Here is a 57,671-nt window from a genome sequence, read left to right on the forward strand (position 1 = left end):
CTCGATCGGCGGCCCGGCGGCCCGGCTCGCGCAGGACTGCATCCGCCACGTCGAGGTGCTCGAATACCCCGAGCTCGGCATGGAGGCGGTCTGGAAGATCGAGGTGGAGGACTTCCCCGCCTTCATCGTCGTCGACGACAAGGGCAACGACTTCTTCGCCGAGGTGACGAAGCCCGTCCTCTCGATCGGCCGTCGCTGAGGCGTCAGCTCGCGCAGTAACCGGCGACCGGGCTCAGCCACTCCTTGAACTGGCCCTCGATCGAGCTGTTGAGCTTGGGCAGCGTCGTCACCGACTTGACGTAGCCCTTGCTCGCCGCGCTCGCCTCGACCTTGGCCGCCGACGTCATACCGGCCGCCTTGAACTCGGGGTTCTGCGCGGCCGCGGTGTCTTTGCGGATCTTGGCGGCGACCTGCTTGAGCTCGGTCGTCGCGGCGGCCTCGGCCTTTCCGATCTCGGCCGATGCCTTGGCCTCGCGATAGGTGATCAGCTTGCCCATCGCCGCGCCGAAGTCGCGCAGCTCGACGGTGTAAAGCGTCTGCAGTTTCGCGCACACCGCGCGGGTGTTCGCCGTGTAATCCGGCGCGGCGCTGCTCGGTGCGGTGCTCGGCTGGGTCGTGGCCGGGGCGGCCTCGGTGCTGTCCGCGTCGCTGTCGCAGGCGGCGCCGGTCAGCAGGACGCTGCCGGCGAGCACGGCCAGGAGGGCGCGTCGCATGAGGATTCCTTCGGTCGGGGACGGGAAAACGCTCGCCCGACGGTACGTTCCGCCCGCGCCGTCGTCCAACCGGGCGTGACCGCCGCGATCCGACGGGTGGCGAGGATCATCTGCGAACCGGCCCGGGCGGAGAGACGATGGACCGGTGACGACTGACGAGAGCGGTTACCGGGTCGAGAAGGACACGATGGGCGAGGTCCGGGTTCCGGCCGACGCCCTCTGGCGGGCGCAGACACAGCGCGCGGTCGAGAACTTTCCCATCTCGGGGCGCGGCCTGGAGTCCGCCCACATCAAGGCGCTGGCCCAGATCAAGGGGGCCGCCGCGCAGGTCAACGCTGCTCTCGGGGTGCTCGACGAAGACCTGGCGCAGGCCATCGCCAAGGCCGCGGCGCACGTGGCCGACGGCGGTTACGACGACCAGTTCCCGATCGACGTCTTCCAGACCGGCTCCGGCACGTCGTCGAACATGAACGCCAACGAGGTCATCGCGACCCTGGCCGCGCGGGAACTGGGCCGCCCGGTCCACCCGAACGACCACGTCAACGCGTCGCAGTCGAGCAACGACGTCTTCCCCTCGTCGATCCACCTGGCCGCCACGGAGGCCGTCACGGCCGAGCTCATCCCGGCCCTCGAGCACCTCGGCTCCGCGCTGCTGGCCAAGTCCGAGGCCTGGTCCGAGGTGGTCAAGAGCGGCCGTACCCATCTGATGGACGCCACCCCGGTCACGCTCGGCCAGGAGTTCTCGGGGTACGCGAGGCAGGTCGCCAACGGCATCGAACGGCTCACCGCCACCCTGCCCCGCCTGGCCGAACTGCCGCTGGGTGGCACCGCTGTCGGCACCGGCGTGAACACCCCGCCCGGGTTCGCCCCCGCGGTGATCGAGCGGCTGCGCCAGAGCACCGGCCTGCCGGTCACCGAGGCCCGCGACCACTTCGAGGCTCAGGGCGCCCGGGACGCGCTGGTCGAGGCGTCCGGCCAGCTCAAGGTGATCGCCGTCGGGCTCTACAAGATCGTGAACGACATCCGCTGGATGGGCTCGGGGCCGCGCGCCGGCCTGCGCGAGCTGCGCCTGCCCGACCTGCAGCCGGGCTCGTCGATCATGCCGGGCAAGGTGAACCCGGTCGTGCCCGAGGCGGTCCGCCAGGTCGCGGCCCAGGTGATCGGCAACGACGCCACGGTGTCCTTCGCCGGCTCGCAGGGTGACTTCGAGCTCAACGTGATGCTGCCGGTGATGGCCCGCAACCTGCTCGAGTCGATCCGGCTGCTGGCCAACGCGGCCCGGCTGCTGGCCGACCGCTGCATCGACGGGCTGGAGCCGAACGTCGAGGTCGCGCTGGCGTACGCGGAAGGTTCTCCCTCGATCGTCACCCCGCTCAACCGCTACCTCGGGTACGACGAGGCCGCCGCGATCGCCAAGGCCGCGCTCGCGTCCAACCGCACGATCCGCGAGGTCGTGATCGAACGAGGGCACCTCGACAGCGGCAAACTGACCGAGCAGCAGCTCGACGAGGCCCTGGATGTGCTGCGGATGACGCGCCCCTGAACTCGCTTGGCGGGGCCGGTACCCTTGCAAGGTGAGTTTGCGCTTGTATGACACCGCGACCCGATCGGTTCGGGACTTCGTCCCGTTGACGCCCGGTAAGGTCGGTATCTACCTGTGCGGGCTCACTGTGCAGTCGGTGCCCCATATCGGGCATCTGCGCGGCGGCGTCAACTACGACGTGCTGCGCCGGTGGCTTATGCACACCAACTACGAGGTCACGTTCATCCGCAACGTCACCGACGTCGATGACAAGATCCTCGAGAAGGCGCAGGCGCAGGGCCGGCCGTTCTGGGCCATCGCCCACGCCAACAGGCTGGTGCTCGACGCCAACTACCGCGACCTCAACGTGCTGCCGGCGACCTACGAGCCACTCGCGACCGGCCACATCACCGAGATGCACGACCTGATCGCCGAGCTGATCCGCCGGGAGCGGGCCTACCCCGCGCAGGGCGGCAGCGGCGACGTCTACTTCGACGTGATGTCCTACCCGCAGTACGGCGCCCTGTCGGGTCAGAACCCCGACGACATGCGGCCGCCGAGCGACGGCGGTGAGCCCGACAAGCGCGACTACCGCGACTTCGCCCTGTGGAAAGGTGTGAAGGCCGACGAGCCGATCGATGCGTCCTGGCCGTCGCCGTGGGGCCGCGGCCGCCCCGGCTGGCACATCGAGTGCTCCGCCATGGCCCGGCGCTACCTCGGCGACGAGTTCGACATCCACGGCGGCGGGCTCGACCTGACCTTCCCCCACCACGAGAACGAGATCGCCCAGTCCCACTCGGCCGGGCTGCCGTTCGCCCGTAACTGGGTGCACAACGCGCTGCTCAACCTGGGTGACGCCAAGATGAGCAAGTCGCTGGGCAACGTGATCGACGTGGAAGCGGTGCAGGCGATGGGCATCCGCCTGGTCGAGCTGCGCTACTACCTGGCCACCCCGCACTACCGCTCCCGCATCGACTACTCCGACGAGGCGCTGCAAGAGGCCGCGGTGGCGTACAGGCGGATCGAGGGCTTCGTGCAGCGGGCCACCGAGGTCGTCGGCCCGGGCCGCCCGAAAGACGTGCCGCCCGCGTTCGCCGCGGCGATGAACGACGACCTCAACACGTCGGCCGCGCTGGCCGTCGTGCACGACCACATCCGCGAGGGCAACACCGCGCTCGCGGCCGGCGACGAGGCCGGCATCCGCGGGGCGATCACCGCCGTCCGCGCGATGCTCGGCGTGCTCGGCCTCGACCCGCTGGACGAGGCCTGGACCGGCAAGGCGACGCAGAACGACCTCAAGCCGGTCGTCGACTCCCTGGTCAATCTGGCCCTGGAGCAGCGCACCCAGGCGCGCGCACGCAAGGACTGGGCGGCCGCCGACTCGGTGCGCGACCAGCTCAAGAACGCGGGAATTCAGGTGGAGGACACTCCGGCCGGTCCGCGCTGGACGGTAGGAGACCACTGATGCCGGGAAACAGTCAGAACGCCAGCAAGCGGGCGACCTCGAAGAAGGGCGCACCGGTCGGCTCCGGCGGCAAGAACCGCTCGGGCCTCAAGGGCCGCGGCAAGACCCTGCCCGCCGACGAGCGCCCGTGGCACAAGGGCTACTCCGGCACCGAGAAGCTGCCCGAAAAGACCGCTCGTAAGCAGGAAAAGGAGCGCCGCGCCGCGGCAGCCGAGGGCCGCGCTCCCAAGGTCGGCATCCCCGGCTCCAAGGACACCACGTGGGGCCGCGGCGGCGGCCGCGCCTACGGCAAGCAAGCCCCCCAGCGTGGACGCGCCACGGGCCGCAGTGGCCCCCGCATCGCCCCCGGCCGCCGCTCCAATCCCACCAAGGAGGGCCCCGAGCTCCTGCTCGGCCGCAACCCGGTGGTCGAGGCGCTCCGTGCCGCAGTCCCCGCCACGGCCCTGTACGTGGCCCAGGGCATCGACATCGACGAGCGGGTGGCCGAAATCGTCCGCACCGCGGGCGACCGAGGCATCCCCATCCTCGAAATCGGCCGCAACGAACTCGACCGCATGACCGGCGGCGTCCTCCACCAAGGCATCGGCCTCCAGGTCCCGCCTTTCGCCTACGAGGACTTCGACGACCTCCTGGCCGCGGCCCTCGAGCAGCCCACCCCCCTGCTCGTAGCCATGGACGGCATCACCGACCCAAGAAACGTAGGCGCAGTAATCCGCTCAGTTGCTGCCTTCGGCGGCCACGGCGTCTTCATGACAGAACGAAGGGCCGCCGGCATCACCGCCACCGCTTGGCGGACCAGCGCAGGCGCAGCCGCCCGAGTCCCCGTCTCCCAGGTGGTAAACCTGACCCGAGCCATCAAAAAGGCCCAGGAGTCCGGATTTATCGCCATCGGCCTGGACGCAGACGGCGAAACAAACCTCTACGAGCTGGAAGCAGCCGTAGGCCCGCTCCTGGTAGTAGTCGGCTCCGAGGGCCGCGGTCTGTCCCGCCTGGTAGGCGAAACCTGCGACCTACGCGTCTCCATCCCCATGGCCTCAGACGTAGAGTCCCTGAACGCCTCAGTAGCAGCAGCCGTAACCCTCGCCGAGGTCTCCCGCCGCCGCACCACCCACTGACCAGCCCACCAAGGCCCGGCTCACCCCACGCGAGCCGGCCAACCCCCGCACGCCCATCAGACAGCCCCGACACGCACGCCCATCAGACGGTTCTGACGCGCACGCCCATCAGACGGTTCTGATGCGGCGAAGCCGCCACCCCCAACGGCCAGGCGCCGACTCACGCACCGACCAACCGCACCGTGGGGGTCTGGGGGGTCGCCCCCCAGGTGAGAACGCGAGGAGGCCGGTGCGCGCTTTTTGCGCACAGGGAGGCCCCCGACGAGCCCCCGGTCGGGATCGAACCGACGACCTCCCGTTTACAAGACGGGTGCTCTGGCCATCTGAGCTACAGGGGCGGGCGTGGTCAGCATACTGGCTGTGAACTTCCTGGCCACCTTGGCAGGTCGTAGAAAAACCTTTACGTTTACATGGCTGTTCCTCCACTCGGATCGTCCGGCACGTTCCTGCCGGTGGAAAGGAAGTCTGTTTCTCCATGGCTACCGTTACGTATGACAAGGCGTCCCGGATCTACCCGGGTTCTGAGCGTCCCGCGGTCAACGAGTTGAACCTCGAGATCGGCGACGGAGAGTTCCTCGTTCTGGTCGGCCCTTCGGGTTGTGGCAAGTCCACCAGCCTGCGCATGCTCGCCGGCTTGGAGGATGTGGACCGTGGCCGCATCCTGATCGAGGGCAAGGACGTCACGAATCTTCCGCCGAAGTCCCGCGACATCGCGATGGTCTTCCAGAACTACGCTCTCTACCCGCACATGTCGGTGTACGAGAACATGGCGTTCGCTCTGAAGCTGCGGAAGACCTCGAAGGCGGAGATCGACCGCCGGGTGAAGGAGGCTGCGGCGCTTCTGCAGCTCGACGAGTACCTGTCGCGTAAGCCGAAGGCGCTTTCCGGTGGCCAGCGCCAGCGTGTCGCCATGGGTCGCGCGATTGTGCGTGAGCCGCAGGTGTTCCTCATGGATGAGCCGCTGTCGAACCTTGACGCGAAGCTCCGGGTGCAGACCCGTTCGCAGATCGCCTCGCTGCAGGCCAAGCTGGGTGTCACCACGGTTTACGTGACGCACGACCAGGTTGAGGCCATGACGATGGGTCACCGGGTGGCCGTCATGCTCGATGGTGTGCTGCAGCAGGTGGACACCCCGCGCGCCCTGTACGACACCCCCGGGAACGTTTTCGTGGCGGGCTTCATGGGTTCGCCGGCCATGAACCTCAAGACGGTTCCGCTGACGGAGGCGGGCGGCAAGTTCGGCTCGTTCAATGTTCCGCTGACCCGCGAGCAGGTCGCGGCGGCGCAGAGCGGCGGCGGCAAGGTCACCATCGGTTTCCGCCCGGAGGCCGCCGAGCTGACCTCGGAGGCGGCGGGCGCGCTGCCGATCGTCGTCGACCTGGTCGAGGACCTGGGTTCGGACGCGAACGTCTACGGTCACGCCGACCTGGACGGTGACTCGGAGCGGTTCGTGGTTCGTACGGACCGTCGCAGCATGCCGAACATGGGCGAGACGGTTTACGTCCGTCCGCAGACGTCCGCGATCCACGTGTTCAACGCGGAGTCGGGCGCTCGTATCTGATCTACTGCTTCCACAGCCGGGCGGTTCCATTTCGGGGCCGCCCGGTTTTTTGTGCCTTCTATTTGGCGAATCTGATGAGGACGAAGTCTTCGCCGGTGGCGCAGGCCAGGTGGGTGGTGTTCCACGAGCAGGTGCCGGTGTTGACGTCGCTGAGCGGGCCGAGTTGCACGGGCTGGTCGCCGAGGTGCCGACCGGCGAGTGCGGGGTCGTCGGGGTATCCGGCGAAGGGTTTGCTGAGTTCGAGCACGTTGGCCGCGTCGAGGCGGGCGGCCGCTTGCGGGCCGGCCCAGACTGTTTCGCCGTCGGCGTCGGTGAGCCGGTTTTCCGAGGCGCCCGCGGTGATGACCGCTTGGCCGACGGGGATGATCAGGTCGGCTTGGGGTGCGGCGGCTTTCCAGGCGGGTTTGCCTTCGGGGATGTCGACCGCGACCACTTGGGCGTTGGCGTCGCCGGGGCCGGTGCCTTCCAGCGTGCACACGCGGTCGTCGCCGCAGGCGGTGAGCCGCCAGAGCCTGGCGTCACGGGAGGCCGAGGTGTAGATGATGTCGACGCCGTCGAGCTTGTCGAGCCCGTACGCGACGAGGCGGTGGGCGCCGTCGGATTCGCGCACGATGAGCCGGCCGTTGTGGGCGATCACGTCGTCGGTCGTGTCGGCGACGTCGGGGCGGCTGACCAGGACCTTTCCGGTGTTGGCGTCGAGCACCCGTACGGAGTCGTCGCCGCCGATCTGCACGAGGCGGGGGTCGTCGCCGAGGTCGGGTGACAGGGGACGGCCGGTGGCGCCGGCGGGGCCGGAGAGGTCGGCGGGTGTGGTGACGGTGATCAGGTCGGGCTGGGAGCCTTCGGGGTCGGGCTGGGTCCAGCGTTCCTGGCCGTTGGTCATGTCGAGGCCGAGGAGTTGTTTGTTCTTGCGGTCGGCCACGACGGCCCGGTCGCCCGCGAACCAGACCTGGTCGTCGTCGCCGAGGGTTCGTTTCCACAGTTGTCTGCCGTCGGCGGCGGCCAGGAGGACAAGTTCGCGGGTTTTCGTGGTGTAGTCGCCGTCGCTGATCAGTGCGACTCCGACGGGGAGGGCGATGACGGCTTCCCAGGCTTTGACAGTGCCGGGCGCTGTGCCGGCGTCGGGTTTGCTCCACGCCGGTTTGTCGGTGCCGGTGTCGATGGCGACGACGCCGATCCTTCCGGTTTCGTAGTCGGTGCTGGCCAGGTAGGCACGGTTGTCGCGGATGACGGCGTCGCGGAGCCCGCTGGTGAAGGGGACGGCCGGCGTGACGTGGACCGGGTTGCCGAGTGTCTGGTAGTCGAGGGCCGGGTAGCGCGGCCAGAAAGCCCAGGCGACGGCGGCTCCGGCGGCGATGACGACGACGGCCGCGGCCGCGCCGGCGACGGCCCAGGGGCGGCGGCTGCGGGCGGGCCGGTTCGCTGCTGGCGCCGCTGGGGCTCCGGGCGGACGGTTGTGGGGTGGGCCGGGGTGCGGGGTATGGTCGGAGGCGAGCCACGGTTCGTGGCTGGGCGGGCCGAAGGGCGCGGCCGAGCCGGGCAGCGACGGGGAGCCGGGGAGGGCGTGGCCGCCTGCGGCGATAGCGGCGGCCTCGCCGGTGGCCCAGGGGTCGACGGGTTCGGCGTAGTGCCGGTCGTCGGCCGGCGCGGGCGGGGCTGTCGGGGTCGGCGCCGGCCCGGAGGCAGGAGGGGGCGGCGTGGGTGTGGGCGTCGGCGCGGCCAGGGTCGAAGCCATCGTCGCGGTCGGTGGGCGGTCGGCGGGCGCGGTGGGCGGACCGGCCGTCGGCTCGCCGGCGGTGGGGCGGGCCTGGTCGAGGGTGGCGCCCTCAGCGACCGGGAGTTCGGGCTGTTCGAGGACCGTGGGGGCGATACCGAGTTCGCTGTGCAGCAACCGGGCCACGAGCGGTACCCGGGAGGACCCGCCGACCAGGAACAGACCGGCCAACTCGGGCGGTTGGAGGCCGGCGGCCGCGATCACCGCTGCGGCTTCGGCGACCCCGCGGCGTACGAGGGAATCGGCTGTTGCCTCGAACTCGTCGCGCGTGAGATGGACCGCGTGCTCGACGCCCGGCACCGGGACCGGGGCGAACGGGCTGCGGGAGAGCATCTCTTTGGCGCCGCGGACGTCTTCCCAGAACTGCCGCCGGGCCCGCCACTGGGCCAGCGTCACCGGGTCGGTCAGCGCCTTCCACGCCGCGGGTTCGCCGCCGGCCAGCGATTTGCCCAGGTGGTCGACGAGGGCCGCGTCGAGGTCGAGCCCGCCCAGGTCGTCGGCCCCGCCTGAGGCCGTGACCGAGAAGTCGGCGCCCGGGCCGTTGTGCCGCACCACGGCGATGTCGAGCGTGCCGCCGCCGAAGTCGAACACGGCGAGCGAGGAACCGACGGGCAGGGGCCGGCGCAGCACCTCGGCGAAGTAGCGCGCGGCGGCCACCGGTTCGGGCAGCAGCTCCGTCCCGTCCGGCCAGCCCGCCCGGCCCAGCGCCTCGACGAGCACCGCACGTCGCGGGCCGCCCCAGGAAGCCGGGTAGGTGACCCGGGCCGGCGGCAGGAACCCGGCCGTGGCCACGGCCTCGCGGGCCACCGCCTCGAGCAGCGCGGCGAGCAGGCTCGACACGGGCACGGTGGCGCCGTCGGCGAGCATCACCGTGTCGGCGTCGACGTGGCGTTTCGGGTGGGGTTCGAGACGGGCCGGGTCGGCGTGGCCGAGCCGCAGGGCGTCGGCGCCCACGTGGAGGCGGCCGCCGGGGTCGAGATAGACCGCTGACGGCAGCAGGGGGCGCCCGTCGAACAACAGTGGCCGCGTGCGCCCATCGGGCCGTCGCAGCATGGCCACGGTGTGCGAGGTTCCCAGGTCGACGCCGAGCACGAAGCCTTCCGTCACGGCCGCCATGCTACGACGAACCCCCTAGGCCGACTGTCATGCGGTTCGTTTGAATGACCCGCGCCGGAATGGGCGGTAAAACGCAGAGTGGTCGTCGGGAAAGGACATTTAGCTCCGCATGCGGCGATACGGCAGCCCGCGCCGACAATTTCCGTGACCTGCGGTAACGCACGCGAAATGGGCGTGCACAGATGCGCCGAACCGAATGTCACGGCCTAGTCACAACGTCATCGATCGTAGTGACTTTAATGCGGATCGATCGGAGGATCCGGTGGATGCGCCCAGTGAACCCCCGCTTGGGCGCCTTCCTTCCGGAGGACCCGTACGTGAGACAACAATTCACATGGGGCCGGCGAACGTTCACCTCTGTGCTTGCGATCGGCGTTGCCGCCGGTGCGACGTTCAGTGGTGCGCTTCCGGCCTCGGCGGCGCCGGGCGCGGACGCGGTTCCCGCCGCACTGCTCGAAGCAGCCGAGAACCCCGCCACCCCCAAGGAGTCGCCGGCTGACACCCTCGGCGCGCACGACGCCGAGCTGCTGGCCAAGGCCGAGGCGGCCAACAAGAAGTTCGTCACGGTCATCGTCGCGACCGACGCCGGCAAGTCGGCCGACGTGGCCGCGAAGATCAAGGCGCTCGGCGGCGTCGTGACCCGGCACTTCGACGAGATCGGCTACGTGCTGGCCTCGGTGCCGATCGCCAAGGTCGTGGCGGCCGCGGAACTCGCCGGCGTCAAGGCGGTCGACCTCGAAGAGACGATCAAGCTGCCCGAGACGGGCATTCCGCGCGACAAGTCGGGCAAGCCGGCGCAGCTCGCCGCGCCCGGCCCGTCGACGCCCGCCGCGAACCCGTACCTGCCGACCGACGAGACCGGCTCGGTGGCCTTCAAGAAGAAGTACCCCAAGTACGACGGCCGCGGCGTGACCATCGGCATCATGGACTCCGGTGTGGACCTCGACCACCCGGCGCTGGCGAGGACCACCACCGGCGAGCGCAAGATCGTCGACTGGGTCACCGCCACCGACCCGCTGCTCGAGGGCGACGGCACTTGGCGCGCGATGCTCACGGCGGTGACCGGGCCGACCTTCACGTACGCGAGTCAGACCTGGAAGGCCCCGGCGGGCAACTGGCGGATCAACCGGTTCGCCGAGTCGATCACCGCGGCCTCCGAGCCCGAGGGCGACGTCAACCGCGACGGTGACACCACCGACACCTGGGGCATTCTGTACGACCCGGTCAGCCACGACATCCGGGTCGACACCAACCAGAACTTCGACTTCACCGACGACGCCGTCATGCGGCCGTACAAGGAGAAGTTCGACGTCAACCACTTCGGCGCCGACAACCCGGCGACCGCGATCAGCGAGCGGATGCCGTTCGTCGTGGAGTACCGCGAGGACGTCGACCTGACCCCGGCCGGCATCGAAGGCACCGCCGACTTCGTCAACATCGGCATCCCCGAGGGCCTGCACGCCTCGCACGTGGCCGGCATCGCCGCGGGCAACGACCTGTTCGGCAACGCCGCGTTCGACGGCCAGGCGCCCGGCGCGAAGATCGTCTCGGCGCGGGCCTGCTCGTGGGGCGGCGGCTGCACCAACGCCGCGCTGACCACCGGCATGGCCGACCTGGTGATCAACCGGGGCGTCGATGTCGTCAACATGTCGATCGGCGGCCTGCCCGCGCTCAACGACGGCAGCAACGCCCAGGCTCAGCTCTACAACCAGCTGATCACCAAGTACGGCGTGCAGCTGTTCATCTCGGCCGGCAACAGTGGCCCGGGCACCAACACGATCGGCGAGCCCTCCGGTTCGACCGAGGTGGTCAGCGTCGCGGCCAGCATCTCCGACGACACCTGGAAGTCGAACTACGGCGCGGAGACCCGCACGCCGCTGCAGCTGATCCCGTTCTCGTCGCGGGGACCGCGTGAGGACGGCGGCTTCAAGCCGAACATCGCGGCGCCCGGCTCGGCCGTCTCGCTCTCGCCGACGTGGGAGGACGTGCCCGGCCTGACCACCGTGCCGTACACCCTGCCGCCGGGCTACTCGATGCAGAACGGCACGTCGATGGCTGCCCCGCAGGCCGCCGGTGGCGCCGCCCTGCTGCTGTCGGCCGCCAAGGCCAACGGTTTCAAGGTGAGCCCGCCGTCGCTGCGCCGCGCTATCTACTCATCGGCTGACCCGATCCCGGGCGAGCAGGTCAACGAGCAGGGCTACGGCCAGCTCAACGTGCCGGACGCGTGGAAGTTGCTGGCCAAGAAGTCGCCGACGCGTACGTACACGGCGACCGCCCCGGTCTGCACGCCGCTCGCCGACTCGCTGGTCACCCCCGGCCAGGGCGCCGGCATCTACAACCGGTGCGCCGCCGCCGACGGTGGTTTCAAGCCGGGCCAGGTCAAGGTGCAGACCGTCAAGCTGACCCGCACCAGCGGCCCCAGCTACCCGGTGCTGCACACCCTCACGTGGCAGGGCGACCGTACGTCGTTCGTCTCCTCCCCAATCGTCGCGCTGCCGCTCAACAAGACGGTCAGCGTCCCGGTCGTGGTGCGGGCCCCGAGCAACGGTGTGGCGAGCGCGCTGCTCAAGGTCGACGACCCGACCACTCCGGTCGTCGACTTCGAGGTGCTGAACACCGTCGTCACCGGCGTCGACACCAAGAAGCCCGCGTACGCGACCTCGCTCTCGGGCAAGGTGGACCGCGCGAACACGACGTCGTACTACGTGACCGTTCCCGAGGGCGCCAAGGCGCTGCAGGTGGACCTGTCGGGCATCGCGTCCGGTTCGCAGACCCGCTGGATCGCGATCAACCCGTGGGGCGTCCCGGCCGAGAGCACGGCATCCTCGCAGTGCTTCACCAACTACTCCGACCCGGCGACCTGCAAGCCGGAGGAGCGGTCGTACGAGAACCCGATCCCGGGCATCTGGGAGATCGAGGTCGAGTCCCGGCGTACGTCCGCGGTGGTCAGCAACCCGTTCAAGGTGAGCGCCAAGATTCAGGGCCTCGAGCTGACCCCCGAGGCGGTCTCGCTGCCCAGCATCACGGTGAACCAGCCCGCCCCGGTGAGCTTCACCGCGAAGAACGTCTTCGGGCCGGTGACCGTGTCGGCGCAGGGCGGCCCGCTCGGCAGCTCCAGCAGCCGGCGTCCGTCCATCGCGGAGGCTGAAAGCCAGGAGTACGAGTTCGCGGTGCCGGCCGGCTCGACGCGGCTGACCGTGGCCATCGGCCGCACCAGCGACGCCGCCGCCGACCTGGACCTGTCGCTCTACCGCGACGGCGTGCTGGTCGGTCAGAGCGCCGACGGTGACTCCGAGGAGTCGATCACGCTGACCAACCCGGCGGCGGGCGCCTACACCGCCGTGGTGGACGGCTACGCGGTGCCCGCGGGCACCACGGAGTTCGACTACCTCGACGTCTACTTCAGCCCGGCGCTCGGCTCGGTCACCGTGCCGGCGACGTCGGTCACGCTGGCCAACGGCGCGTCGACGAATGTCTCGGGAACGGTCACCGCGCTGTCGGTGCCGCCCGCGGGCCGTGCCCTGTCGGGTGAGGTGACCATCGTGACCGACCAGGGCGCCGTGGTCGGCCGCGGCCCGATCGCCATCGCGGCGGTCACCCCGTAACCCGTATCAGATAAAAGAGGCTCGTCCGGCTTTCGCCGGGCGGGCCTCTTTTATCGGTTTATCAAGATCGCTGTACGGCCATCCCAAGCCCCCACCCGCCCTGGGGACAGGTGCCGACCTTAGCGGGGCGTGACCTGCGGAAATCGGTTGTCCACAGGGATGATCGGGTGGAATCAGCGGTACTGCTGGTCGATTCCGGCCACCGGGCGGCCGTCGGCTGAGAACGGGCGGTGCTCCGGGGCGTCGTCGGTTTCGACGGGCTCCTCGTGCAGGCGCGGGTCGTCGGGGGTGGCAGCCGGGGCGGGCTTCTTTTGCCTCTGCGCCTTGGCGGGCTTGCCGGGGACGGAAGGGCGGCTCTGTTGGGCGGCACCGGGCGAACCAGCCGCGGCGGGAACACCAGCAGCGGGACCGTCAGCGGAGGAAGCGGAGGAAGCGGGGGAACCCGGGGAGCCGGGGGAGCCGGCGGCGGGAGCAGATCCGGCCGGAGGCGTCGAGCCGGCAGGCGCCGGCGATCCGCCGGCGCCCAGCAGCGGGCCCGCGGCGGCCGCGGGCGAACCGAGCGCGGCGGGCAGCAGCGCGATCCCACCGGCCGGCATCCCGGAAATGTCCGGGTCGTCGCCGGCGGGGAGGTCGCGCGAAGAGGGCAGCGAGTTGGCGGGAAGCCTGCCGCCGAGGCCGCCCAGCAGCGGAACCCCACCGGAGAACATCTCGGCCTGGCGGGCCGGCGGCGGCGAGGTGAAGTCTCGGGTCTGTCCGCTGGGAAGCAGGCTGGTCATCCACGGCAGCCCACTCACGTCGGTGCCGTAGAGCGGCAGCCCCTGCATCGGCAGCGTGCTGCCGGGCACCACGTCGGCGGCGGGCAGTTCGGGCTGGTCGATGACGTCGGGCGAGTCCGAACTGGACTCGCGCGGGATCAGTCCGCGCCGCGGTTCGCCGGGGTCCCGGCCGGGCAGGGCCGGGTTGAGGTCGGGGCTGTTCTGCCCGGCCTGGAACTGTGCGATCGGGATCTTGCCGAGGGCGGTGTCCTTCAAGGAGCTGTGGCCGAGCGGATTGCCGATGTTGATGCCGTTGCTCTGCCCGAGCACGTCGGCCAGCTGCTCGTCGGTCTGCTGGGTCGCGACGTCGGCGCCGGGCGCCACGCCGGTGCCGGGGAGCGTGTCGGCCTGGGCGGGGCCGGCCGCGAACAGGAAGATCCCACCGGCGAGGGCATACCAAAACTTGCGCACTGTTCTCCTCCTGGCATGACCAGAATCGGGACTAAAGTGTCGGATGGGGCAACGACTGTCCCCGCCGAGCGGTTCCGGCTGGCTACGATCGCGAGCGTGGCTACGGATTCGGCGCGGGACGGCGTACGCAGGTCCTTGGTCGCCAGGCTGCGGGAACGAAACGGTGATGCCCGGCCCCATTTCGTGGTCTGCGGGTCCGACGCGCTCGTCTACACGCTGGCCGAGGAACTCGCCAACTCGGGGCGCATCCGGCTGACCGTGATCACGCCGCCGGAGCTGCGGCCGGCGGTTCCCGACCTCGACGGTCTGCGGGCCCGGGGCGTACGGGTGGTCATCGCGGCCCGGCTCGACGAGCGCGCTTTCCGCGAGGCAGGTCTGGCCGGGGCCGCCGCTCTGGCCCTGGTCATGCCCGACGACATGGTCAACCTGCACGCGGCGTTGTGCGCGCGGGCCGTCGAGGGCGATCTGCGGCTCGTGATCCGCATGTTCACCACCGGTTTGGCGTACGGGGTCCGCCGGCTCTTCGCCGATTGTGCGGTGCTGTCCGACGCCGCGATGGCCGCTCCCGCCTTCGTCGCCGCCGCGCTCGGTGAGGTGGCGCCGACCCATTTCCGGTACGCCGCCCGCACCCTCACCGTGGCCCGGCGCGGCGACGTGCCCGAGACGTCGTCGCTGGTGACGCTGGCCACGTTCAACGACACCGGCCGCATCACGGTGCTGCCCGCCGAGCCTGGGGCGTCCGGGCGGAGGTCGGGTGATCTGGTGCTGGCGGAGGCGTCCGGCCGTCCGGCGGCGCAGGCGGTGACCGCTCGTCGTCTCGCCCGGGCGGGCCGGCGGCGTCGCCCGTGGTTGTCGATCGGCCGGGCGGTGCGGGCCGGCCTGACCCGCAAGCTGGGCATCGCCGTGCTGGTCACGCTGGCCTTGACGGCGATCTCGGGCATCGTTCTGACCCAGTTCACCGATGTCCACGGTTTCTGGAAGTCGATCTACGTCACGCTGCTGACCATGGTCGGCTCGTCCGATGTGGAGCCCGAGAACCAGCCTGTGGCCCAGGCCGCCCAGCTGGTGCTGACGATCGCCGGGGTGGCGCTGCTGCCGCTGATCACCGCGGCCGTGGTCGACGGCGTGGTGAGGACCAGGCTGGCCCTTGACCGGGGTGAGGTTCTCAAGGTCCACTCAGGTCACGTCGTGCTGGTCGGCCTGGGGACCGTCGGCACCCGGGTGCTGCGCCAGCTGACCGATCTCGGGCTCGACGTGGTGGCGATCGACCGCAATCCGAAAGCGCGCGGCGTCAAGGTGGCGGAGTCGCTGGGCGTGCCGGTGATCACGGGGGATGCCGCGCAGGAGGAGACTCTGCGGGCCGCCTCGATCCATCACTGTCAGTCGCTGGTGGTGGTCTCGACCGACGACGCCGTCAACCTGCAGGCCGCGCTGCACGCCCAGGCCGCCCGCGAGGACATCCGCGTCGTGCTGCGGCTGCTCGACGACGACTTCGCCCAGCGGGTGCAGGCCGCGTTCAACATCAACATTTCGCGCAGCGTCTCGCGGTTGTGCGCGCCCGCGTTCGCCGCCGCGATGCTGGAGCGCGAGGTGCTGGCGACGATCCCGGTCGAGCGGCACGCGCTGCTGGTGGCGGTGGTTCGGGTGATGCCCGGCTCAGCTCTGGACGGCGCGGTGCTCGAGACGGCCGAGCGACCCGGGAGCACCCGGGTGATCGGCATGACCGCGGCCGGCTCGGAGTGGGTCGACTGGCTGCCCGACCACCGGCGGGTGCTGTCGGCGGGCGACGAGGTCGTGGTGGTGGCCCGCCGGGCGGGGCTGCGCGCGCTGCTCGGGGAGGCGGCCGAGCTGGTGGTGGACGACTCAGCCGCCGGCGAGTGACTCCACCTCGACGCCGAGCACGGCCTGCTCGTCGGGCTTCTTGGCCAGCACGTCGGTGAGGTAGGACTGCACGGCCGGCGCCATGCCGACGTCCCGACCGGCCCGCTCGGACAGCAGCCACTTGTGCTGGATGATCTGCGTGAAGATCTCCTGCGGTTCGAGCTTGTGCCGCAGGTCGGCCGGAACAGCGCGCACGACCGGTTCGAACACCTCGGTGAGCCAGCGGTGGGCGGCCTGCTGTTCGTCGGTCAGCAGGCTTTCCGCCCTGTACGTGTCGAGGTCGTTGAGCAACTGCCGGGCCTGGTTCTCCTCGGCGTCGAGGCCGGTCAGGCGCAGCAGGCGGCGGGTGTGATAGCCCGCGTCGACGACCTTGGGCCGGATGCGGACACCGCCGTCCACCGTGGACATGGCCACCTCGGCCACGTCGAAGCCGAGCTCGTTGAGCCGCCGGATGCGCCCCTCGATGTCGTGCCGGGCGTCGCCGCGCGGCACTTCCTGCTCGTACGTCACCTCGTGCCACAGCCGGTCGTAGCGCGCCACGATGTCGTCGACCACCGCCTCGGGGTCGATCGACTCGTGCAGCAGCTCGGCCGCCTGCAGGTCGAGCAGCTCGCCGAAGATGTTCAGCCGCAGGATCTCGATGTCCTCGCTGCGCTGGCCCTCGGAGAGCTTCGGATAGAGGTTGCCGGTCTCGGCGTCGACCAGGTAGGCCGCGAACGCGCCCGCATCCCGCCGGAACAGCGTGTTGGACAGCGAGCAGTCGCCCCACGAGAAACCGGTGAGGTGCATGCGCACGATCAGGGCGGCGAGCGCGTCGAGCAGGCGGTTCAGCGTGTTGGGCCGCAGCGTGTGCGAGAACAGGGCACGGTACGGCAGCGAGAACTGCAGGTGCCGCGTGATCAGCACGGTTTCGAGCGGTTCACCCTCGGGGGTCTCGCGGTCGGTCACGATCGCCACCGCCTCGACGGCGGGGAAGTCGATGCGCTCCAGCGCGCGCAGGAGGTCGTACTCCTTTTCGGCGATCCGTTCGCGGGTTTCCTTCAACGCGTAGACCACGTCGTTGAGCTTCACGAAACGCACGATGTGCCGCGAGATGCCCTGGGGCAGGGCGACCAGGTGATCGGCCGGCCAGTCCTCGAGCGGAATGCCCCACGGCAGATCCAGCAGCGCCGGGTCGACGAGGGCTGAAGTGATGCGCACCGAACCAGTGTGCACGGTGCGGAGTGCGCGTCGCTGCCGCACGTGGCTCGTTACACAGGTACGAGAACGCCGGATCAGTACATACGTTCTAGAAATGATACGAATGGCGGGTTACCCACAGTGCCGTTGAAGACCGGTCGACGTAAGGCAGGCATGGCGATCGCGGCGTGTGCGGCCGTGTTGCTGGCGGGTGCGACGGGTGCGACCACCTGGCGCGCGGCCGGCGACAACGGAAAACCGGTCGGTACCTGGCACGACGCCCCGGCTGCAGCCCGTACGCCCGTCTCGGCCGACCAGCGTCTCGGAAGCGGGCAAAACGCCACGCCGCGCACCGGGCCGACGGCGACCAGCGAGACCCCGCCATCCAGCTCGCCGGTGACGACGCCGCCGACCGAGAAGGCCACGGTGAACCCGCCTCGCCCCGGCAGCGTGGAACGGCCGATCGAATCCGGCGCCGCCAACGGCCGTCAGCGGGTCGGCGAGCTGCTCCGCGTGTCCAAACTGCTCGGCTACCTCGGGGGCCGTCCCCGGAAGGAGACGTTCCGCTACCCCGGAGCCTCCTATGTGAAGCTGCACTTCTCGCGGATCGCGCTGCTGCCCGGCGACTACGTCACGGTCGCCAACGCCGACGGCACCGAGAGCTATCGGTACGACGCACCGGAGAACTCGGCCGACAGCGACCGCTGGGCCATGTCGGTCACCGGCGACACGGCCGTGCTCGAGGTCCACCGCGGCGCCCCTGACCTGCTGGGGCTGGGCCGGCTGGCTGGCGGGCTCGGCGTCGACGTCGACCGGGTGGCGCGCGGCTACAGCCGTACGGAACAGGGCCGTCAGCCCGAGAGGCAGCTCACCGCCCCCGGGCGTACGGGCCGGGAGGAGTCGGTCTGCGGCAGCGACACCTCGGCCGATGCCGTCTGTTACCGCTCCTCCGACCCGGTCGCCTACACGAAGTCGAAGGCGATCGCCCGGCTGCTGATCAACGGGACCGAGCTGTGCACCGGCTGGCGGGTCGGGACACAGAACCGCATGCTCACCAACAACCACTGCTTCACCAGCTCGTCCGAGGCGTACGACACCGAGGTCTGGTTCAACTACCAATGCGCGCGCTGTGGCGGGTACGACGTCTATCAGCCGACCAAGGTCTGGGGCGCACAGGTGATCGCGACCGACCGCACGTACGACTTCACCCTGTTCACGGTGGACAAGTTCGCCTCGATCGAGAAGTTCGGCCACCTGAGCCTCGACACCAGGCGGCCGGCCAAGGGGCAGCAGCTGTACGTGCCGCAGCACCCGGCGGGCGAGCCCACCCGCATCGCCGGGTCGCTGGGCGAGAAGGCCGGGAACTGCTCGGTGGTCGACCCGGGTTACGACGGTTACGCCTCCGGCTCGGACGTGGCGTACTTCTGTGACACCGAGGGCGGCTCGTCCGGTTCGCCGGTGCTGTCGCGCGCGACGAACAAGGTCGTGGCGCTGCACCACTTCGGCGGATGCCCCAATTCCGGCGTTCGGGGTGACCTGCTCGCCGCCAGGCTGGCCCGCTACCTCTAGTTTTGAGGGTGTGCGGAAGAAGAACTGGTGGCTCGACGTCGCCCTGCTGGCGGCGTTCGTCGCGTTGACGGTCGCGCTGATGAACGGTCACCTGCTGCGGCTCGACGAGCGGGTGGCCGACTGGTCGCTGAGCCACCAGCCGTGGTTGCCGTACTGGACCGCCCGCGTGCTCAACTATCTGGGCCAGGGCGGGCAGATCCTGATGCCGGTGTCGCTGATCCTCACCGGCGTGCTGACCTGGCGCACCCGATCGGTCCGGGCGGTGTTCCCGTTCGTGGCGGCGTTCGTGCTGACCTACCTGACGATCGGCCCGCTCAAGATCTGGTCGGATCGGGCCGCGCCCCGGTTCGACGGCCCCAACCCGGTGATCATGCACAACCCCGATGCCTCCGGCGTGTACGCGCTGAGTTACCCCTCGGGGCACCTCGGCAACTCGCTGGTCTGGTACACGGTGATCGCGGTGCTGGCGGTCGCGCTGCTGCGCCGCCCGTTGAGCCGCCCCGAGACGTACGCGCTGAGGGTCCTGCCCGTGGTGATCGTCTTCGTCACGACGGTGTACACCGGCTTCCACTGGCTCACCGACTCGGTCGCCGGGGTGCTGCTCGGCGTCGTGCTGGCCCGGCTGATCGAGCGGATCCCGTTCGACCGCATCCCGTTGCCCTCCTTGCGCGGCTGGGAACGGCCTGCCGATCTCACACCCAGCGACCGCCTCGCATCACCCGCTTGACCCGCAGGTCGCTCGTGAGCACGACCAGGTCTGCCCGCAGCCCCGCCTCGAGCGCTCCGATGTCGCCCAGGCCCAGCACCCGGGCCGGGGTGGTCGAGGCCATCGCCACCGCGTCGGGCAGCGGGATCCCGGCCGCGACCGTGTTGCGCAGCGCCTCGTCCATGGTCAGCGTGCTGCCGGCGATCGAGCCGTCGCGGGCCAGCCGGGCCACCCGATCGGCCACCACCACCTGCTGACCACCCAGGTCGTACGTGCCGTCGGCCATCCCGGTGGCATTGATCGCGTCCGTGACCAGCGCCGCCCTGTCGGGGCCCGCTGTACCGGCCGCGAACGCGAGCATGCCCGGGTGCAGGTGGATGTTGTCGGCGATCAGCTCGCAGACGACGGGCGAGGAGAGCAGCCCCACAACCGGACCGGGCTCGCGGTGGTGCGGCGGGCGCATGCCGTTGAACAGGTGGGTGCCGACCGTCGCGCCCGCGCCCACCCCGGCCAGAGTTTCCTCGTACGTGGCGTCGGTGTGCCCGACCGCGGCGGCGACTCCCCGCTCGGCCAGGAAAGCGATCGCCTCCAGGGCGCCGGGCAGCTCGGGGGCGATCGTGACCAGCCGTACGCCGCCGAGGTCGAGCAGCTCGGTCAGTTCCTTGATCGACGGGTCGCGCAGGTGTTCCGGGTTCTGCGCGCCGCAGCGTACGCCGGAAAGGTAGGGACCCTCGTAGTGCACGCCCGCGAGCACCCCGGCCTCGACGAGCGGGCGGTAGGCCTCGGTGGCCTCGCTCATCAGCTCGAACGGGGAACTGACCAGGCTGGCCAGCATCGTCGTGGTGCCGTGGCCCAGGTGGAACTCGGCCGCCCCGCGCGCTGAGCCGACCTCGCCGGTCGTGAACGTGTGCCCGCCGCCGCCGTGACAGTGCAGGTCGACGAAACCGGGCACGATCACGTCGTTCCCGGCGTCCGCGGCGGCCTCGACCGACAGGATCACCGGCCCGTCCACCTCGACGTAACCCTCGACGACCGCGCCGGGCCGAACGATCCTGCCGCCGATGCGGGTTGTCACTGTGTTGACTCCAGGTGGTCGAGGGCCAGCAGGGCCGAGCCGATGCAGCCGGCCTCGTCGCCCAGGCCGGCCCGGACGAACTCGGGTGGGCGGTGGAAGGTGACCCGCTCGCGGAACGCCTTCTCCAGGGGGTGCAGCAGTTCCTGCCGGGCCTCGGCCAGGCCGCCGCCGATGACGAACACGCCGACGTCGTAGAGCGCCTGCGCGATGACCATGCCGTCGGCCAGCGCCTCGATCGCCTCCCGCCAGACCGTACGGGCCAGCGCGTCACCTTCGCCGGCCCGGGTCACGACGTCGAGCGCGGTGGCGCCGGGGACGCCGGCCAGCTGGGCGTAGCGCAACCCGATGGCCCGGGCCGAGCCCAGCGACTCCAGGCAGCCGCGCTGCCCGCACGGGCATGCCGGGCCGCCCGGCCGGACGACGATGTGGCCGAGTTCGCCGGCGCCGCCGTGCGCCCCGCCGTAACCGGCGCCGTCCACGATGAGAGCGGCCGCGATGCCGGTGCCGATCGCCACGAACAGCACGTGCCGGTGTCCCCGGCCGGCGCCCAGGCGGGCCTCGGCGGTGCCACCCACTCGTACGTCGTGTCCCAGAACGGCCGGCAGCCCGAGGCGTTCCTCTATGCGCGCCCGGACCGGCACGTCCCGGAAACCGACGTTCGACGACCAGACGGCCAGCCCGTTCTCCTCGTCGACGACCCCCGGCACGGCAACCCCGGCCGCGACCGGCTCGAGGCCGTCGGCGCGGGCCCTGTGCGCCAGCCCCTCGGCCACGTCGAGGATGGTGCTGAGCACGGCCTCCGGCCCCCGTTCGGCCCGGGTGGGGTGTCGCTCGGTGTGGTGGACCGTTCCGTCCGGGCGGACCAGAGCGCATTTCATGCCTGTCCCGCCCACATCAAGGGCGACCACCACGCGGCGCTGGGCCGTCGGGGCATGCCCTCCTGGCCTTACGGCCGCTCCGCCTTCTCCGGTGCAGTCGCCCATGCCTATAGAACGACCGAGCGGGTCAGGTTTCGTGGGTGATCCGGGTCCAGCCCCTGGCTGGTGGCGAGCAGCACGGCCACGCGCTGCGCCACGACCAGGTCGGCCATCGGGTCGAGCGGGGCCCGGCCGCCGCACCAGCTGCCGAGCGCGGCGTACCCGCCGTGGTGCCGGCTGTGCACGAACAGGGCGCCGGTGGCCTCGACCTCGTCGGGCAGGTCGGTCGGGACCTCACCGAACGCCCACACCGCGCGGCGCGGGGCGGCGATCGAGATGGGGCCGTGACGGTAGTCCATGGCCGGGTAGGCCTCGGCCCAGAACGCGGCCGCCTCGCGGCACTTGAGCGCGGCCTCCTCGGCCAGGCCGACCGTCCAGCCCCGGCCCAGGAAGGTGATCTGCTCGGCCAGGGCCGGGTGCACCGGCAGCGGCAGCCGCACCGCGACCTCGGCGTCGGCCGCCACCGACTCGATGTCCTCGCCCAGGTGGGCTCGGAGCAGCGCGAGGGTGCTGGTGGCGAAGCGGGTCTGCACGACCGACTGCTCGTCGGCGAAGTCGAGCACGATCGAACGGTCGGCGATGCGGGCCGCGGGCTGGGCCTCCTCGGCCGTGATGACCGTGGTCGGCGTGCCTCCGGCCAGGTCGTTGAGCACGTCGAGGACCTCGGTGGTGGTGCCCGAACGGGTGATCGCGACGACCCGGTCGTAGCGGCGCCGGCGCGGGAACTCGGATGCCTGGAAAGCGTCGGTCTCGCCGTGGCCCTTCTGCTCGCGCAGCGCGGCGTACGCCTTGGCCATGAACCAGGAGGTGCCGCAGCCGACGGCGGCGACCCGCTCACCCCGCTCGGGCAGGCCCGGGGCGTCGGCCAGTTTCGCGGCCCGCCGCCAGCACTCCGGCTGGCTGGCGATCTCTGCCTTGACGTACGTCATGGGCCACCCTTCAACCACGTGCGCTGTGCGCATAAGCGCGCAGTTCCCGGCACTTTCGAGCGCCATTCTGCGCGGAAGGCTGGCGCGGACGCAACCGTCGCCGCCGCACCGCGCAGCCGTGAGCTTTGCTTGTCGGGCTTTCGCGCACTAATGTGCACACTCTTATCACGGAACGTGCATCTGGGAGTCTGGGTGGACCGGTACGCGCGGTGGAATGCCCTGCTCGAGTTACTCGCCGAGAGTGGCCGGGTCAGCGTCGAGGACGCGGCCGAGCGACTCGACGTCTCGCAGGCCACCATCCGGCGCGACTTCGACCAGCTCGCGCAGCAGCAGATGATCACGCGGACCCGGGGCGGCGCGGTCGCCAACGGCGTCTCCTACGACCTGCCGCTGCGCTACAAGAGCGCCAAGCACTCGGCCGAGAAGCAGCGCATCGGCGAGGCGGCGGCCGGCTTGGTCACCCCGGGCACGGTCGTCGGGCTCAACGGCGGCACCACGGTCACCGAGGTCGCGCGGGCGTTGGCCGTACGGCCCGACCTGAACGCGGGCGGCGAGGGCTCCCAGCTCACCGTGGTCACCAACGCCCTCAACATCGCCAACGAGTTGCTCGTGCGCTCGCGCATGAAGATCGTGGTGGCCGGTGGTGTCGTGCGGCCGCAGTCCTTCGAGGTGGTCGGCCCGCTCGGCGGCGCGCTGCTGAAGGAGGTCACGCTCGACATCGTGCTGCTCGGCGTGGACGCGGTCGACGTGGAACTGGGGGCGGCCTCCCACCACGAGGGCGAGGCGGCCATGAACAGCCTGATGGTGGCGCGGGCCAAGCGCGTGGTGGTGATCGCCGATTCGTCGAAGCTGGGCGGGCACGCGTTCGCCCGGATCTGCCCGATCACCAAGATCGAGACGCTGGTGACCGATTCCGGCGCCCCGGCCGAAACCGTCACCCGCTTCCGCGAGGCAGGGGTGCACGTCATAACGGCTTGAGGGCGATCAGCAGCGCATATTGACGCTGCTGTCTAGAGTCTCGCCCGTGACTGCCGTTTTGGAGATAGCCGGGCTGCAGAAGACCTATCGCAGCCGCAAAGGGGTGCGAAGAGCGCTCGACGGGTTCGACATGGTCGTCGAGGCGGGACAGGTCCACGGCTTCCTGGGGCCCAACGGCTCGGGCAAGACGACCACGTTGCGGACGCTGCTCGGGCTGATCCGGCCCAACGGCGGGCGGATGGCGATCCTGGGGCGCGAGGTTCCCGATCACCTGCCCGAGGTGGCGGGTCAGGTCGGCGCGATCGTGGAGAGCCCGCAGTTCTTCGGCAACTTCACCGCCCAGGACACGCTCTCGCTGCTGGCCGACGCGGGCGGCGTACGCAAGGAGCGGGTCGACGCCGTCCTCGAGCTGGTCGGCCTGCGTGACCGCGCCAAGGACAGGGTCAAGACGTACTCGCTCGGCATGAAGCAGCGCCTGGCCGTGGCGTCGGCGCTGCTCAAGGAGCCGAAGCTGCTGATCCTGGACGAGCCGGCCAACGGCCTCGACCCGGGCGGCATCCGCGAGATGCGCACGCTCATGCGCAACCTGGCCGAGTCGGGCATGACCGTCGTGCTCTCCAGTCACATCCTCGGCGAGATCCAGCTCATCTGCGACTCCGTCACGATCATCTCGGCCGGGCGCCGGGTGGCCGCGGGCTCGGTGGCCGACGTGCTGGCCAGCCACACCTCGTCCGGTGTCAAGGTGCGGCTGGAACAGGGCGTCGACATGCGCGGCGCCGTCGAGCTGCTGCGGGCCAACGGCGCCCAGGTGACCGTCGAGCACGACCACTTCACGGTCGGCAACGCCGGCAACCCCGCGCAGATCACCCGGATCCTGGCCCAGCGTGAGATCTACGTGAGCGAGCTGACCCCGGTCGCGGCCGACCTCGAGAGCGTCTTCCTGGAGCTCACCGGCACCGCGCCGGTCGAGGGCCAGAACCGTCAGGTGGATGAGAGCGCCGTGGCCGCGCCGGCCGGAGGATGGGGACAGTGAGCCTGTACACCGCCGAGACCAAGCGGTTGGTCAAGCGCCGCTTCACCAAGCTGTTCGTGCTGGGCACGGTGCTGATCCTGCTCGCGATCGTGGCCGGCATGTTCTTCACCAACGAGAAGGTCGGGCCTGATCAGGTCGCCCGCGCGCAGGCCCAGGCGCAGCAGGACTACCAGCGCGCGACCGTGCAGTACCAGCGCGATCAGCAGAGCTGCCAGGCCGCCCAGGGCACGCCGGAGGCGAGCAACTGGCCGCCGAACTGCGCGGACATGTACGCGCCGACCCAGGACGACTTCCAGGCGCAGTGGTACATGCCGCCGACCTTCGACTTCCGCGAGAACTTTCCCGAGATGGCGACCACGCTGGCGGCGCTGCTCGCGCTGGTCGCGTTCATCGTGGGCGCGTCGTTCGTGGGCGCCGAGTGGAGCAGCGGCGGCATGATGAACCTGCTGCTCTGGCGGCCGAAGCGGATGCAGGTGCTGGGCACCAAGCTGGCCGCCTTGCTGGTCTCGTTCACCGTGCTGACCGTGGTCTGCTCGGCGATCTGGACGGCCCTGTTCGTCGGGGTGGCCGAGGCCCGCGGCTCGACCGAGAGCATGACCTCGGGCGCCTGGCAGTCGATCGCGTTGATGGAGCTGCGCGGGCTGGCCTTGGTGCTGGTGGCCGCGGCCGTCGGATTCGGGCTGGCCTCGCTGGGCCGGCACACCGCGATGGCGCTGGGCGTGACGATCGGCGCGGTGATCGTGTTCCAGTTCGGACTCGGCACCGTGCTGGCGATGGCCAAGGTCAAGTTCGCCGAGGCCTACCTGATTCCGGTCTGGATGATCGCCTGGATGGACAAGGAGATCAAGATCGAGGACTACAACTCGTGCGACTTCTCGTCGTCGGGCGGCTGCCAGCCGGACTCGCTGACGCTGACCTGGCCGATGGCGGGCGGCCTGCTGGCCGGGGTCTTCGTCCTCATCGTGGGCGCCGCCATGTGGGCCATACGTAGTCGGGACATTACGTGACGTAACGCGGGTCGCGTGTGCGGGCGGGGGCTGTCGGTGCTTATGCTGACGGTCCCCGTTCGTACATCTGTGCTCGTCTTTCTCTTTTGGAGTGTCATGCAGCCGGCCGCGGACTCCTCCGAAGACCAGCAGCACGTACCGCCCGCCTCCGAGCCCGGCCCTCAGGTGTCCGGTCTGACCGAGCGTGAGCAGCAGATTCTCGCGTTCGAGGCGCGCTGGTGGAAGCACGCGGGCAGCAAGGAACAGGCCGTCCGCGACACGTTCGGCCTGTCCTCGACGCGCTATTACCAGCTGCTCAACGCCCTGCTCGACAACCCGGCCGCCCTCGAGCACGACCCGGTGCTGGTCGGCCGCCTGCGCCGGCTGCGCTCAACCAGGGCCCGCACCCGCCGGCGTTAGGGCTGATGCGTCTCGGCGTACGCCGCCAGCCACGCCACCTGACCGGGGTCGAGTGACGCCCGTACGCGGGTGCGCGCCGTCGCGACGTTGGCGGCGGTGACGGTCGACGCCTCCAGCGAGTCCCGCATCGCCGCCAGCGCCGACTCCCGGATCAGGGCCGCGCAGTCGGCCGCCGAGAAGCCCTCCAGTTCGGCCCCGAGCGCGGCCAGGTCGACCGACTCGTCCAGCGGCACCGACTTCGACGACGCCTTGAGGATCGCCGCGCGCGCCTCGGCGTCCGGCGGCGGCACGTAGACCAGCCGTTCCAGCCGTCCGGGCCGCAGCAGCGCCGGGTCGATCAGGTCGGGCCGGTTGGTGGCGCCGATGACCACGACGTTGCGCAGGTCCTCCACGCCGTCGAGCTCGGTCAGCAGCGAGGCCACCACCCGGTCGGTCGTGCCACCGTCGGTGCCCTGCCCGCGGGTCGGGGCCAGCGCGTCGACCTCGTCGAGGAACACCAGCGTGGGCGCGGCGTCGCGGGCCCGGCGGAACAGCTCACGGACGGCCCGCTCGCTGTCGCCCACCCACTTGCTGAGCAGTTCGGCGCCCTTGACCGAGAGCACGTTGGCCTTGCCGGTGCCCGCGATCGCCTTGACCAGGAAGGTCTTGCCGCACCCGGGCGGGCCGTAGAGCAGCACGCCGCGCGGGGGCGAGACGCCGAGCCGGGCGAACGTGTCGGGGTAGTTGAGCGGCCACAGAACCGACTCGGTGAGCACCTGCTTGACCTCGGCCATGTCGCCGACCTCGTCGAGGGTCACGGCGGCCACCTCGAGGGTGGACTCGGCCATCGAGGTCGGGCGGACCACGTCGAGCGCGGCCTCGAAGTCGGCCATGGCCACGGTCGGCTTCTCGACGTCGCCGTCCTTCTGCCGCAGCGCGGCGCGGACGCCGGCCTCGCGGGCCAGCGCGCCCAGGTCGGCCGCGACGAAGCCCGGGGTGCGCCCGGCGATCTCGTCCAGGCGTACGTCCTCGGCCAGCTGCAGGCTGCGGGTCAGCACGCCCAGCTGCTCGCGGCGCATGGCCGCGTCGGGCAGCGGCACGGCGAGCTGGGTGGCCAGCAGGTGCGGCGCGCGCAGCGACGGGTCGACCGACTCGGGCCGGCTCGTCGTGGCGATCACCGCGACCCCGGCGCGCACGGTCTCCTCGACCACCTGGTGGAAGATCACGCTGATCGGGCCGGGCTCCTCGCGCGGCGCCAGCGAGTCGGCGTCCGAGAAGAGCACGACCGTCGGCTCGCCCGTCCGCGCCTCGCGGGCCAGCTCACGCAGCCGGGCGGCGGCCGACTGGTTGGTCAGGGCGGCGATCTCGGGCGCCCAGACCGGCAGCACCCGCGCCCCGACCTGCGCGGCGACCGCGCGGACGAGCGCCGACTTGCCGGAGCCGGCCGGCCCGGTGATCAGCACGCCCAGCGAGACCTCGGTGCCCAGGCGCTCCAGCACCTCTTTGTGGTTGAAGCCGAGGTCGAGCAGCTCCTCGAGCTCCTTGGCCTGGGCCCGCATGCCGGGCAGGTCGTCCAGGCTGGGCGGCGGCACCTCGGGGTCGGTCGCCGCGGGCGCCTCCGGCCGCACCGAGGGGCCGGGCACCGGGGACGAGACCGGGCCGTCCTGCCAGCCGACCACGGTATCCATCGTGATCAGGGCGCCGTCGGTCTCGATCACGGTGAGCAGCGCGGTGTTCCACTGATAGCCGAGGCGGTTGCGCAGGCTCTGGCCGATGTCGGGGCCGGCGACCGGCATCAGCTCCTGCGGGCGCAGCGAGACGTTGTCGCCCTCGGTGACCACCTTGCCGAGCAGCGCCAGCCGCAGCATCTCGGGCGAGACCAGGGCGACCACGTCGGCGGCGCCGGCCAGAACGACGTGCCGGGCCGCGACCGCCGGCTGCCTGCACACGGTGACCCGGCCGCCGTCGCGCAGTCCCAGGTTGCCCAGGGTGAGGTCGTCGGCGTAGAGGAACTCGCGGCTCGCCCCGGGCTGGGCCTTGGCCGCGAGCGCCGCGGTGGTGCGGGTGGCGCTCAGGCGTACGGGATCACCGGCGTTGATCGACAGTGCGGTCATGACGTCGGGGTGCAGCCGGACGATGCCGCGACGGTCGTCCAGCCCGGTCGGCCGCAGCGTCGCGGTCAGGGTCAATTCGTCAGTCACGCAGGCCCCTGTCGATAGAGCTTCGGAATCCCATGGTCCACGCTATCGCCCGAGGGCTCCTGAGAGGTTTCACAGGCACCGCTCAGACGTCGGCGGATACCGTTTCGCTCATGTCATGGACGAGCCGGCTGCCCCGGCCCACCCGGCGGCGTGTTCTGGCCGCCTCGGCCGTCGTTGTGTTGCTGGCCGGCCTCGTCGGCTGGGCCGTGTGGCCCGAGCGCGCGAGCTGGACGGCGCAGGACGAGATGATCACGGTTGCCTCCGGTCCCGAGGGCAACGAGAATGTGACCCTCGACGCCCGGCTCTATCTGCCCCGCGACCGCGACGGCAAGGTGCCCGCGGTGCTGCTCGCCCACGGCTTCGGCGGCACCAAGGAGTCCGTCAGCGACGACGCCGAGTCGCTCGCCGGGCGCGGGTACGCGGTGCTGACGTACACCGCCGAGGGCTTCGGGCGCAGCGGCGGCCAGATCCACCTGAACAGCCCCGACCACGAGATCCGCGACGCGCAGGGCCTGCTCGACTGGCTGGCCGCGCGGCCCGAGATCCGGACCGACGCGGCCGGCGACCCCCGGGTGGGCGTGGTCGGCGGTTCCTACGGCGGGGCGCTGGCGCTCATGCTGGCCGGGCAGGACCCGCGGGTCGACGCGATCGTCCCGTCGATCACATGGAACGACCTCACCAACGTGTTCCTGCCCCAGTCGGCCGACACCCCGGCCACCGGCGTCTTCAAGAAGGGCTGGGCCGGCGTCTTCTTCGGCAACGGGGGCGCGGCGCCCTCGGCGACGCAGCTGACCGGGCCGTCAGCGCCGCCCACCGGCATCACCGTCGACCCGGCCTGCGGGCGTTTCGCGGCCGACGTGTGCCGGGCCTACCTCGACGTCGCCACCAGCGGCACCCCCGACCAGGCGACCGTCGACCTGCTGCGCCGGTCGAGCCCGGCGGCCACGCTCAGCCGGATCAAGGCGCCCACGCTGCTCGTCCAGGGCGCGGTGGACACGCTGTTCCCGCTCAGCGAGGCCGACGCCAACGCACGCGCGATCGCCGCGACCGGCACCCCCGTACGGGTGGCCTGGTTCACCGGCGGTCACGACGGCGGCGCCGGGCCTCAAACGGATCAGGACAGGGTGAAGTTCCTGACCGCGCAGTGGCTCGACCACTACGTCAAGGGCGAGGGCAAGACGCCGTCCGACGACTTCACGTACTCGCGGGTGGCCGGCTTCAGCGCGCTCGACCGCGATCTGGTCACCAACGGGTACTCCGACGACGCGTACCCGGGCCTGGGCGGAACCGGCACGACCAGCCTGAGTCTGCAGGGCCCGGCGCAGCCGATCGCGAACCCGCCGAACGGCAACCCGGGCGCGCTGTCGTCGCTGCCGGGCGCCGGCGGGCGTCTCAGCGAGCTGCTGTCCGGGGTCGCCGCCGACATCCCGGGGCAGCACGCGACCTTCGAGTCGGGGCCGGTGACAAAGGCGATCGACATCGTGGGGTCGCCGACCGTACGGCTGCGGGCTGCCTCGCCGACCGGGGAGGCCACCCTCTTCGTCAAGCTCTACGACGTCGACCAGTCGGGGGCCGAGACGCTCAGCGCCGGGCTCGTCGCCCCGGTGCGGCTGACCGATCTGCCCGCGACGCTGGAGGAGTCGGAGGTCCGCACGGTCCGGCTGCCGGCCATCGTGCGCCAGATCGACGCGGGTCACAGCGTACGGGTTGTCGTCGCCACCACCGATCAGGCGTTCCTCTCGCCGGTGCAGCCCGCCACCTACACCGTGCAGGTGGGCACCGAGCTGCTGCTGCCGACCGTGGTGGGGGAGCCGATCGCGAACCCGCAGACGATCTGGCGGTACGTGCTGGCCGGGCTGCTGGCGGCGATCGTCCTCGGGCTCGCAGTGGTGCTGCTCGTGCGGCGGCGCCGTCTGCGGGGGCAGCACACCCCGACCGTGCCCGAGCACGCCGACACGCCTCTGGTGGTGCAGGGCCTGCGCAAGGCGTACGGGGACGGGTTTGTCGCCGTCGAAGAGATCAGCTTCACCGTGCAGCGGGGCCAGGTGGTTGGTCTGCTCGGCCCGAACGGCGCGGGCAAGACCACCACGTTGCGTGTGCTGATGGGCCTGACCATGCCGACCGCGGGTGAGGCGCTGGTGTTCGGGCACAAGCTGGTGCCGGGCTCGCCGGTGCTGTCGCGGGTCGGCGCGCTGGTCGAGGGGCCGGGTTTCCTGCCGCACCTGACCGGCATGGAGAACCTGCGGGCGTACTGGCAAGCCACCGGGCGCCCGTGGGAGGACGCCCGCTTCGACGAGGCGCTCGAGATCGCCGGGCTGGGCTCGTCGGTGCACCGGCGTACGAAGAAGTACAGCCACGGCATGCGGCAGCGGCTCGCCATCGCCCAGGCCATGCTCGGCCTGCCCGAGCTGCTGGTGCTGGACGAGCCGACCGACGGGCTGGACCCGCCGCAGATCGCCGAGATGCGCCGGGTGCTCAAGCGGTACGCCACCGACGGCCGGGCCGTGCTGGTCTCCAGCCACCTGCTGGCCGAGGTGGAACAGACCTGCACGCACGCGGTCGTGGTCAACAAGGGCCGGATCGTCGCGTCCGGGCCGGTCGACGAGATCGTCGGTGACTCGCCGTCGGTACAGCTGGAGGTCTCCGACGTGCCGGCCGCCGAGCGCGTGCTGGGGGAGCTGGGTGTGCGCTCGGTGCTGCCCGACGGGCCGTCCGGCCTGATCGTGGACATGAACGGCACGCCCCGCTCCGAGGTGGTGGCGTCGCTGGTGCGCGCGGGAGTCGCCGTCGACCGGGTGGTGCCGCGCCGCCGTCTCGAAGATGCTTTCCTCGCCCTGGTCGGCGAGAACTCGCGGGGAAGTGGGGACCGATGAGCGTTCAGGCTGAGGCAGGCGCGACCGGCTACCGGCCGTCACGCACGCTGCCGATCATGGCCGAGGTGCGCCGGCAGGCGTCGCGCCGGCGCACCCAGTTGGGCCTGGGGTTCATGGCGGTGCTGCCGCTCATCATCCTGATCGCCTTCGAGTTCGACAGCGGGGGCGACGACGACGGCAACGGCGGCGCGTTCGGCAGCCTGGTCGACCTGGCCACCTCGGGCGGCCTCAACTTCGCGCTGTTCTGCCTGGCCGTGTCGGCCGGGTTCCTGCTGGTGGTGGTGGTCGCGCTGTTCTGCGGTGACACCGTGGCGAGCGAGGCCAGCTGGGGCAGTTTGCGCTATCTGCTGGCCGTGCCGGTGCCGCGGGCCCGGTTGCTCGCGGTGAAGCTGATCGTCGCGCTGGCGTACTCGGCGGTCGCGCTGATCGTGCTGACCGGGGTCGGGCTGCTCGCCGGCACCCTGCGCTACGGGTGGCATCCGCTCGGCAGCACGGTGGCGGCCGAGATCGCGCCCGGGGCGGGCCTGCTGCGGCTGCTCGGCATCGCCGGCTATCTGGGCGTCACGATGCTGGTCGTGGCCGGGCTGGCCTTCCTGCTCGGGGTGCTGACCGACGCCCCGCTGGGCGCGGTCGGCGGCGCGGTGATGATCTGGATCCTGTCCAGCATCCTCGACCAGATCACCGCGCTGGGCGTGATCCGCAACGGGCTGCCGACGCACTACAGCGACGCCTGGATGGGTCTGCTGTCCACCCCGGCGCAGGTGGACGACCTGGTCAAAGGCGCGATCAGCGCGATCGTCTACGCCACCGTGTGCTGGGGCCTCGCGTTCTGGCGGTTCACGCGCAAGGACATCACCTCGTAAGGGGGTCTCGCTCACACCTCGGGATCTCACGCGCCGATTCGCGCCATCTCGTCGTAAGGTGTGGGAAACAACAACTGAATACCTCATCCAGAGGGGCAGAGGGACACGGCCCTGTGAAGCCCCGGCAACCACCGTGCAGTCTCGACGACGAGGCCGCGCGCGGCAGGTGCTAATTCCGTCCCCTTCATGGGGAAAGATGAGAGGAAAGGCCTCGATGACGTCTACCGTCAACGCACCCATTGCCACCTCGGTCTCACCCGCCACGGGCCTGGTCTGCCGTGCCTGCGGCGCGCAATACCCGCTGGTCGCGCAGCACGCGTGTTACGAGTGTTTCGGTCCGCTCGAGGTGGCCTACGACCCCGCCCTGCTGGCGCGGGTCACCCGTGAGCAGATCGAGGCCGGACCGCAGAACATCTGGCGGTACGCCGGTCTGCTGCCCGCCGGTCAGGACCCGGCCACCCGGGTCAGTCTCGACCCCGGCCTGACCCCGCTGATCAGCGCGCCCGCCCTGGCCGCGGCGGTGGGCCTGCGCGCGCCGCTGTGGGTCAAGGACGACTCGGCCAACCCGACGCACTCGTTCAAGGACAGGGTCGTCTCGGTCGCGCTGACCGCCGCGCGCGGCCTCGGCTTCACCCGCTTCGCCTGTGCCTCCACCGGCAACCTGGCCAACTCGGTCGCCGCGCACGCCTCTCGCGCCGGGGTGCCCAGCATCGTCTTCATCCCGTACGACCTGGAGCAGGGCAAGGTCGTCACGACCGCGGTCTACGGCGGCGAGCTGGTGGCCATCGAGGGCTCGTACGACGACGTGAACCGGCTCTGCGGCGAGCTGGTCGAGACCGACGAGTTCGAGGACACCGCGTTCGTCAACGTCAACGTGCGGCCGTTCTACGCCGAGGGCTCCAAGACCCTGGGCTACGAGGTCGCCGAGCAGCTCGGCTGGCGCATCCCGGCCCAGGTGGTCATCCCGATGGCCTCGGGCGAACTGCTCACCAAGGTCGACAAGGCGTTCTCCGAGCTGGTCGAGATCGGCCTGTGCGAGGCGCCCGAGGGCGGCTGGACGGTCTTCGGCGCGCAGTCGGCCGGGTGCAACCCGATCGCCACGGCGCTGCACAACGACACCGACGAGATCACCCCGGTCAAGCCGACCGGCATCGCGAAGTCGCTCAACATCGGCGACCCGGCTGCCGGGGCGTACGCGATCGAGGCCGTACGGCGGACCGGCGGCTGGATGGACCACGCCGACGACGACGAGATCCGGGCCGGCATCCGGCTGCTGGCCGAGACCACCGGGGTCTTCGCCGAGACCGCGGGCGGCACGACCGTCGCGGTGCTCAAGAAGCTGGTCGAGAGCGGCAAGCTCGACCCCGAGAAAGAGACGGTCGTCTACAACACCGGCGAGGGTCTCAAGACGCTGGACGCGATCAGCGAGCTCGTCGGGCCGACCCACCGGATCAAGCCGTCGCTGCGGGGCGCACGCGCGGCCGGCCTGCTGGGATAACTCTGGGTAATCGGCAATCTGCCATCCAGTGAGAATTCCATCGCGCGAGGACTTGCGCGGTGGTCGCGGGATCGGCAGGATGCTCTCTGCGGGAGGGCGCGGCGCCGTACGTGGCCCCTCACCTTCGAGCTTGGCGACAATCTCTCGAGGGACCCAACGACCCAGTGCCGGAGGCGCTGTGCGTCCGTCCTCCCGACCAAATGCTTGCTCCATAAATCGTTGGCGTTCATGGCCGTCGCCCGCAAGGGTGGCGGGCATGCGTGTATCTGCCGGGCCACTGCAGACTCCCGAGATCGCCTACGACATCGCCGCCGCGACAGCACATCATGACTGTCCCGACATTCCATTCCAGAGCCGGGAAAATTACCTCAAGATCCTAGACAATCCGCCACCCGCAGTGACGTTCGAGCGACATCTGGGTTATCTCGACGGCGAGCCGGTCGGGTTGCTCGTGCTCGAGTTCCCCCAGCTGGACAATCTGGACGTGGTCTGGGCCGAGTTGCTCGTGCTGCCCGGTCACCGCAGGCAGGGCGTGGGCCGGGCGCTTCTCGACGTGGCCGCCGAACGGGCCGCCGCGCACAACCGCAAACACATCCAGGCGTCAACCGTCGACCGGCATCCGGACGGCCGGGCGTTCGCCGAGGCCGCCGGGGCCAAGCCGGGCCTGGCCGAGATCCGCAGCCGGCTCGACGTCACCGCGCTCGACCCCACGCTGCTGGCCGGGCTGCGGGCCGAGGCCGAGAAACACGCCGCCGGCTACACCCTGCGGAGCTGGCTGGGCGTGCCGCCGGACGACCTGATCGACGGCGTGGCCTATCTGGAGGGACGGCTCAACGCCGACGCCCCCAGCGGTGATCTCACCCTTGAACCGGAGAAGATGGACGCCGCCCGCATCCGTGACGGCGAGCTCGCACGGCAGAAACGCGGCCGCCTCAGCTATCAGACCGGCGCGCTGCTCGGCGATCGGCTCGCCGCCTGGACGTGGATCAACGTCGACCTCGGCCACCCCTCCCACGCCTGGCAGAGCACCACGATCGTCGACCCCGGCCACCGCGGCCACCGGCTCGGTCTGCTGGTCAAGCTGGAGAACCTCGACTTCGTACACGGGCACAGGCCCGCCCTGGAGGCGATCGACACCTTCAACGCGGCCGAGAACACGTACATGCTCAAGGTCAACCGGGCGATGGGCTTCCGGGCGGTCGACGATTGGATCGAGTGGCAGAAGGACCTTTGAGCCGCGCGAGCCACGGCCGCAGCGGGAGGTCGGTGGGGTAGCCGCCCGCCTCCAGTCCGGCCCTGCGCTCGAAGACGTTGCGGGCGCCCCACGAGCCGGTCGTCGCGTACGAATAGCCGCAGGCGACCCAGTAGGCGGGCCAGAACAGCGGCCCGAGCAGCGCATACTGCGCGGCGTGGCGGTGCTCGTGGTCGAACAGCTCACGACGCTGCTCGTCGAGCAGCCACGAGGCGCTGCGCCGGGTGATGATCACGGACCCGACCGTGAAGCAGGACGCGGGCGGGATCGGCAGGCGGTAGCCCTCGGCGATCAGCACCCCGTGGCGGCCCCGCCGGATCTTGGCCCGGGTGATCAGCGCGACCAGCAGCCCTGTCCCCGTGGTGCCGTTCAGCGCGGTGAGGACGCCCCTGGTCACGTGTCGCACGGCCGTCACACGCTCCGGCGCATACGCAGCTCGGTCAACGCGGGGATCACCGGGTGGGGCACGCGCTCGCCGGTGTCGGTGAAGCCCAATTTCTCGTACGCCCGGAGCGCGCGATTGTTGCCGACGACCACCTCGAGCAGCGTCTTCAGGCGCCCGGCCGAGGTCGACCACGCGGCCACCGCCTCGATCAGGTCGGCCACCACCTTGCCGCCGCGGTGAGCCGGCGTCACGTACACGGCGAAGATCACCGTCTCGCCGGGGAAGTCGGGGGAGATCGTGCCGCCCGCGTGCCCGATCAGCCGCTCGCCCTCACCCGGGTCGGCCACGAACTGGGCCAGGCTGTCACCCCGGGACGCCTGCACGACCCGCTGCCGATAGGAGGCGTGTGACCGCTCGGCGGCCTGGGCCAGCGTCTCGAGGAAGGCGAGAGGGCTGTCGGCGAGCATCTCGAGCCGCAGCGCGCGCATCCGGGCCGCGTCCTGAGGGCGTACCCGGTGCACGTTCCAGCTCATGGCGTCTTCACTACCTTCACCGGGCCGGGGCGGCAAGCGGGTTGCCGGGAATCGGACGGGGTGGCGGGACGGCCCGGTGCTGGGGCAAGGTGTCCCGGTGGAGCCGGTCGAGTCGCACATCTTCGTGGTCGAGGAACCGGTGGTGGCCGCCGCCGACCCCTTCGACCCCGAGGGGCGTACAGCCGACCTGAGCTGGCGGCGTGATGTGCCTCCGGACGTGCCCGGGGTGGTCGACCCGATCGTGGCCGGGCCCGGGTTCGGCCAGTGGGCCCGCCGGTTCGGCCGGGTCGCCGGGCGGCACGCGGCCCACCTGGTCCCGGTGATGCTGCTGACCGCGCTGCCCATGCACTTCTTCGTCGGCCGCGTCGACGACACGATCGTGGCCGCTCCCGCGCTGGCCGAGCTGGTCGGCGGGTTCGGCCTGCTGCTGCTCCCGGCCATGTGGCTGGCCTACCTGGCGGTGTCCGCGCTGCCGCTCGTGCTGAGCCTGGCCGGCGTCGTCGGGGTGGCTCTGCCCGCGGCGGCCGAGGGACGCCGGCCCCGCCCTCGCCGGGTGTGGTCGCTGGTGTCGATGCGGCTGCGGGCCCTCTGGCTCTGGTTCGCCGGGTTCGGCCTGCTCAGCGGCGGCCTTCCGGTGCTGCTGACCGAGGAACAGGTGGGTTCGGCGGGCGGCCTGGTCACGGTCGTGTTCGCGATCGGGTCGACGGTCGCGCTGACGTTCGGCGGCCTGCTCGGCTGTGTCGTGGTGGTCGAGCGCGGGCGCGGCCCCCGGCGCGCGACCCACCTGCTCGCCCACTCCCGCCCGGCCGGGCTGCTGGTCGCGGCGGCCGCGGTGGCGGTGGCGCCCCGCCTGGTCGAGCACGCCCTGGGCGGGGTGGCCGCGACGGTGGCCGGGGTGCTGCTGGTTCAGCTCTGGGCGATCGCCGCGCTGGTGACGTACGCACAGGCCCGCCGCGCGGTCGAACCGGTGACCAGCCGTTCGATGTTCGCGGAGCTGGACGCCCCGGAGGAGTGACCACCTCCCGGGGCCGGGGTTTCCTTGCACTCGCACCCTCAGAGTGCTAAACAAGTCATTGGCACTCGCGACTGGTGAGTGCCAAGCAGGTCGGGACGGTGGGGTCTCGGTCGCGGCGTCGCCATCGGCGCCGGGGCACGGGGCCGGTCGTCGCGGGCTATCCGGCTCGGCCTGAGGACGTCACATCGCCAGGTGGTGACGTCCGCAGAGTTCCGCACACGTGCGGGGGCGGGGCCACGCGGCCCGGCACCTCGAATGTCCAGGAGGACAAAGCCGTATGGCCAAGATCATCGCATTTGACGAGGAAGCTCGTCGCGGCCTCGAGCGGGGCATGAACCAGCTCGCCGACGCCGTCAAGGTGACGCTCGGCCCCAAGGGCCGCAACGTCGTGCTCGAGAAGAAGTGGGGCGCTCCCACCATCACCAACGATGGTGTGTCGATCGCCAAGGAGATCGAGCTCGAGGACCCCTACGAGAAGATCGGCGCTGAGCTGGTCAAGGAGGTCGCCAAGAAGACCGACGACGTCGCCGGTGACGGCACGACGACGGCGACCGTCCTCGCCCAGGCGCTGGTTCGTGAGGGCCTGCGCAACGTTGCCGCCGGCGCCAACCCGATGGCCCTCAAGCGGGGCATCGAGGCGGCCGTGGCCAGCGTTTCCGAGGGTCTGACCCAGATCTCCAAGGACGTGGAGACCAAGGAGCAGATCGCTTCGACTGCCTCCATCTCCGCCGGTGACTCCACGGTCGGCGAGATCATCGCCGAGGCCATGGACAAGGTCGGCAAGGAAGGCGTCATCACCGTCGAGGAGAGCAACACCTTCGGCCTCGAGCTCGAGCTCACCGAGGGCATGCGCTTCGACAAGGGCTTCGTGTCGGCCTACTTCATGACCGACGCCGAGCGCATGGAGGCCGTCTTCGACGACCCCTACATCCTGATCGCGAACAGCAAGATCTCCGCGGTCAAGGACCTGCTCCCCGTCCTCGAGAAGGTCATGCAGGGCGGCAAGCCGCTCGTCATCATCGCCGAGGACGTCGAGGGCGAGGCCCTGGCCACCCTGGTCGTCAACAAGGTCCGTGGCACCTTCAAGTCGGTCGCCGTCAAGGCCCCCGGCTTCGGTGACCGTCGCAAGGCCATGCTGGAGGACATCGCCATCCTCACCGGTGGCGCCGTCATCAGCGAAGAGGTCGGCCTCAAGCTGGAGAACGCCGACCTGAGCCTGCTGGGCCAGGCCCGCAAGGTCGTCATCACCAAGGACGAGACCACCATCGTCGACGGCGCGGGCAACGCCGAGCAGATCCAGGGCCGGGTCAACCAGATCCGCGCCGAGATCGAGAAGTCGGACTCCGACTACGACCGCGAGAAGCTGCAGGAGCGCCTGGCCAAGCTGGCCGGCGGTGTTGCGGTCATCAAGGTCGGCGCGGCCACCGAGGTCGAGCTCAAGGAGCGCAAGCACCGCATCGAGGACGCTGTTCGCAACGCGAAGGCGGCCGTCGAGGAGGGCATCGTCCCCGGTGGTGGCGTCGCGCTGGTGCAGGCCGGCAAGACCGCGTTCGACAAGCTCGACCTGGTCGGCGACGAGGCGACCGGCGCGAACATCGTCAAGGTCGCGCTCGACGCCCCGCTGCGTCAGATCGCCGTGAACGCCGGCCTCGAGGGCGGCGTCGTGGTGGAGAAGGTGCGCAACCTCGACGCGGGTCACGGCCTCAACGCCGCGACCGGCGAGTACGTCGACCTGCTGGCCGCGGGCATCATCGACCCGGCCAAGGTCACCCGCTCGGCGCTGCAGAACGCCGCGTCGATCGCCGCGCTGTTCCTCACCACCGAGGCCGTCGTGGCCGACAAGCCCGAGAAGACCCCGGCTCCGGCCGGCGCCCCGGGCGGCGGTGACATGGACTTCTGAGTCCAGTCATAGCAACACGAAGAGAGGGTGGGTCGCCTGGCGGCCCGCCCTCTCTTTCATGTGCGTCACCGGCTGTGCGGCGGCCCGGTGTCTCCGAGCGCTAACGTAAGACGGGTGCGCGAACCCTCCGTTTCCCGTTACACGGCCGGCCGGCTCTCCCCGATCCGACGGGTGGCCGATCTGCGGCGCCTGCGTGGCGAGCAGTTCGACGTCCTCGTCATCGGCGGCGGGGTAACCGGCGCCGGCGCCGCCCTGGACGCCGCCTCCCGGGGCCTCAAGGTTGCCCTGGTCGAGGCGCGTGACCTCGCGGCCGGCACGTCCAGCCGCTCCAGCAAGCTGATCCACGGCGGCCTGCGTTACCTGGAACAGCTCGAACTGCACCTGGTGCACGAGGCGCTGACCGAGCGGGGCCTGCTCTCCACCCGGCTGGCGCCCCACCTGGTGCGGCCGGTGCCGATCCTGGTGCCGCTGCCCGCGGGCAACCCGGCCGCCCGAGCCGGCCGCCGGGCGTACTACGGGCTCGGGGTGGCGGCGTACGACGTGTTCGCCGGCGTCTTCGGCGCCGGCCGGGGCATGCCGCTGCACAAGCACCTGTCCCGCGACGGCGCCCGGCACCTGTTCCCGAGCCTGCGGGCCGACACGGTCAGCGGCGCGATCCGGTACTACGACGGCCAGGTCGACGACGCCCGCCTGGTGGTCACGCTGGCCCGTACGGCGGCCAGCCTGGGCGCGGCCGTGGTCACCAGCGCCCGGGTCGTCGGTTTCGTGCGTGAGGCCCGCGAGGTGGTCGGTGTCCGCGTGCGCGACCTGGAAGCTCCCGACTCACCCGAGTTCGAGGTCAGGGCCCGTACGGTCGTGGCCGCCACGGGGGTGTGGAGCGACGACATGTCCCAGATGCTGCGCGATGTCGGCGTCCGCCCCGGGCTGCGGGTTCGCGCCTCGAAGGGCGTTCACCTGGTGGTGCCCCGCTCGGCCATCACCGGTGAGGCGGGGCTCATTCTGCGCACGCCCACCTCGGTGCTGTTCGTCATCCCGTGGGGCGGCCACTGGATCATCGGCACCACCGACACCGACTGGAAACTCGACCGTTCCCACCCGGCCGCCTCCGCGCGCGACATCCGGTACCTGCTCGACCAGGTCAACGAGGTGCTCGACCGGCCGTTGACGACCGACGACATCGAGGGCGTCTACGCCGGGCTGCGGCCGCTGCTCTCCGGCGAGGCCGACTCGACCTCGAAACTGTCGCGCGAGCACGCGGTGGTCGAACCGATGCTGGGCCTGCTGCTGGTGGCGGGCGGCAAGTACACGACGTACCGGGTGATGGCGGCCGACGTGATCGACCGGGCCGTGCGGCGTCTGGGCGGGGCCTCGCTGCCGTCCCGTACGGCCGATCTGCCCCTGCTGGGCGCTGACGGATACCACTCCGCCTGGCGCGACCGGCAGGACACGGCGCGGCGCCACGGCGTCACCGCCGGGGTGGTCGAGCATCTCCTCGAGCGGTACGGCACGCTGGCCGTCCATCTGCTCGCCATGATCAAGGCGGATCCGGAGCTGGCGGCCCCGCTCACCGGCGCGCCGGAATACCTGGCGGCCGAGGTGGCGTACGCGGCCCTCGCCGAAGGCGCCCTGCACCTCGACGACGTGCTGACCCGGCGTACACGGATCTCGTTCGAGACCCCGCACCGCGGCAGCGAATCGGCGGCCCACGCGGCGGCGGTGATGGGGGACGCGCTGGGCTGGGACAAGGCGGTGCGCGAGCGCGAGATCGAGCACTACCTGGCCCGGGTCGCCGCCGAACGGCAGTCCCAGACGATGCCCGACGACGCGGCGGCCGACGCGGCCCGGCTGGGGGCGCCGGACGTACGGGGCTTCGCGGCCGACCGTGGGGTCGACCTGCTGCAGGTCGACCTTTGATCCTTGTTGACGCGCCGCTGTGGCCGGCTCGGGGCCGGCTCTGGTCGCATCTGGTCAGCGATCTCTCGTACGAGGAACTGCACGTTTTCGCCGAGATGCTGGGCGCGCCGCGGCGAGGGTTCGACCGGGACCATTACGACATTCCGGATACGCGGTTCCGTAGCGCCGTCTGGTTGGGGGCAACCCTGCTGCCGTCGCGGGAGTTGGCGTGGCGGCTGCGGGCGGCCGGGTTGCGGCGGCCCAAACACCTCAGCCGTCTCCGTTGACCTGTCCCATCTGACCTGTCTCAGCCGTCTCCGTTGAGTTCCCTGGTGAGGTTGGCCCGGGCCCGGTCCTCCCACTGCTCCCGCAGCGGGGCCAGGCGATAGATCGAGGGCAGCTCGAGCAGCGCCTTGAGCACCTGGGCGCGGCCGGCCTTGAAATCGTCGTCCGGGACGTGCGCGTACTCCCGGCGGATCTTCGCGGTGTACTGCGCGTAGGCCTCGTCATCGCCCGCGAGCACGGCCAGATCGGCGTCGCAGAGCAACTCGCCGTCCGGGTCGTCCTCCTCGGTGGCGTGGCCGGCGGTCAAGCTGACCAGGCGGGCAACCTCGCAGGCGGTGTCGGCGGGCACCCCGAGCGTCTGCAGCAGACCCTCGGCGAATTCGGCGCTGTCCCGCTCATTGGCGTCACCCAGGGCCCGCGGGTCATAGACGGCGTCATGCATCCAGGCGGCCAGCCGGACCCGCTCCGGATGAGCAGCCAACTCGGCAAACCGGTCAATCACGTCAAGCACAGCCGTCAAGTGATCGACGGTGTGATACTGCCGCTGCGGCTCGGACCAGCTGGCGATCAAATACCCGGCGGCGGCGCCCAGATCCGCGTCGTCCACGGTCGCACCGGCCGCGCGGGCGGCCTCGGAAAACCGTTCCACAAGTCTTTCCACGCCCGCAATCCTGACACCGGCACGCGGCTGATCCTCCGGCGGCCGGCCGGCCCTGTGGCCCGCTTGGCCCTGTGGCCCGCTTGGCCCTGTGGCCCGCTTGGCCCTGTGGCCCGCTTGGCCCTGTGGCCCGCTTGGCCCTGTGGCCCGCTTGGCCCTGTGGCCCGCTTGGCCCTGTGGCCCGCTTGCCCTGTCTGTCAGGGTGAGTTGAGGCCAGCGGTTCATAGCAAGTCCGCCGGACAGGGCGAGTTCAGGATTGAGAGCGTTGACTACTGCTGTTGACATGGTCGTGGCCCAGGATGGGGTCATGAGTCGCAAGAAGGGACCGCGTGCGGGCGGGCCGCGGGCCCGCCGGAACTTCACGCCGGGACAGAAGCTGGACCTGCTGACCCGCTACGAGCAGGCCGTGGAGGCCGGTGAGGGCGGGGCGTTCCTGCGGCGGGAGGGCTTGTACTCGTCGTTGATGTCGGAGTGGCGCCGGGCTCGTGACGCCGGGCTGTTGCAGGGTAAACCCGCTGGTGAGACCGTCGGGCGGCCGTCGGCGGAGCAGGCCGAGATCGCCCGGCTGCGGCGGGAGCTGGAGTTGGCGCAGGCGAAGCTGGCGCGGACGGAGACGGCGTTGACGATCATGGGAAAAGCGCGCGAGCTCTTGGAGGACATCTCCAGGAGCGAGCCGGACGGTCCGGACGTGTTCGGGCTCGGCAAGCGCTGATGGACACCTACCACCAGCTGACCAGTGTGAAGATCACGACGCGGGAGGCGGAACGGCTGACCGGGATCGCCCGGTCCAGCGCGGACCGCGACCGGCGCCGCCCGACACCGGTCGGGCCGGCCCGGCAGGCACCGGCGAACGCGCTCACTACGGCCGAGCGCGAGCGGGTGCTGCGGTTGTTGAACAGTCCGGAGTTCGTCGATGCCGCCCCGGCGCAGATCTACGCGGCACTGCTGGACCAGGGTGTCTACGTGGGCTCGATCGCCACCATGTACCGGATCATGCGTGAGCACGAGCAGGTCCGGGAGCGGCGCCGGCAGGCCCGGCACCCGGCCCGGACACGTCCCGAGCTGGTCGCCGACGCACCCCGGCAGGTCTACAGCTGGGACATCACGAAACTCGCCGGACCGGTCAAGGGCGTCTACTTCGACGCGTACGTGATGATCGACATCTACTCCCGGTACATCGTCGGCGCACGGGTGCACGCCCGCGAATCGGGTCCGCTGGCCGAGAGCATGATGCGTGAGGTATTCGGCGCCCACGGCGTCCCGCACGTGGTCCACGCCGACCGGGGCACCTCGATGACCTCGAAATCGGTGGCTGACCTGCTCGAAGACCTTCAAGTGACCCGCTCACACTCACGGCCGAAGACCTCGAACGACAACCCGTACAGCGAGGCCTGGTTCAAGACGCTCAAATACGCGCCGGTCTTCCCGCACCGCTTCGCGACCCTCGCGGACGCCCGGACCTTCATGGCCCAGTTCGTGACCTGGTACAACCACGCCCACCGGCATTCCGGGATCGGCCTGCACACCCCCGCCGACGTCCACCACAGCCGCCACCACCAGATCCGCGCCGGCCGCGAGGACACCCTCGCCGCGGCCCGCACCGCCCACCCGGAACGGTTCGGCACCGACCGGCCACTGCCCAAGATCCTCGACCTGCCCGACCAGGTCTGGATCAACCGGCCCGACCTGCAAACCCAGCCCGAACGCCAAGCCGCTTAACTCCCGTTGGCCTCATTCCCTTGACACGTTCCGGGCCCTGTGGCCCGCTTGGCCCTGTGGCCCTGTGGCCCTGTGGCCCGCTTGGCCCTGTGGCCCGCTCGGCCCTGTAGCCCACCCGGCCCTGTAGCCCACCCCAACCGGGGGCCTCCGTCCCTGGCTCCCACTCTACGGGGAAAAGGCGGGGCGGTTTTGGATGTCCACAGGGGTCGAAGTTATCCACAGGACGGAGTCGGGACCGCGCGCCGGAGAAGCGGAAGTCCTAGGGTTTGGGCATGACCGAAGCGGAGTCCGAGGGGCGAGTCACGCGCACTGTGGTGCGGGCGCGTGGCCGGTTCCTCGACGGGCTTCGGCGGATGCGTCACGGGCTTGCCCTCGCCCTGCAGGCCGGCGTGGCGGCGGGCATCGCCTGGTTCATCGCGAACGACGTCATCGAGCAGCCGAGTCCATTCTTCGCGCCGATCGCCGCGGTGATCACGCTGGCGTCGTCGGTGGGGCAGCGGGTGCGGCGTACGGCCGAGCTTGTCCTCGGGGTGGCGATCGGCATCGGTATCGGGGACACGATCATCCTGCTGATCGGCAGCGGGCCCTGGCAGATCGGCCTGATCGTGCTGCTGGCGGTGCTGGTGGCGACGGGGGTGGGCGGCGGCACCCCGCTGGTGGTGCAGTCGGCGTCGTCGGCGGTGCTGGTCGCGACCCTGACGTCGAGCACCGGTCTGCCCTGGACGAGGTTCTTCGACGCGCTGGTCGGCGGGGGTGTGGGGCTGGCCGTGATGACGTTGTTGCTGCCGCTCAACCCGCTGAACGTCGTGCGGCGGGCGGCCGATCCCGCGCTGCGGGCGCTGGCCGACGGGTTGCACCGGATCAGCGACGGAATGGCCGAACGGGACCGCGCCACGATTGAGGACGCGCTGGCCCGGCTGCGGGCCGCCGAGGCGACGTTCGCCGCGTTCTCGGCCGCAGTCACCGCGGCCCGCGAGAACGTGGCCTTCGCGCCGGCCCGTTGGCGCAATCGGGGTGCGCTCGCGCTTTACGTAGACGGGGCCAACCACATCACGTACGCCCTCAGGAACTGCCGCGTGATGAGCCGGCGCGCCGATACGGCGTTGGGGGACGACGAGACGATTCCCGCGGTGTTGCCGGTGTCGGTCGGCCTGCTCGGGGATGCCGACGACCTGCTGCGTCAGGAGTGGGCCAGAGGTGTGGAGCCGGTGGCTGCCCGGGAGCGGGCGCTGCGGGCGGCGGCGGAGTGCGGGAAGGCGTACGACGAGGGGGTGGGATTCTCCGGCGGGGTGATCGTGGCACAGATCCGGACCACCGCGACCGACCTGCTGCGGGCCAGTGGCGTCGACTATGCCGAGGCGCCGCGGCTGGTTCGACGGGCGGTGGGGTGGCACGGGCGGCCGCATTCCGGTCGGCGAAAACAGGCGACGCGCTCGGGGCTGGGCCACCCGCCCACGTGACCTACGGCTGCTGTGGCGGGTTCTCTTCACCCGCCGTCGGGGTGACGGGTTGATCGGGTTGTGCGCCGGGCGCCGGTGGGGTGTCGTGGCCGGGCTGGCTGCTTTCGCCTGTTTGAGCTGGGGTGCCCGGCGGCGGGTTCTGGCTCGGTTGCGGGCCCGGGCTGGGCTGCTGGGCATAATCGGGGTGGGCGGCGTAGCCCGGTTGGCTGCCCTGCGGGGTGCCCCAGCCGGGCTGTGCGGGGGCGTAGCCCGGCGGCGCGCTGTAGGGCGGCTGGGGTGGATAGCTGGGGTGTGACGCCTGCTGGGCCGGGTGGGGAGCCTGGCCGGGTTGGGGCCATCCGTAGCTCGGGGCCGGCGGGACGTATCCGGGAGGCAGCGGGACGTATCCGGGGTGCGGGACATAGCCGCCATAGGGCCCGGGAGGAGCGCTGTACAGGCCCGGAGCGGCGCTGGCGCTGGGCTGGCCAGGGGTGCTGTATGGGCTGGGAGGGGCGCTGGGCCGGCCCGCGGCGTTGTATTGGCTGGGCTGGCCGGAGGCGTTGTACTGGTCCGGAGCGGCGCTGGGCTGAGCTGGGACGCCGAGCTGTCCGGGCGGAGCGCTGTATTGGCCGGGAACCCCGTGCTGCCGGGAGGGAGCACCGTACGGGCCGGGAGCGCCGTAGGGGCCGCCGGGAGCGTAGTAAGGGCCGCTGGGAACGCCGTACGGGCTTGGGGTGGCGCTGGGGGAACCCGGGGCGGTGAGGTGCGGGCCGGCGGAGTAGGGAGCGTACGGGTTGGGGGCGTTGTAGGTGGCGGGCGCAACGCCGTACGGGTTCGGGGGTGGGGGAGCACCGTAGGGCGGGGTGCCATGGACAGGCTGGGGCCAGCCCATGGCGTACGCGGGCTGTGGGGTCTTGATCGGGAGCGGGACCACCGGCTCGGCCGGCGGTGGGACGGTGCGGGTGAGGCCGTCAGGGAAGGCGATCTGATAGTTGTGGCCGTCCCAGAAGGCTTGTGGCGCCTGCGGGTCCTTGGCCGTGAAGACCGCTCGGTATTCGAGGATCTCGGCGAGCAGGCGTCGTTCCTCGGCGGCGGCCCGGTCGATGTCGGCCGGTTTGCGGTCGAGGCCGCGGTTCATGCCGTCACGCAGGAGGGCCAGCTGGGTGGAGGCGAACTGGAAGCTCTTCATCGCCTTTTGCCCTGCCTCGCCGGCGACCCGGCGGGCCCACTGGCGGGCCGAGTAGCGGCGGCCCAGGCTGCCCAGCGCGGCCACCTCGGGTGGCGAGAACCAGCCCCTGCTCACATAGAACGGAAGCACCCGCTCGGTGAGGCGGCCCTCCCAGGCGCGCAGCGCGATGGCGAAACCGACCACGGCGAAGAAGAACGGCACCATGAAGCCGAGATAGCCGTACAGCATGATCAGGGGCTGGGTGAGGCTCACCGAGAGCGTGGGCAGCAGGTTGAACGTGCCGTGCAGGATCATCGCGAGCAGCAGGCCGGCGATGGGGGCGAGCCAGCGCACCTTGCGGTCGCCGGAGCGGGCGGCGATGCCCAGGCCGATGCCGGTCATGGCCGAGAACAGCGGGTGGGCGAAGCCGGTGAACAGGATGCGCACGATGAAGATGGCGAAGAGGTTCTGCAGGCCGGTGGCCGGGCCGTACTCCTCGACGCCCGTCGCGTAGCCGTGTTTGCCGAGGTACAGGACGTTTTCCACCATGGCGAAGCCGAGCGCTGACAGGCCGCAGTAGACGATGCCGTCGGTGATGCCGGACCACTCGACGCGGCGCCGCCAGAAGAGCAGGAGCGGGCCGGCCGCCTTCATCAGCTCTTCGATGAACGGGGCGACCAGCACGGCCACCAGGGCGTCGGGCAGGCCGATCTTGTCGAAGAGGACGGCCGCGCCGGTGTTGACGACCAGGGCCACGGCGGTGGCGATCGCGGCGCCCCACGCGAAGCAGAAGGCCAGGTAGCGGATCGGCTCGGGCTCGTAGCGATCGAGCCACAGGAAGCTGGCGACCAGCAGCGGGACGGGCAGGACGGCCGCTGTCAGGCCGACGGCGAGGCTCGTGCCGCCCATGTCCACGCCGAGGAACAGCAGCATGCCGATGGAGCCGGCGGCCAGGAACGCGACCACGCCGGCGATCGGCAGCCAGCGTCGCCAGCCGGTTTTGCGCGTGGCCGCGGGCAGCATCGCCGCCGGGTCGTGGAAAAGCGAAGTGGCGGGGGAAGTGGCAGGCGAGGTGTCGGGTGAGGCTTCGGGCGGGGGCGCCGCCGGGGCGAGCGAACCGGCCTCGACCAGGGTGGGCGCGGGCGGGTCGGGCGTACCACCCGGCGAGACGTCGGCCATGGAAGCCAGCGTAGTCACCCGATCGGGGACGAGCCGCCCCGAGTGGGTCAGAGGTAGAGGCCGGTGCCGTCCGGCTCGACCCGGCTGGCCGCCACGGCGTGGACGTCACGCTCGCGGAGCAGCACATATTCGCGACCGTGGAGCTCGACCTCGGAGCGGTCGTCGGGGTCGAAAAGCACCCGGTCGCCCACCACTATCGAGCGCACGTTCGGCCCGACGCCGACCGCCGTGGCCCACGACAGCCTGCGGCCCATCGAGGCGGTCGCGGGGATGACGATGCCCGCGCTCGACCGGCGCTCGCCCTCGCCGCCGTCCTGCCGGACCAGCACGCGGTCGTGCAGCATCCGGATCGGCAATCCGCTCTCGGTTCGGGTGTCGGTGCTCACGATTGCAGACGGTACGCCGCCCGTCGTGGCGGCCACCGTGGGGGAGCGCCCGGAGACTAGGTTGGAGCGGTGAGCCGGTTGCAGCGAGTCCGGGACAACCTGAAGCGTGCCTATCAGACGGGGCGGGAGTCGGTGCGCCTCGCCCGCGAGGATTCCGGTCCGGAACCGGACAGCGAGGTTGATTTCGCTCCGCCGCCGCCCGAGCCGGACGACGGGCACAACTCGACCACCAGCCGGGACGACGCCGAGGTGCCGCACTCGCTGCGGATCGCCGCGGCCTGGGGCTGGCGGCTCATCGTCGTCGGCCTGGTCGGCTGGGCGCTGTTGCGCTTCATCGGCATCATCAGCGTGGTCGTCATCCCGCTGGCGGTCGCCCTGCTTCTCTCGGCTCTGCTCAGCCCGGCCGTCAGCTGGCTGCGGCGGCTGCGCCTGCCGGCCTCGCTGGCCACCTTCCTCGTGCTGATCTGCGGCCTGGCCGCCGTCGCGGGCACGCTCACCCTGGTCACGAACCAGTTCCTCGACGGCCTGCCGCAGTTGACCCAGAACGCCACCGCGGGTGTCCGGCAGATTCAGGAGTGGGCCAAGACCGGGCCCCTGCACCTCTCGGACGACCAGGTCAACCAGGCCATCGACAACGCGCAGGAGTGGATCAACACGCACAGCGCGTCGCTCACGTCGACCGGCATCGCCACCGCGGCGACGGTGTTCGAGGTGCTCACCGGCATGCTGCTGGTGCTCTTCTCCACGTTCTTCTTCCTGCGCGACGGCCGCAAGATCTGGCGTTTCGTCGTACGCCTGTTCCCCGTGAACGCCCGCTGGTCGATCGCCGACGCCGGTGACGCGTCGTGGGCCACGCTCGGCGCCTACGTCCGCGCCACCGTGCTGGTGGCCTTCATCGACGCCGTCGGCATCGGCATCGCGCTGGTGGTCCTGGACATCCCGTTCCCGTTCCCGCTGGCCGCCCTGGTCTTTCTGGGCGCGTTCATCCCGATCGTCGGCGCGAGCGTGTCGGGGGCGGTCGCCGTGCTGGTGGCGCTGGTCGACCAGGGCTGGGTGATCGCGCTGATCGTGCTGGGCGCGGTGATCCTGGTGCAGCAGGTCGAGGGCCACATCCTGCAGCCGTTGATCATGGGCCGGGCCGTCGCCATCCACCCGCTGGCCGTGATCATCGGCATCGCCTCGGGTGTCGTGCTGGCCGGCATCATCGGCGCGCTGGTCGCCGTGCCGTTGATCGCCGTTCTCAACACCGGCGTCCGCCGCCTGGCCCGCCGCCGCCCCGAGGTCCCGCCGACTGCCGTCGTCGTCAGCGGCGGCGCCGGCAACAGTTGATCACGCCACCTGAGAAAGCTGCCGAGGCAGTCGACAAGCCCGCAGAGGTGGGCGATCAAGCTGCGCCGGCGACGCCGGAAGCTGATCAAGCGGGGCGGGGCTGCCGAATTCGGTTGCCCGGCCGCCGCCCACCCCGCAGAGTCGCGTCGTGAATGCTGATGACGTGATGCGCGTGGTGCGGCTGGCTCTCGTCGAGCTCGAGAAGCTCGGCGCCGACGACTGGCACGCCAAAGCCGGAGATCTCAGCTGGACATGCTGGGAGACCGTCGAGCACATGGCTGACGACCTTTTTGCGTACGCGGTCCAGCTCACCCCGGCGCAGCCGTCGGTGGCCACCCACGTCCCGTACGGCTGGCAGTACCGCCGGGAGGGCGGCCCCGCCCTGACCGTGTTCGTCGAATCGGCCGAGGGCCCCGCCGCTCTGCTCCAGGTCCTCGAGTCGTCGGGCGGCCTGCTGGCTGGAATGGTCGCCACCGCCCCGCCCGACCGGCTGTCGTACCACACTTTCGGCGCGTCCGACCCGAGCGGTTTCGCCGCCATGGGGGTGGTCGAGGTGCTGGTCCACACGTACGACGTGACGGGATGGGAACCGCCTGCCGACCTGTGCGCCGCCGCGCTGACCCGGCTGTTCCCCGAAGCGCCCGCCGACATCGACCCGTGGTCAGCCCTGCGCTGGTCGACCGGCCGAGCCGAGTTGCCCGGTCGTCCCCGCCTCACGTCGTGGAGGTGGGACGGCCGCCCGCGGTGAAGCGGCAACGCAAAGGGCGGGCCTCCCCGGCAAGGAAGGCCCGCCCGAACAGAGCGTGAGCAGAGTGGAGGATCAGGCCGGCGAGACGGCCAGCGCGACCTCGTTGACGCCGACCGTGGCGTCGACGACGGCCTCGCCGTTGCCGCTGCGGGACAGGGCACGCAGTGTCCACGAGCCCGGTGCCGCGAAGAAGCGGAACACGCCCTCGGGCGAGGAGACCACTTCGGCGGTGAACTCGCCGCTGGCGTCGAGCAGCCGCACGTACGCGCCGCCGACCGCCTCACCCTCGGCGTTCTGCACGATGCCGGTCAGCACCGTCTCGCGATTGAGGTCGACCGAGGCCGGGATGGGAGCCGACTGGTCGGGAGCGGCGCAACCGGCCGCGGTGGTGTTCGGAGAAGTCATGGTCACGCCTTCCCGGGTTCGTCGCCGAGGGCGATCGGGACGCCGATGAGCGAGCCGTACTCCGTCCAGGAACCGTCGTAGTTCTTGACGTTCTGCTGGCCGAGGAGCTCCTTGAGCACGAACCAGGTGTGCGAGGAGCGCTCGCCGATCCGGCAGTACGCGATGGTGTCCTTGCTGCCGTCGAGGCCGGCCTCGCCGTAGATCTTGGCGAGTTCCTCGTCGGACTTGAAGGTGCCGTCCTCGTTGGCGGCCTTGCTCCACGGCACGCTGATCGCGGTCGGGATGTGGCCGGCCCGCTGCGACTGCTCCTGCGGCAGGTGGGCGGGGGCCAGCAGGCGGCCGGCGAACTCGTCGGGGCTGCGCACGTCGACGAGGTTCTTCACGCCGATGGCCTGCACGACCTCGTCGCGGAAGGCGCGGATGGACAGGTCGGGCGCGGAGGCCTGGTAGGTCGTCTTCTCGCGGACCGGCACGTCCTTGGTGTACGCGCGGGCGTCGAGCTCCCACTTCTTGCGGCCGCCGTCGAGCAGTTTCACCTGGTCGTGGCCGTACAGCTTGAAGTACCAGTACGCGTACGCGGCGAACCAGTTGTTGTTGCCGCCGTAGAGCACCACGACGTCGTCGTTGGAGATGCCGCGCTCGGAGAGCAGAGCGGAGAACTGCTCCTGGTTGACGAAGTCACGGCGTACGGGGTCCTGCAGGTCCTGCTTCCAGTCGATCTTGATGGCGCCGGGGATGTGGCCGCCGTCGTAGGCGGTGGTGTCCTCGTCGACCTCGACGAAGACGACGCCCGGGGTGTTGAGGTTCTGCTCGGCCCAGTCGGCCGAGACGAGTGCGGTGTCGCGACTCATCGGTTCACTCCCTGTGAGGTGAGAGATGGGGGAGAGTCAGCGCACGGAGTTTGCTGTCGCACCGCGCGCGGGACCCATTGGAGATGGAGAAGGATCTCGAGCTGTCGTGCGACGAAGCCACGAAACCGGCTGCACTGCCGGCGGGGAGCTAAAAGGTGCTCAGCACAGGTGGCCCCGTCAGATGACAGGGCGACACAGGCAGGCGGCCATGCGGCACAGGTCGACCGCACGCCTCTTGGTGAGCAACGGGCTCATGAGAACGGACCCTACCAGCGGTTCACGTGCCGGTAACAGAGACGACCACGATCCGGGAACATGGCCGGGGTCACAGTCCGCCCGCGTTGAGTGACACGTTGTCGGCCCCGGCGGTGAACTGGAGCCCGTCGGGCCGGGGCTCGACCTTCTGCACGGCCAGTTTGAGCGGAAGCTCGGGCACCCTCAGGTCGACCGACAGTTTCTGCACGTACGCGTTGACCAGATTGCGGACGATCGGCACGTTGGGCAGCTCGGCCGCGGTCACGTCGGCGAACCGCACCTGCACGATGCCGTTGCGTACGGCGACCGTGGCCGTGCCCGAGACGTTGAACGTCTGGCCGAGCGCCTGCAGGGGCGCGCTGCCGACCAGCTTGCCGTCCTTTTCGCTGAGCTGGAGCCCGGGCTGGCCGATGAGCTCGGCGAGCTGGGGATAGTCGATGGTGCCGGTGCCGGTGACCGTTTGCGCCACGATGTCGCCGGTGCCGCTGCGGATCGTGTCGAGCGGCGCGTTCACGTCGTGCGCCCGCACGTCCAGGTTCGCCACCCGGACCGTACGGTTGTTGCCGGCCGGGCCGCTCAGGTCGGCGACCTGGATGCGGATCTCCTGGTAGTTGCCGTCGAGCACCTGGGTCAGGAACGGGACGCCCTCGATGGTGACGTCCGGCTTCTCGCTGGTCGCGTTCTGGTCGGCGATCTGCTCGGAAACCCTGTCGCCGATGGTGCGCTCGGCATAGCCGGCCGCGAACCGGTCGAGCACCACCAGCAGGCCGAGGACGAGGACCAGGAACACGATGAACGTGATCAGCAGCCGCCGTCCCCATCGCTTTTTGCGCGGGCGCTGAGTGCCGTAGACCTCGCCGCTCACCGGGGTCCTCCTGACCGCAGAGCAGAAACCTGACCGACAGAGCAAAACTTGCCGAGACCGTACATGCCCGCAACGAGCACCCGGCGAAACGGCTAAGTCAGGAACCAGTGGCTCAAGGCGTACGCCGCCGGGGAGAGGAGGGCGAACGCGCCGAGCGGGCCCTGCATGTGCCGGGCCACCCAGAACGTGGGCGCGTCACCGGCGAGTTGGCGGCCGGCCTGCCCGAAGTTGACCGCCAGATCGACCAGGTGGGCGACCACGACGGCGGTCAGGCCGATGACCGCGCCCTTGGCGGGCGTGAACGGGAGGACCAAGAAGCTGCCCAGGGCGGCCCCGGCCAGCGTGCCGAGCATCGCCCCGGCCACAATTCCGGCCACCCCGCGCGGCACCTGGGCGGCGATGCGGGGCTTGGGGAAGATCGCGTCGGTGGTCCGGGCGATCACGAGCGCCACCCCGGCGGCGACGGCGCAGACGATCATGGTCTGGGCGCCGGTCTCCTGGCGGGTGAGAACGATCGGGATCGCGTACGCCGCCACGCCGGCCACGATCGCGAGCGTGGTGCGCCAGGAATCGGTCAGGCGTGCCCTGTCGGAGGCGCGGAACAGCTGGCCGAGCAGCGCCGCCACGAACCCGCCGGCGGCCACCCACACCAGCGGCATCAGGGCCGCCTGCTCGCCGGTGACGGCCAGGTAGTCGGCGACCAGCCCGACCACTACCGCGATGCCGGCGGTCACGGCGGCCGCGGGCGGGTTGAGGGCCATCACCCAGGCCAGCAGATAGAGCAACTGAACGCCGAAGAGCACGATCGCGTACGGAAGCCGCGAGTCGGGCGCCGAGGTGAGGGCGCCCAGCACCAGGCCGACCGACAGCAGACCGGCGAACCCGGCGATGGCGAGCGACAGCTGCCGGCGTACGGGAACCTCTTCGATCTCTTCGAACTCGTCGTCGGCGTCCTCGTCGGGCTCCTCGGGGCGCGGCGCCGGCGCCCCCGAAACGGGCTCGGAATCGTCACCGAAGCCGGCGGACGACCGCTTGCCGCCGGACCTCGCGATCTCGCGCGAGGCGTCGGCGTCCCAGGGATCGTCCTGCGGCATGGTGGGGAACACGCCTGCGATCGTGCCAGAAGCCGACCGGACGCCCAATTCCGCAGTGGAAGTAAAAGGCTTGTTACAGAACCGCCATTTGTACGCCAGAAGGGCGTTCACTACATCACTCAGCCAAACGATCGAGGCGTTGTCGGTGATGCATCGGTTAAGGTGAGCCCAGCCCACCCGTCGGTGACGCCGGGACCTGTCCGCCGATGACGAAGCCGAAACAAGGACGTTATCGAGTCACCCGAGCGGCCCAGAGCCGCAAGGACGGAGGTGAGTGTGGAAATCCTTCTGTTGGTGACGGCACGTGCCGGTGAGCCTTCCGCCGTGCTGCCCGCGCTGGATCTGCTTCCCCACTCCGTACGCACTGCCCCACGCGATGTCCGCACTCTGGTGTCAGGGCCCAGCCCCGACGCGGTGCTGGTGGACGCCCGGTCGGAACTGTCCGAGGCCCGGGCCACCTGCCGGATGCTGCACGCGACCGGCATCGGCGTCCCGCTGATGGCCGTCGTGACCGAGGCGGGCCTGATCGCCCTCAACGCCGACTGGGGTGTCGACGACGTCATCCTGGCCAGCGCCGGTCCCGCCGAGGTCGAGGCGCGCCTGCGTCTGGGCGTCGGCCGGCTCAGCAACGCGACCGCCGGCGCCGGCGGCTCGATCCGTGCCGGCGAGCTCAACATCGACCCCGACACGTACGCGGCCAAGCTCAAGGGCCGCCCGCTCGACCTCACCTACAAGGAGTTCGAGCTGCTCAAGTTCCTCGCCCAGCACCCGGGCCGGGTCTTCACCCGTGACCAGCTGCTGCGTGAGGTCTGGGGCTACGACTACTTCGGCGGCACGCGCACGGTCGACGTGCACGTCCGTCGTCTGCGGGCCAAGCTCGGCTCGGAATACGAGTCGATGATCGGCACGGTCCGACAGGTCGGCTACAAGTTCGTGGTCCCGCCGTCGGGCCGCCAGCTGCCCGACAACGAGCCGGTCTCGCTGCCGGTCTAGGTTTGAGGGCATGACGTCAGTTCGTGCCCTTGACCGGTTGAGTGCTGCCGAGGCGGCCGACGTTCTCGCGTTGGCCGCCGCCGCCGAGCGGGCTGACGGCGTCTATCCCCTGTCCGAAGATGTCGTGCTGCGGGTGCGCGGTGGGTCCGGTTCCGCCGCGCACAAGCACCTGCTGGCCTTTTCCGGCGACAACACCTTGACCGGGTACGCGTTTCTCGAGCGCGACGGCTCGGGCGAACTCGTCGTGCACCCGTCGACGCGCCGCCAGGGCTACGGCACTGCCCTGCTGAGCGCGGCCGGGCCGGGTGAGCTGCGGTTCTGGGCGCACGGTGACGAGCCCGGCGCCCGTGCCTTCGCCGAGAAGAACGGCTTCAAGCGCGTACGCGTCCTGTGGCAGATGCGCCGCTCGCTCACCGAGCCCCTGCCCGACATCCCGCTCCCGCCCGGCGTCACCGTACGCGGTTTCCGTCCCGGCGCCGACGAGGACGCGTGGCTCGGTGTCAACTCCCGTGCCTTCGCCCACCACCCCGAGCAGGGCCGCTGGACCCGCGACGACCTGTTGCTGCGTGAGGCCGAGCCGTGGTTCGACCCGGCCGGCTTCCTGCTCGCGGTCGACATCGCCGACGTCGTGCTGGGCTTCCACTGGACGAAGGTGCACCCGGCCTCCGGGGCCGACCCGGCGATCGGCGAGATCTACGTGCTCGGCGTCGACCCGGCCGGCCACCGCAAGGGCCTGGGGGCCGCGCTGAGCGTGGCCGGCCTGCGGCACCTGGCCGGGCAGGGCCTGACCGTCGCGAACCTGTACGTCGACGAGTCCAACACGGCCGCCGTGGCTCTTTATCAGCGGCTGGGCTTCGCCGTTCACAAGACTGACATCAACTACCAGCGGCGGTAGTCGGGGCCCGGGTCGTGACCGCCACCCCGGCGGCGTCACCTGAGACACGAACCGGACAAGCCTTTGTCTCGAGGCGGTAAACGCCGCTCGTATATATCCGACATTTCCGTCGGTGGTCACTCAGTTCACGCAACGGACAACTCGCCCTCAAGGTGAGGTCATGTTGAGGCGTAGACGTGTTCACTGCGCGTTCATTTAGGCCCGGTTAACCGGCTACCTCTCACTCTTAGCTTCGGTGGTGCCGGTGCGAAGGCCGGCGTGCACCCCATCGAAGGGAAAATTGTGAAGCTCCAGCGGTCCGGTTTTTTGGCAGCCGGCATTGCTTTGACTGCGACGCTCGCGCTGACCGCGTGCGGCTCGGACAACGAAACGCCGGCGGCTGAGGGCGGCTCTTCCGCCGCCGCCGGTGACTGCGTCGCCGGCAGCCTGACGGCACAAGGCTCGACGGCGCAGAAGAACGCCATGGACGAGTGGATCAAGGCCTACCAGGGTCAGTGCAGCGGTGCTCAGATCAACTACCAGGGCACCGGCTCGGGTGCGGGTATCGAGGCCTTCATCGGCGGCACCGCCGACTTTGCCGGCTCCGACTCCGCCCTGAAAGAGGACGAGCAGCCCAAGGCCAATGAGCGTTGTGCCGGCGGTGAGGCGCTCAACCTTCCCATGGTCATCGGTCCGATCGCGGTCGTCTACAACGTCGAAGGTGTCGACAACCTGCAGCTCGACGCGTCGACCCTCGCCAAGATCTACTCCGGCAAGATCACCAAGTGGAACGATCCGGCGATCGCCGGCCAGAACAGCGGCGCCAAACTGCCGGACGCGGCCATCCAGGCCGTCCACCGTTCCGGCGAGTCCGGCACCACCGACAACTTCACCAAGTACCTGAGCAAGACGGCCGAGGCCGACTGGACCTTCGGCAACAACAAGGCGTGGAAGGCCCCGGGCGGCGTCGCCGCCACCGGCTCCGACGGTGTGGCCGCCAAGGTCAAGAGCACCGCCGGCACGATCGCCTACGTCGAGCTGTCCTTCGCGGAGAACAGCGACCTCTCGAAGGCCAAGATCAAGAACGGCGCCGGCGAGTACACCGAGCTGACCGGTGAGAGTGCCGGCAAGACGATCGCGGGCGCGAAGATCGAGGGTCAGGGCAACAACCTCGCCATGAGCATCGACTACAACACCACCGAGGCCGGCGCCTACCCGATCGTCCTGGTGACCTACGAGATCGCCTGCAGCAAGGGCAGCCCGAAGGCCAAGGAGGTTCAGTCCTTCCTGAAGTACATCTCGAGCACCGCCGGTCAGCAGGAGCTCGCCGAGCTGGGCTACGCCCCGCTGCCGGACTCGGTCCGGAGCAAGGTCGAGACCGCCGTCGCGGCGATCAGCTGACCTGATCCGTCAATCCCTCCGAGACGACTGCGAGCGAGCAGATGGGTGACAACCCCTCCCGCTCGGAGAACGCCACCGCCGGCGATCCGGGTGTGACAGCAAGCCACACCCGGGCCGCCGGCATCGGCGTATCCCCGAGCCGTTACGACGAACCCCCGATCGGCGGCGGCGGTGCCCTGCCCAAGAAGAAGTCGTTCTCGATGGAGTCCGGCTTCCGAGGCTTGTCCGTCACGGCCGGTGCGATGGTGCTGGTCATCATCGTGGCCATCGCCGTCTTCCTGATCTCGAAGGCCGTGCCGGCGTTGAGCGCCAACACGGAGAACTTCCTGACCTACAAGCAGTGGTTCCCCAACGAGACGAACCCCGCTTTCGGTATCGCCGCTCTGGCCTTCGGCACGGTGCTCACGTCGATCATCGCGCTGATCGTCGCGGTGCCGATCTCGCTCGGAATCGCGCTGTTCCTGTCGCACTACGCGCCGAAGCGGCTGGCCACGCCCCTGGGCTTCACCATCGACCTGCTGGCGGCGGTGCCCAGCGTCGTCTTCGGTCTCTGGGGTCGCGATGTCTTCCAGCAGCCGGTCCACGACTTCTCAGTGTGGCTGAACACGTACTTCGGGTGGATCCCGATCTTCGGGGGCGAGGGGCCGTTCGGTCAATCGATCATGCTCGGTGGCCTGGTGCTCGCGATCATGGTGTTGCCGATCGTCACCTCGCTGTCCCGAGAGGTCTTCCAGCAGACCCCGGCCATGAACGAGGAGGCCGCGCTGGCCCTCGGCGCCACCCGGTGGGAAATGATCCGCACCGCGGTACTGCCGTACGGGCGTCCCGGTGTGATCGCCGCCGTGATGCTCGGACTGGGCCGTGCCCTCGGTGAGACGATCGCGCTGGCCCTGACGCTGGGCCTGGTCTTCAACATCTCGTTCAATCTGATCGAGATCGGCGGCAACTCGGTCGCCGCCAACATCGCCACCACCTTCGGCGAGGCCAACGAGACCGGCCGCGGGGCTCTGATCGCCTCGGGTCTGGTGCTCTTCGCCATCACCTTGATCGTCAACATGGGCGCACGGGCGATCATCTATCGTCGGCGCGAGTTCCGGGACAGTGCGGCATGAGCCTTCTTCAGCGTGAGCTTTCCGATGTCGCCATGACACCGGACAACATCCGGTCCAAGCGCCTGCCGCTGGTGACGAACCTGGGGATCGCGGTAGCGGCTCTGGTCGTGTCGGCCGCTCTCGTGCTCGGCTTCAGCATCGGCAACTGGGTGCTCGTCGTCGTGCTGGCCGTCGGCTTCTACCTCGTCGGGCTGCTGGTGGTGGCCGGACGGGTCGAGGGCCGGCGCGCGGGGCGCGACCGCATGTGGAAGGCGCTCATCTATTCGGCCTGTGTGCTGGCGATCCTGCCCTTGGCCTCGGTCGTCTGGACGCTGGTGTCGAAGGGATACAGCCGCCTCGACGGTGAGTTCTTCGGCACCTCGATGAACAACATCGGCGCCCGGGACGAGAACGGCGGGGCCTACCACGCCATCATCGGCACCCTGGAGCAGGTCGGTATCGCCACCCTGATCGCCGTTCCACTCGGCGTCATGGGCGCCATCTACCTGGTCGAGTACGGACGGGGCCGGTTCGCGAACACGGTCCGCTTCTTCGTGGACGTCATGACCGGGATTCCCTCCATCGTCGCCGGCTTGTTCGTCCTGTCGTCCTGGGTCCTGATCGTGAGCCCGTGGTTCAACGACGGGCAGCCGCGCTTCTCCGGGTTCGCGGCCTCGCTCGCGTTGACCGTGCTGATGTTGCCCACGAT

Annotated in this window: 48 protein-coding genes, 1 tRNA gene and 1 riboswitch (2 of these 50 cut by a window edge); of the genes, 30 read left to right on the top strand and 19 right to left on the bottom strand. The window is 70.5% G+C overall.

The annotated features are described in order from the left end of the window. Window positions 1–199 carry the 3' portion of a fumarate hydratase gene (locus C8E87_RS18005; RefSeq protein WP_133874168.1) on the top strand. It extends 1,460 nt beyond the left edge of the window, so the window shows 199 of its 1,659 coding nt (coding positions 1,461–1,659); its start codon lies beyond the left edge, outside the window; the stop codon is at window positions 197–199. 4 nt (window positions 200–203) lie between these two features. Here C8E87_RS18005 and C8E87_RS18010 read toward each other — a convergent pair whose 3' ends face one another. After that, a complete protein-coding gene (locus C8E87_RS18010) occupies window positions 204–713 on the bottom strand; it encodes a hypothetical protein (RefSeq protein ID WP_133874169.1) in 510 nt (169 codons plus the stop codon). 145 nt (window positions 714–858) lie between these two features. On the opposite strand from C8E87_RS18010, the gene C8E87_RS18015 reads away from it, so the two are divergent. From C8E87_RS18015 to rlmB, 3 genes are read left to right on the top strand one after another with little or no spacing between them, the layout of a single operon-like run. Then, the gene (locus C8E87_RS18015) at window positions 859–2,256 is read left to right on the top strand and encodes a class II fumarate hydratase (protein WP_133874170.1); all 1,398 of its coding nucleotides are present in this window, start codon (window positions 859–861) and stop codon (window positions 2,254–2,256) included. Window positions 2,257–2,287: 31 nt separating this feature from the next. Continuing rightward, the gene (gene cysS / locus C8E87_RS18020; protein ID WP_133874171.1) at window positions 2,288–3,700 is read left to right on the top strand and encodes a cysteine--tRNA ligase; all 1,413 of its coding nucleotides are present in this window, start codon (window positions 2,288–2,290) and stop codon (window positions 3,698–3,700) included. Next, complete coding sequence (gene rlmB, locus C8E87_RS18025) at window positions 3,700–4,815, top strand: 23S rRNA (guanosine(2251)-2'-O)-methyltransferase RlmB (protein ID WP_133874172.1); 1,116 nt, start codon at window positions 3,700–3,702, stop codon at window positions 4,813–4,815. The genes cysS and rlmB overlap by 1 nt, the downstream gene beginning before the upstream one ends. 264 nt (window positions 4,816–5,079) lie before the next feature. Here rlmB and C8E87_RS18030 read toward each other — a convergent pair. Beyond that, window positions 5,080–5,153: transfer RNA gene (locus C8E87_RS18030), tRNA-Thr, on the bottom strand. Between the two features lie 137 nt (window positions 5,154–5,290). Between C8E87_RS18030 and C8E87_RS18035 the strand changes: the two genes are divergently transcribed. Then, complete coding sequence (locus tag C8E87_RS18035) at window positions 5,291–6,376, top strand: ABC transporter ATP-binding protein (RefSeq protein WP_133874173.1); 1,086 nt, start codon at window positions 5,291–5,293, stop codon at window positions 6,374–6,376. Between the two features lie 58 nt (window positions 6,377–6,434). Here the strand turns inward: C8E87_RS18035 and C8E87_RS18040 are convergent, their stop codons facing one another. Further along, the gene (locus tag C8E87_RS18040) at window positions 6,435–9,266 is read right to left on the bottom strand and encodes an Hsp70 family protein (protein WP_133874174.1); all 2,832 of its coding nucleotides are present in this window, start codon (window positions 9,264–9,266) and stop codon (window positions 6,435–6,437) included. A gap of 317 nt (window positions 9,267–9,583) precedes the next feature. On the opposite strand from C8E87_RS18040, the gene C8E87_RS18045 reads away from it, so the two are divergent. Continuing rightward, window positions 9,584–12,871, top strand: a complete 3,288-nt coding sequence (locus tag C8E87_RS18045; protein ID WP_438866072.1) for a S8 family serine peptidase — start codon at window positions 9,584–9,586, stop codon at window positions 12,869–12,871. Window positions 12,872–13,044: 173 nt separating this feature from the next. On the opposite strand, the gene C8E87_RS18050 is transcribed toward C8E87_RS18045, so the two are convergent. Further along, window positions 13,045–14,097 (bottom strand): hypothetical protein, encoded by a 1,053-nt coding sequence (locus C8E87_RS18050; RefSeq protein ID WP_133874176.1) that lies wholly within the window; start codon window positions 14,095–14,097, stop codon window positions 13,045–13,047. A 96-nt stretch (window positions 14,098–14,193) separates the two neighbouring features. Here C8E87_RS18050 and C8E87_RS18055 point away from each other — a divergent pair, with 96 nt between their 5' ends. Further along, window positions 14,194–15,978, top strand: a complete 1,785-nt coding sequence (locus C8E87_RS18055; RefSeq protein ID WP_239080556.1) for a potassium channel family protein — start codon at window positions 14,194–14,196, stop codon at window positions 15,976–15,978. Here the strand turns inward: C8E87_RS18055 and C8E87_RS18060 are convergent. After that, on the bottom strand, window positions 15,961–17,178 hold the full coding sequence (locus C8E87_RS18060; RefSeq protein WP_133874178.1) for a DUF4032 domain-containing protein: 1,218 nt from the start codon (window positions 17,176–17,178) through the stop codon (window positions 15,961–15,963). The genes C8E87_RS18055 and C8E87_RS18060 overlap by 18 nt on opposite strands. Before the next feature lie 126 nt (window positions 17,179–17,304). Here C8E87_RS18060 and C8E87_RS18065 point away from each other — a divergent pair, with 126 nt between their 5' ends. Both C8E87_RS18065 and C8E87_RS18070 read left to right on the top strand, forming a co-directional pair. Further along, on the top strand, window positions 17,305–18,726 hold the full coding sequence (locus C8E87_RS18065) for a trypsin-like serine peptidase (protein ID WP_239080557.1): 1,422 nt from the start codon (window positions 17,305–17,307) through the stop codon (window positions 18,724–18,726). A 10-nt stretch (window positions 18,727–18,736) separates the two neighbouring features. Beyond that, on the top strand, window positions 18,737–19,453 hold the full coding sequence (locus tag C8E87_RS18070) for a phosphatase PAP2 family protein (protein WP_239080558.1): 717 nt from the start codon (window positions 18,737–18,739) through the stop codon (window positions 19,451–19,453). On the opposite strand, the gene nagA is transcribed toward C8E87_RS18070, so the two are convergent. The 3 genes from nagA to C8E87_RS18085 are packed head-to-tail and all read right to left on the bottom strand — an operon-like array spanning window position 19,419 to window position 22,413. Continuing rightward, on the bottom strand, window positions 19,419–20,507 hold the full coding sequence (gene nagA, locus C8E87_RS18075) for an N-acetylglucosamine-6-phosphate deacetylase (RefSeq protein ID WP_133874179.1): 1,089 nt from the start codon (window positions 20,505–20,507) through the stop codon (window positions 19,419–19,421). The genes C8E87_RS18070 and nagA overlap by 35 nt on opposite strands. Next, entirely contained in the window at window positions 20,504–21,490 is a 987-nt protein-coding gene (locus C8E87_RS18080) for an ROK family protein (protein WP_133874180.1), read from the bottom strand. The genes nagA and C8E87_RS18080 overlap by 4 nt, the downstream gene beginning before the upstream one ends. A 2-nt stretch (window positions 21,491–21,492) precedes the next feature. Then, window positions 21,493–22,413, bottom strand: a complete 921-nt coding sequence (locus C8E87_RS18085) for an SIS domain-containing protein (RefSeq protein WP_133874181.1) — start codon at window positions 22,411–22,413, stop codon at window positions 21,493–21,495. A gap of 192 nt (window positions 22,414–22,605) precedes the next feature. Between C8E87_RS18085 and C8E87_RS18090 the strand changes: the two genes are divergently transcribed. Genes C8E87_RS18090 through C8E87_RS46935 form a run of 4 tightly spaced genes read left to right on the top strand, consistent with a single transcriptional unit; the run spans window position 22,606 to window position 25,830 of the window. Further along, window positions 22,606–23,391, top strand: a complete 786-nt coding sequence (locus C8E87_RS18090) for a DeoR/GlpR family DNA-binding transcription regulator (RefSeq protein ID WP_133874182.1) — start codon at window positions 22,606–22,608, stop codon at window positions 23,389–23,391. A gap of 46 nt (window positions 23,392–23,437) precedes the next feature. Next, on the top strand, window positions 23,438–24,424 hold the full coding sequence (locus C8E87_RS18095) for an ATP-binding cassette domain-containing protein (RefSeq protein ID WP_133874183.1): 987 nt from the start codon (window positions 23,438–23,440) through the stop codon (window positions 24,422–24,424). Continuing rightward, on the top strand, window positions 24,412–25,431 hold the full coding sequence (locus C8E87_RS18100) for an ABC transporter permease subunit (protein ID WP_307870786.1): 1,020 nt from the start codon (window positions 24,412–24,414) through the stop codon (window positions 25,429–25,431). The genes C8E87_RS18095 and C8E87_RS18100 overlap by 13 nt, the downstream gene beginning before the upstream one ends. 42 nt (window positions 25,432–25,473) lie before the next feature. Then, on the top strand, window positions 25,474–25,830 hold the full coding sequence (locus C8E87_RS46935) for a DUF3263 domain-containing protein (protein ID WP_438866180.1): 357 nt from the start codon (window positions 25,474–25,476) through the stop codon (window positions 25,828–25,830). Here C8E87_RS46935 and C8E87_RS18110 read toward each other — a convergent pair. Then, on the bottom strand, window positions 25,827–28,010 hold the full coding sequence (locus C8E87_RS18110; protein ID WP_133874186.1) for an AAA family ATPase: 2,184 nt from the start codon (window positions 28,008–28,010) through the stop codon (window positions 25,827–25,829). The two genes, C8E87_RS46935 and C8E87_RS18110, sit on opposite strands and share 4 nt — an antisense overlap. Before the next feature lie 110 nt (window positions 28,011–28,120). Between C8E87_RS18110 and C8E87_RS18115 the strand changes: the two genes are divergently transcribed. The 4 genes from C8E87_RS18115 to C8E87_RS18130 all read left to right on the top strand — a co-directional run bounded on the left by C8E87_RS18115 (window position 28,121) and on the right by C8E87_RS18130 (window position 34,478). Then, a complete protein-coding gene (locus C8E87_RS18115; protein WP_133874187.1) occupies window positions 28,121–30,883 on the top strand; it encodes an alpha/beta fold hydrolase in 2,763 nt (920 codons plus the stop codon). Beyond that, window positions 30,880–31,746 carry an ABC transporter permease gene (locus C8E87_RS18120; protein ID WP_133874188.1) on the top strand — a complete coding sequence of 289 codons (867 nt, stop codon included), beginning with the start codon at window positions 30,880–30,882 and terminating at the stop codon, window positions 31,744–31,746. The genes C8E87_RS18115 and C8E87_RS18120 overlap by 4 nt, the downstream gene beginning before the upstream one ends. A gap of 80 nt (window positions 31,747–31,826) precedes the next feature. Continuing rightward, window positions 31,827–31,949: riboswitch (SAM riboswitch) on the top strand. Window positions 31,950–31,960: 11 nt separating this feature from the next. Next, on the top strand, window positions 31,961–33,244 hold the full coding sequence (gene thrC, locus C8E87_RS18125) for a threonine synthase (RefSeq protein WP_133874189.1): 1,284 nt from the start codon (window positions 31,961–31,963) through the stop codon (window positions 33,242–33,244). Between the two features lie 256 nt (window positions 33,245–33,500). After that, the gene (locus tag C8E87_RS18130; protein ID WP_166661186.1) at window positions 33,501–34,478 is read left to right on the top strand and encodes a GNAT family N-acetyltransferase; all 978 of its coding nucleotides are present in this window, start codon (window positions 33,501–33,503) and stop codon (window positions 34,476–34,478) included. On the opposite strand, the gene C8E87_RS18135 is transcribed toward C8E87_RS18130, so the two are convergent. Further along, window positions 34,417–34,893: a hypothetical protein gene (locus C8E87_RS18135; protein ID WP_239080561.1), complete on the bottom strand. Its 477-nt coding sequence runs from the start codon at window positions 34,891–34,893 to the stop codon at window positions 34,417–34,419. The genes C8E87_RS18130 and C8E87_RS18135 overlap by 62 nt on opposite strands. A gap of 14 nt (window positions 34,894–34,907) precedes the next feature. After that, a complete protein-coding gene (locus tag C8E87_RS18140) occupies window positions 34,908–35,414 on the bottom strand; it encodes a GNAT family N-acetyltransferase (RefSeq protein WP_133874192.1) in 507 nt (168 codons plus the stop codon). Window positions 35,415–35,511: 97 nt separating this feature from the next. Between C8E87_RS18140 and C8E87_RS18145 the strand changes: the two genes are divergently transcribed. From C8E87_RS18145 to C8E87_RS18160, 4 genes are all read left to right on the top strand, one after another. Then, window positions 35,512–36,429: a hypothetical protein gene (locus C8E87_RS18145; RefSeq protein ID WP_133874193.1), complete on the top strand. Its 918-nt coding sequence runs from the start codon at window positions 35,512–35,514 to the stop codon at window positions 36,427–36,429. 277 nt (window positions 36,430–36,706) lie between these two features. Then, the gene (gene groL / locus C8E87_RS18150; RefSeq protein WP_133874194.1) at window positions 36,707–38,329 is read left to right on the top strand and encodes a chaperonin GroEL; all 1,623 of its coding nucleotides are present in this window, start codon (window positions 36,707–36,709) and stop codon (window positions 38,327–38,329) included. 114 nt (window positions 38,330–38,443) lie between these two features. Continuing rightward, complete coding sequence (locus C8E87_RS18155) at window positions 38,444–40,243, top strand: glycerol-3-phosphate dehydrogenase/oxidase (protein WP_133874195.1); 1,800 nt, start codon at window positions 38,444–38,446, stop codon at window positions 40,241–40,243. Continuing rightward, window positions 40,240–40,509 (top strand): DUF4031 domain-containing protein, encoded by a 270-nt coding sequence (locus C8E87_RS18160; protein WP_133874196.1) that lies wholly within the window; start codon window positions 40,240–40,242, stop codon window positions 40,507–40,509. The genes C8E87_RS18155 and C8E87_RS18160 overlap by 4 nt, the downstream gene beginning before the upstream one ends. Before the next feature lie 20 nt (window positions 40,510–40,529). Here the strand turns inward: C8E87_RS18160 and C8E87_RS18165 are convergent, their stop codons facing one another. Beyond that, window positions 40,530–41,168, bottom strand: a complete 639-nt coding sequence (locus tag C8E87_RS18165; RefSeq protein WP_133876912.1) for an HD domain-containing protein — start codon at window positions 41,166–41,168, stop codon at window positions 40,530–40,532. A gap of 280 nt (window positions 41,169–41,448) precedes the next feature. On the opposite strand from C8E87_RS18165, the gene C8E87_RS18170 reads away from it, so the two are divergent. Further along, window positions 41,449–42,884, top strand: a protein-coding gene (locus tag C8E87_RS18170; RefSeq protein WP_438866173.1) for an IS3 family transposase whose coding sequence is annotated in 2 segments (ribosomal slippage) — window positions 41,449–41,806 and window positions 41,806–42,884 — 1,437 coding nt in all. Because the reading frame shifts where the segments join, the coding sequence is not laid out codon by codon here. A 272-nt stretch (window positions 42,885–43,156) separates the two neighbouring features. After that, window positions 43,157–44,344 carry an FUSC family protein gene (locus C8E87_RS18175; protein ID WP_133874197.1) on the top strand — a complete coding sequence of 396 codons (1,188 nt, stop codon included), beginning with the start codon at window positions 43,157–43,159 and terminating at the stop codon, window positions 44,342–44,344. A 1-nt stretch (window position 44,345) separates the two neighbouring features. Here C8E87_RS18175 and C8E87_RS46940 read toward each other — a convergent pair whose 3' ends face one another. Then, window positions 44,346–46,670, bottom strand: coding sequence for a PrsW family intramembrane metalloprotease (locus tag C8E87_RS46940; protein ID WP_438866073.1), 2,325 nt, complete (start codon window positions 46,668–46,670; stop codon window positions 44,346–44,348). A 47-nt stretch (window positions 46,671–46,717) separates the two neighbouring features. Then, the gene (locus tag C8E87_RS18190) at window positions 46,718–47,014 is read right to left on the bottom strand and encodes a GroES family chaperonin (RefSeq protein WP_133876913.1); all 297 of its coding nucleotides are present in this window, start codon (window positions 47,012–47,014) and stop codon (window positions 46,718–46,720) included. Between the two features lie 120 nt (window positions 47,015–47,134). On the opposite strand from C8E87_RS18190, the gene C8E87_RS18195 reads away from it, so the two are divergent. Further along, window positions 47,135–48,385, top strand: coding sequence for an AI-2E family transporter (locus tag C8E87_RS18195; protein WP_133876914.1), 1,251 nt, complete (start codon window positions 47,135–47,137; stop codon window positions 48,383–48,385). A gap of 148 nt (window positions 48,386–48,533) precedes the next feature. Further along, a complete protein-coding gene (locus C8E87_RS18200; protein ID WP_203720402.1) occupies window positions 48,534–49,133 on the top strand; it encodes a maleylpyruvate isomerase N-terminal domain-containing protein in 600 nt (199 codons plus the stop codon). Window positions 49,134–49,205: 72 nt separating this feature from the next. Here the strand turns inward: C8E87_RS18200 and C8E87_RS18205 are convergent, their stop codons facing one another. The 5 genes from C8E87_RS18205 to C8E87_RS18220 all read right to left on the bottom strand — a co-directional run bounded on the left by C8E87_RS18205 (window position 49,206) and on the right by C8E87_RS18220 (window position 52,615). Beyond that, the gene (locus tag C8E87_RS18205) at window positions 49,206–49,538 is read right to left on the bottom strand and encodes a DUF1416 domain-containing protein (protein ID WP_133874198.1); all 333 of its coding nucleotides are present in this window, start codon (window positions 49,536–49,538) and stop codon (window positions 49,206–49,208) included. Between the two features lie 2 nt (window positions 49,539–49,540). Next, window positions 49,541–50,389 (bottom strand): sulfurtransferase, encoded by an 849-nt coding sequence (locus tag C8E87_RS18210; protein WP_133874199.1) that lies wholly within the window; start codon window positions 50,387–50,389, stop codon window positions 49,541–49,543. Window positions 50,390–50,566: 177 nt separating this feature from the next. Further along, window positions 50,567–50,644, bottom strand: coding sequence for an Ms5788A family Cys-rich leader peptide (locus C8E87_RS46650; protein WP_322112171.1), 78 nt, complete (start codon window positions 50,642–50,644; stop codon window positions 50,567–50,569). Between the two features lie 70 nt (window positions 50,645–50,714). Then, window positions 50,715–51,509, bottom strand: a complete 795-nt coding sequence (locus C8E87_RS18215; RefSeq protein ID WP_239079777.1) for an LmeA family phospholipid-binding protein — start codon at window positions 51,507–51,509, stop codon at window positions 50,715–50,717. A gap of 92 nt (window positions 51,510–51,601) precedes the next feature. Then, window positions 51,602–52,615: a hypothetical protein gene (locus C8E87_RS18220; RefSeq protein WP_239079778.1), complete on the bottom strand. Its 1,014-nt coding sequence runs from the start codon at window positions 52,613–52,615 to the stop codon at window positions 51,602–51,604. A gap of 258 nt (window positions 52,616–52,873) precedes the next feature. On the opposite strand from C8E87_RS18220, the gene C8E87_RS18225 reads away from it, so the two are divergent. The 5 genes from C8E87_RS18225 to pstA all read left to right on the top strand — a co-directional run. Beyond that, window positions 52,874–53,596 carry a winged helix-turn-helix transcriptional regulator gene (locus tag C8E87_RS18225; protein ID WP_179854978.1) on the top strand — a complete coding sequence of 241 codons (723 nt, stop codon included), beginning with the start codon at window positions 52,874–52,876 and terminating at the stop codon, window positions 53,594–53,596. 10 nt (window positions 53,597–53,606) lie between these two features. Continuing rightward, window positions 53,607–54,491: a mycothiol synthase gene (gene mshD, locus C8E87_RS18230; protein ID WP_133874200.1), complete on the top strand. Its 885-nt coding sequence runs from the start codon at window positions 53,607–53,609 to the stop codon at window positions 54,489–54,491. 282 nt (window positions 54,492–54,773) lie between these two features. Beyond that, window positions 54,774–55,871 (top strand): phosphate ABC transporter substrate-binding protein PstS, encoded by a 1,098-nt coding sequence (gene pstS, locus C8E87_RS18235; RefSeq protein ID WP_133874201.1) that lies wholly within the window; start codon window positions 54,774–54,776, stop codon window positions 55,869–55,871. A 41-nt stretch (window positions 55,872–55,912) separates the two neighbouring features. Further along, on the top strand, window positions 55,913–56,983 hold the full coding sequence (pstC, locus tag C8E87_RS18240) for a phosphate ABC transporter permease subunit PstC (RefSeq protein ID WP_133874202.1): 1,071 nt from the start codon (window positions 55,913–55,915) through the stop codon (window positions 56,981–56,983). 32 nt (window positions 56,984–57,015) lie between these two features. Further along, window positions 57,016–57,671: the 5' portion of a phosphate ABC transporter permease PstA gene (pstA, locus tag C8E87_RS18245; protein WP_438866181.1), read on the top strand. It continues 394 nt past the right edge of the window; only the first 656 of its 1,050 coding nucleotides appear in the window; its start codon is at window positions 57,016–57,018; its stop codon lies off the right edge, out of view.

This window comes from Paractinoplanes brasiliensis (assembly GCF_004362215.1).
Classification (GTDB): Bacteria; Actinomycetota; Actinomycetes; order Mycobacteriales; family Micromonosporaceae; genus Actinoplanes; species Actinoplanes brasiliensis.

Coding starts and splice junctions, on each gene's coding strand:
- C8E87_RS18040 (WP_133874174.1), bottom strand. CDS start 9,266: ATGGCGGCCGTGACGGAAGGCTTCGTGCTCGGCGTCGACCTGGGAACC.
- thrC (WP_133874189.1), top strand. CDS start 31,961: ATGACGTCTACCGTCAACGCACCCATTGCCACCTCGGTCTCACCCGCC.
- C8E87_RS18120 (WP_133874188.1), top strand. CDS start 30,880: ATGAGCGTTCAGGCTGAGGCAGGCGCGACCGGCTACCGGCCGTCACGC.
- C8E87_RS18080 (WP_133874180.1), bottom strand. CDS start 21,490: ATGGGCGACTGCACCGGAGAAGGCGGAGCGGCCGTAAGGCCAGGAGGG.
- C8E87_RS18115 (WP_133874187.1), top strand. CDS start 28,121: ATGTCATGGACGAGCCGGCTGCCCCGGCCCACCCGGCGGCGTGTTCTG.
- C8E87_RS18010 (WP_133874169.1), bottom strand. CDS start 713: ATGCGACGCGCCCTCCTGGCCGTGCTCGCCGGCAGCGTCCTGCTGACC.
- C8E87_RS18140 (WP_133874192.1), bottom strand. CDS start 35,414: ATGAGCTGGAACGTGCACCGGGTACGCCCTCAGGACGCGGCCCGGATG.
- C8E87_RS18210 (WP_133874199.1), bottom strand. CDS start 50,389: ATGAGTCGCGACACCGCACTCGTCTCGGCCGACTGGGCCGAGCAGAAC.
- C8E87_RS18035 (WP_133874173.1), top strand. CDS start 5,291: ATGGCTACCGTTACGTATGACAAGGCGTCCCGGATCTACCCGGGTTCT.
- mshD (WP_133874200.1), top strand. CDS start 53,607: ATGACGTCAGTTCGTGCCCTTGACCGGTTGAGTGCTGCCGAGGCGGCC.
- C8E87_RS46940 (WP_438866073.1), bottom strand. CDS start 46,670: ATGGCCGACGTCTCGCCGGGTGGTACGCCCGACCCGCCCGCGCCCACC.
- C8E87_RS18100 (WP_307870786.1), top strand. CDS start 24,412: ATGGGGACAGTGAGCCTGTACACCGCCGAGACCAAGCGGTTGGTCAAG.
- groL (WP_133874194.1), top strand. CDS start 36,707: ATGGCCAAGATCATCGCATTTGACGAGGAAGCTCGTCGCGGCCTCGAG.
- pstC (WP_133874202.1), top strand. CDS start 55,913: ATGGGTGACAACCCCTCCCGCTCGGAGAACGCCACCGCCGGCGATCCG.
- rlmB (WP_133874172.1), top strand. CDS start 3,700: ATGCCGGGAAACAGTCAGAACGCCAGCAAGCGGGCGACCTCGAAGAAG.
- C8E87_RS18175 (WP_133874197.1), top strand. CDS start 43,157: ATGACCGAAGCGGAGTCCGAGGGGCGAGTCACGCGCACTGTGGTGCGG.
- C8E87_RS18130 (WP_166661186.1), top strand. CDS start 33,501: ATGCGTGTATCTGCCGGGCCACTGCAGACTCCCGAGATCGCCTACGAC.
- C8E87_RS18085 (WP_133874181.1), bottom strand. CDS start 22,413: ATGACGTACGTCAAGGCAGAGATCGCCAGCCAGCCGGAGTGCTGGCGG.
- C8E87_RS18205 (WP_133874198.1), bottom strand. CDS start 49,538: ATGACTTCTCCGAACACCACCGCGGCCGGTTGCGCCGCTCCCGACCAG.
- C8E87_RS18190 (WP_133876913.1), bottom strand. CDS start 47,014: ATGCTGCACGACCGCGTGCTGGTCCGGCAGGACGGCGGCGAGGGCGAG.
- C8E87_RS46935 (WP_438866180.1), top strand. CDS start 25,474: ATGCTGACGGTCCCCGTTCGTACATCTGTGCTCGTCTTTCTCTTTTGG.
- C8E87_RS46650 (WP_322112171.1), bottom strand. CDS start 50,644: ATGAGCCCGTTGCTCACCAAGAGGCGTGCGGTCGACCTGTGCCGCATG.